Raw genomic sequence first — 57,671 nt, 5'->3', positions numbered from 1 at the left:
GTATTCAATTACATAGAAAAGAAAAAACACCCGATATCGAATTAGCTATTGAAATTATCGATTCTGCATTCGACCAATTTACAAAGAAACATTACGATAAGCTTATTCAGAAATTTGATATTTCGGAAATTCAATTAAAAGATGCCATTCGCGAAATTGAGCATTTAAACCCAAAACCCGGTGGCTCGTATGCTGGTAACAATAAAATTGTAGAACATGTAGTGCCGGATTTTGCCATTAGAATAGTTGATGGTGAACTGGAATTAACACTTAATGGCAGAAATGCGCCAGAGCTTCACGTATCCAGAGAGTATAATAACATGCTTAAAGGCTATAAAGAGTCTAGCGACAAATCGAAGTCGCAAAAAGATGCCGTTTTATTCATTAAACAAAAATTAGATGCCGCCAAATGGTTTATTGAAGCGATTAAGCAACGCCAACAAACCTTATTCGTTACCATGAGTGCCATTATGCACTACCAAGAAGAATATTTTTTAACAGGTGATGAACGCAACCTAAAACCCATGATTTTAAAAGATATTGCCGATGAAATATCAATGGATGTTTCAACGGTATCAAGGGTTGCAAATAGTAAATATGTTGATACGCCTTACGGGACTAAATTAATAAAAGAATTCTTTTCAGAATCGATGACAAACGACCAGGGAGAAGAAGTTTCTACCAGAGAAATTAAGAAAATTTTAGAAACAGTTATAGAGGAAGAAGATAAAAGAAAACCATTAACCGATGAAACTTTAGCTTCAATTTTAAAGGAAAAAGGCTATCCAATTGCAAGACGTACTGTTGCGAAATATAGAGAACAATTAGACATTCCAGTAGCTCGATTACGAAAAAAAATATAATGGATCGTATTTTAAAAAGTATCTCGTTTATTTTTCATCCATTATTTATGCCTTTAGCTGGTGTAGGGTTTTACTTTTATATTTCGCCACGTTTTACCCCCGGTGAAATTATATATGCCAAACTTATATCATTAGCTATACTAACCATCATATTACCTGTTTTAATATACTTTTTATTAAAAACATTGGGTAAAATACAAACTGTTTATTTAAGAACAACCAACGAGCGTATTTTGCCTTTGGCTTTAAATTGTGTGATTATATTAATTGTGATGCTCCGCATTTTAGTGCAATCACAATTTGAAGAGCTTTATTTCTTTTTTGTTGGTATTTTAATTTCAACAATAACATGTCTAATATTAGCCATTTTCCAATTTAAAGCAAGTATTCACATGATTGCCATATCTGGGCTTTTTATGTTTTTTATTGCTTTAAGCATACACTTTAATATCAATATTAACGATATACTTGCATTAATGTGCATCATAAACGGCGCCATTGCCACTTCTAGGTTACATGTAAAAGCACATACCTATATAGAGCTTATTATGGGTTTTTTTGTTGGTGTACTGCCTCAATTAATCTTAGTGAATTATTGGCTTTAGATTGAATTATAAAATATAGAACATCAACCCAACTTTAAGGGTATTGGTTTTTATATCGTTTCCATTCATAATGGCATCTTTTGAAAAAATTGGATTTAAACCATAGTATAAATATAAATTCCATGTATTGTAACCTGCTGAAAGTGTTAAACCATACAGAAGCTTGTTGAAACCATCCATGTTGCGGTGTTTAAAGGCTCCTAAGTCTCCATTATACTTTGTTGTACTAGTTACCAAGTAACTCAATTTAAAACCGGTATAGATGCGCCAAAACTTAAACTCTGTGGGCGTTGATGTACGCCATCTAAACTCTACAGGAAGTTCTATTAATTGGTTTGTGTATTTGTTTTTAGAATAAGTAGCAGCATCATCTAAAATAGTATAAGTTAGGTTGCCATTGCCATCTTTGTTAATAAGTAAATTGTGATTGAATGAGTTTAATGAATATCCCAAACCAATACCAATAGCTACATTTCTTGTCTCATTTAGCGGCATATCTTTTATCATACCAAAATGAATACCGCTTGAAAACCCACTTTGCTTTAACCCATTTGGTCTTTTTCCTAATAAATTATAAGTGGTGCCTATGTAAAATTGATCTTCTTTATAAAAATTATCAACACTAGGAATACTATCTTCTTGCGAAAAGCATATATGAACACTAAGTAAAGTGAGTAGGGTAATAAAGAAAGATTTCATTTTCAGTATTTATAATATATTATACAAACATACCATATTTATTAAAACGGGAGTTATTAAAAATAAAAGGCGTTTTGAAATTTCAAAACGCCTTTTATATAAAATTAAGAATATAGAAATTAGTTGTTATCCATTACAGAACCTTTCTTAGTAGTGTAATTTATTTTAAGCGCATTTACTTTACGTAACTCTTGCTTAATATCGCCAATTAATCCCATATTAGCATCTTTATCTACCTTTAAAGCAGTAGTTAAAAACGGAATTAATTCTTCTCTTTTTGAAGCACGTTCTGCAGCAATAAAAGCAGCTATGTCATTAACATCAGCAAAATCATCATTAAGTTGAATTCTGGTTTCTGTACCATAATTTCTGTAATTAGCACTTGGTTTACCTGCATAGATATACATAACCAAATCCTTCTTATCTAATTTTTCAACCTGATCTGCAAATGGTAAATTATTCTCAATCTTTAAGGTGTTCTGTCTCATAACAGTTGCAACCATAAAAAAGAATAATAACATAAATACAATATCTGGTAATGATGCTGTTGATATTGCAGGCATTTCGCCTCCTTGTTTCTTTTTAAATTTAGCCATAATAATGTTTAAATTTTAATTTTGTACTTCTGAAAGCTTTTGAGGATACTCGATTTTTATTTTTTCGAGGTCTGCTTTTAGCTTTGTTTTATCTCCTGGCCAATTAACATCATTAAGGTTCGCTTCCATTTCAACAAAAGATTTACCATATAAACCTTGTGCTCTAATATTTCTTAAATCGTTATACGCTGCTACTAATTCGTTTTGAACCGCTATATACGCTTTATAAGATGTTTCCCGCTCATTCTTTAATGATATGACTGCCTTATCTGGGTTATCAGAAGATTCAGGATCTTTCTTGCCATTACAATAACCACAAGTACCATCGCCACCATTATCTAAAAATTCCGTAGCTGCCTGTCTTAAATCTTTAAGCTCCATAATCTCATCTTCAACGAGCAATTGATCTTTACCATTTAAAAGTACAGTAAAAATATTTTTCTGCTTAATGATAGGCGGCTCAACGTTATCTTCAATAGGAGGTAACTTTCTGTTTAATCCAGAATCCGTTTCAATAGTAGTTGTTACTAAGAAAAATATTAATAGCAAGAACGCAATGTCGGCCATGGAGCCTGCATTTACTTCTGGTGCTGCTCTTTTTGCCATAATTTATTTATTTAATAGTTTTTTTGCACTTGAAAGGAAAGTTGCAACTATTGCAACTATTGCAAGAATATAAAAAGCATATAAGCCTGCTCCTACGTTCTTAGAGATACTTTCTGTAATGCCCAAACCTTTGTCGTTAAATTGCTTTAAATCTAAATCTTTACCAGACGATATCATATAAGAAATTAAAATAACTACCAAAAACAAACCAACAGTCGTTAACGTCTTTTTAATATTTCCTGCAAATATGCCTTTAAGCACATATATAAGTATTAAAGCTATTACAATAAATAGTACGATATAAGTAACTACTAATATATTGTCTATCATGCTATCTGAATCTGTCGTCATTAGCAATAGTGCAAAAACAGCTCCAATAATACCAAGAGCAAAAGCTAGATACTTGAGTATTTTATATAAATTCATGATTTTTTGTTTTTAATTATTACCTTTTATTTCTAATTAATAAGTCCATTAATGTGATAGAAGCATCTTCCATATCATTAACGATACTATCAATTTTAGCAATAATGTAATTATAAAAAACTTGAAGAATCATTGCAACAACAAGACCAAATACTGTTGTTAAAAGTGCTACTTTAATACCACCAGCAACAAGTGATGGTTGCATATCTCCAGCAGCCTCAATTTTATCGAATGCTTGAATCATACCAATTACCGTTCCCATGAACCCTAACATTGGTGCCAAAGCGATAAATAATGAAATCCAAGATACATTTTTCTCTAATTGACCCATTTGAACACCTCCGTAAGCTACAACCGCTTTCTCAACAGCATCTAAACCTTCATCGGTTCTATCCAATCCTTGGTAATAAATAGAAGCAACAGGGCCTTTTGTGTTTCTGCAAACTTCTTTTGCAGCTTCAACACCTCCAGAAGCTAAAGCGTCTTCAACCTCTTGAGTTAATTTTTTTGTGTTTGTAGTTGAAAGGTTTAAAAAGATAATTCTTTCTATAGCAATTGCTAGACCAAGAATTAAACATAATAATACGATCCCCATAAATCCAGGACCTCCTTCAATAAATCTCTTTTTTAATTCTTGATGAAACCCAAGTTCTTCAGCCGGTGCTGCAGTGTCATCTTCTTGAGTCATACTTGCTACAGTTGTTGCAACTGTACTTGTGTTTGCATTTGTAGTTGCATTAACAGTTCCAAAAGCCATCATTCCTGTAATGGCAAGGATAGAAAATAATCTTTTCATGTTCTAAATCTTAATTTTATTAGTTAATTAATGTGTTAAAGATATAAAAAAAATACAATAAAAAAATAAAAATAACAGCAGAGAGGAAGGGATTCGAACCCTCGATACCCTTTTGAGGTATACACACTTTCCAGGCGTGCGCCTTCGACCACTCGGCCACCTCTCTATATTTTAATGTACTTTTTTATGGATGGGCAAATAACAAAAAAAACTTTGAACGTTAAAATTTTATAAGTTAATTTTAAAACAATTCCCCTCTTAAGGACTTTTCAAAGGTTTTTTTAAATGTTTTTTTAGGGATGTTTTCCCCTAGCATATACATTAATTTGCTAATGGCTGCTTCGGTGGTCATGTCTTTTCCAGAAATAACCTCTATGGTTTTCAATTGATTACTGGTTTCATAGTGTCCCATCATTACACTTCCTCCCACACATTGTGTTACATTTATAATAGGTACACCGCGATTAATAGTTTCTTGCAAAAGATTAATAAACCATGCTTCTGTAGTACAATTTCCGGAGCCGTAGGTCTCTAAAATAACCGCTTTTAAGCCTGGAGTTGTTAAAACTGCCTTTAAAAAAGACGAAGTTATGCCCGGAAACAGTTTAATCAATGCAATATTGGTGTCTAAATTTTTATGGACAATTAGTGGTTTTTTTAAATCTGGTTTTAATAAATAATCGTGATTGACTTTTAAATGTACTCCAGATTCTGCTAATTCTGGATAATTTAATGATGCAAACGCTTTAAAATTTTCTGCATTTAATTTGGTTGTTCGGTTAGCTCGGTACAATTTATATTCAAAATACAAACAAACTTCTTTTACTAATGGCTTTCCGTTTTCTTGTAACGATGCCATTTGAATGGAAGTAATTAAATTTTCTTTTGCGTCGGTTCTTAAATCGCCTATAGGTAATTGTGAACCTGTAAACACCACGGGTTTTGCTAAATTTTCCAACATAAAACTTAATGCTGAAGCGGTATAACTCATGGTATCACTTCCATGAAGTACTACAAACCCATCAAATTGTGTGTAGTTTGATTCAATTATTTCGGCAATTTGAACCCAATACACAGGATTCATATTACTGGAATCAATAGGTTTTTCAAAAGAAACGGTTTCAATAGCACAATCCAAAAGCTGTAATTCGGGTATTTTGTCTAAAAGGTTTTTAAAATCGAAGGCTTTTAATATGCCTGTTTTAAAATCTTTTATCATGCCTATGGTACCACCTGTGTAAATAAGTAATATGTTTGGTTTTGCCATTTGATTTACGATTTTGATTTACGAATTACAATTTTTGATTTATATTCCAAACACATCTTTAGAATTTTGAGTAGTTACACGAGCTACTTCCTCTAAAGATACATTATATATATATGATAGTTTTTCCAATACCTTTATTAGATATACACTTTCATTACGTTTACCTCGGTAGGGTACTGGAGCTAAATATGGTGAATCGGTTTCTAAAACAATATGCTTCAAATCGATTTTATTTAGAAACTGATCAATTTTTCCGTTTTTGAACGTTGCAACGCCACCAATACCTAACTTCATATTATAGGACATGGCTTGATGCGCCTGTTCTAAAGTACCTGTGAAGCAATGAAAAATCCCAAATAAATCATTGTCTTTTTCGGTTTCTAAAACTTCAAATATCTCATCAAAAGCTTCTCGGCAATGTATAACGATGGGCAACTTGTGTGTTTTAGCTAATTGAATTTGGTATTTAAAAGCTTCTTGTTGAATGCCCAAAGTGGTCTTGTCCCAATATAAATCAATACCAATTTCACCTACAGCATAAAACTTTCGCTTTGCGAGCATCTCTTCAACATGGTTTAACTCCTCTTTATAATTATTTTTAACATGAGTAGGGTGCAGGCCCATCATTAAAAAAACATTTTTGGGATAGTTTTTTTCCAATTGGAACATGGATTCTGTATAGGTTGAATCGATGGCGGGAATAAAAAAACGCGAAACTCCTTCATTTAATGCCCGAGTAATCATGGCATCTCTATCTTCATCAAAAGCTTCACTATATAAATGGGTGTGGGTATCTGTAATTATCATGTGGTAAAAATAATGAAGTATTTAAAGTTTGACACGAATTTTACAAACTTTCATAAATGCAAAAAGACCTCACAGGTTTTAAAACTGTAAGGTCTGATATAATCATTGGAATTTTTGTAGGCCTCGACTCTGCTCGACCAGATAGCATTTAATCTAACTTTTTAATAAGTTTTTGTGCTGCTTTATAATCTTCGGCATCTTCTGGAATGGTTTTTAATATTTCCAAGCAATCATCATACTCCTCTTGTTTTAGTTTGCTTAATGCCAAATACCACGTCGCCTTGTTTTTATATACCGATTGCCCTTTGCTTAAACCTATTAATAAGCCTTCGGCTGTATCAAATTTGTTTAATTCTAAACTGGCTATGGCTCTATAAAATTTCAATTCGGTATTATCTTTATCCATAAGCATTAAACTTTTAAAAGCTTCATCCGCCTTAGCAAAATCTTTTGAATTAAAAGCATTCTCAGCTGTTTTTAATAAAGCATCTTGGTCGCCTCTTACGGTTAAATTAATGCTATCATAATTTGCGAAATCTTCATAAACCGGACTTGAAAAGTTGTTAAATATGGTGAATCCAATTAATAACAAAATACTTGCTGCCATGGCAAATTGCCAAGGTTTAAAACTTATTACTTTTTTAGGGGCTTTTTGTTTTTCAAAATAGGAGTTTGAAATATTTTTTAAATTATTGTGAAATGCTGCTGAAGTGGCTTCATTTTCAAATTTATGTTCTAAAAACGATGACAATTCTTTATAGGTATTAAAACTTTCGTTGAATTTTGAATCTGTTTTCAATCGCGTTTCAAAAGCATCTTTTTCAGTTTCAGAAAGTGCTTCTAAAATGTAATTTTCAAATAATATATAATCTTGCTCGTCCATAGTGGTTAATTATTAAGTAGGTTAAACTTAGGTGATGATTGAACCAGCTCCGTTAATTTACCAATACATAAAGATTTCTTTTTTCTAGCATAAGCATAGGTTACACCTAAACTTTCAGCAACTTCTTCCATCGATTTTATTTTGAAGGTTGCCGTTAACAAATCTTTACAAGCGGTTCCTAGTTTATTGAACATTTCTGTAAATAAGGCTTGTTTTTCGCCAAACAGATCAGTTTCAAAAGCTAGTTCTTGAGCGTCGTCACCTTTATATAAGATCTCCTCTTTAATTGTTACCTCTTTATTTGAAGATTTTTTTAATTCATTTAACCATTTGCGCTTACATAGTAAAAAGAAATAAGCATCAAACGGACAGGTTAATTCCAGTTTTTTTTCATTTGCTTGATTATATATAGTAATTAATGAGTCCTGTATAATGTCTTGGGCTTGGTCACTATCGCCACTATTCTGTTTAATGTAATTAATAACCTTGGGCGCAAACTTATCATAAATGGCTTGTATAATAAAGGAGTTGTTTTTCAACAATCCATCTATATACTTTTGGTCTTCATGTATTTTTTTTTCGCTCATTAACCCTTGTATTTACTGCTAATTTAAAAAAACTTTAAAATAAAAGGGTAACAATTATTAAATGGTTTTGATATAAGGGTGTAACAGAAAAGATTACGAAACAAAAATTTTAATAATCCATAAAAATTTAGAAATCATGAAAAAATCAATTTTAATTATCGCAACAGTAGCTTTTTCAATATTAAATATAAACGCTACTAATGAAAACAAGACCCTTAACACTTCAACTGAAGTTGTAACATTTACAAAAGAAAACATTGCTCAAGTATTTGACTGGAAAGTAGAAACAGACAAAGGTATTTATTCAGGAACATCCCTTTCACTTGATAGCGCCAAAGAAATGATTGCTTTATCTAGCTCAGGAGAAATTGTTTTAGGAACCGAAATCCAAAGCTATTTGGTTTTAAAATCTGAAACAAGCAACAGAAACTATTTCTGGGAAGTTGAAACCGAAACAGGCTCTGCAAAAGGTTATGCCTCTTCTGAAGATTATGCTAATAAAATGATTGCTTTAGTTGCTTCAGGTGATGCGATTGTATCAAAAATAATCATCAGTCAACCTCAACAATAAAAAAAATCACCAAAACAGGGTAACAAAATAGTTGCCCTGTTTATATAATGGTATAACCCCTAAATTAAAAATCATGAAAACTTTTAAATCACTTTTATTTTCATTTTTTGTAGTGCTGATTAGTAGTTGCGACAACGACAACGATCCCGCAAATAATGTTTGCGATACTGCTTATGTGTCTTCTGCCATTACAACTGCTTACTCTACTGCTAATGGCTGCGACGATATAGAAACTATGGATTTAGAAACCCATGAATATTCAATTAAAATTAATGCTGCGGGAGAAATTTGTAGCATAGGTTATCAAAACCCTAGCACCTACACTGGCGGCTATACCATGGAAGTAACCAATACAACTACAGGCACATCATACAGTGGTGTACATACTTTTTCTCAAGCTGGTTTAGATTACCAAACTATAGGAACACCTGTTCAAGTTAATTCTGGCGATATCATTACGGTAAAAAGAACCATTTTACCTGGATATACCATGTTAAACCAAACCATTGGTAGGGTTTTAAGAAAATCTAACTACACAGATGTCCCTTATCCAATAACCCAAGGAAACGTAGAATTTTTAAGTTCTAATTTTTATGGCACAGGCGGGCCAGTTCCAAATTTCGCACAACCATACATTGCTTTAGGCTTTCAAGTTTATTAAAAAAATAAAAAATAATTACCCAAACAGGGTAACAAAATAGTTGCCCCGTTTATATAACAATGAATAACAATTAAACCCAAATTATCATGAAAAATTTAAAACACATTTTAGGAACACTTTTAGTAACTGCTTTAGTATTTACAAGCTGTACAAAAAACGACAACGACGATTTAGTAATTCCTGCAACCGCAGAGGAATTCAACGCCATTAAAGATCAGGCTTTAGAAAACATTACACAAAATTTTCAGTTTAATGCTGAAGATGGCTCTACAACATTCACATCAGAAAACGGTGTAGAAATAACCATCAATGGTTCTTGTTTAACCAAAAACGGAAATGCTGTAACTGGCGTTGTAGATATTGAATTTGTTGAAATATTTAACAAAGGCACTATGCTTACCACCAATAAACCTACTATGGGAATTTTACCAAATGGCGACAAGGCTCTATTAATTTCTGGTGGCGAATTTTTTGTAGAAGCTACACAAAATGGCGTTACTTTAGATACTAGTTGTGACTTTCAATTAATTATCCCTGCGGCCTTAACTGGCGGTCCAGATAACGATATGATTTTATGGGATGGTATTATTGATGAAGATGGAAACCTTGCTTGGGCCGAAAACAAACGTGATGGCGCAAACGGTCAAGGCGGTGTTTTTGCAGAAGGCAACAATTACTACGCATTTATTGGCGGTTTTGGATGGTCTAACGTAGATAGATTCTATAATGACCCAAGACCAAAAACAACCATTCTAGTTGATGTTCCAGAAGGTTACAACAACACAAACTCTTCAGTGTTTTTATCTTATGATGGCGAAGATACAGGTCTTGCCAATCTAGATACTTACGATCCTGTTACAGGTTTATTTAGCGAACATTACGGACAAATTCCTATCGGATTAGAATGTCATGTTATTTTCATCTCAGAAGATGGTGGCGATTGGAAATACGCTATAAAAGCAGCAACTATTGTAGAAAACGGCATCATCACAATAAACGAAAACGAAACCTCAGTAGTAACCGAAGCACAACTTACAACCATAATCAATGGTTTACCATAAACATCTGTCCATGTTTACAACCTACTTAAAAATCATGGTTTGCCACAATTCTTGACCTACTTTTTTTATCCCAGAGACTTTAGTTTCTGGGATTTTATTTAGACCTCACAGGTTTTCAAAAATCTGTGAGGTCTTCTAAAATTTAGTAAAAGGGTAACAAAACACCTGCTTTGTTGATATAATAGTATAAAAGGATACATCATGAAAAAGTTTGTTATCATATTCATTATAGTCTGCATAATATTATCAATTATATGTGCAAATGTTTCTGTAATCTTATCTAACTTACTGTAATTATAAAAATAGATACACATTAAAACAATTTGATAAATATCTCTTTTCGTATATTTAAAATCTATTTAAACTTTATAAGCATGAACAAACGGTTTTCTTTTCTATGTTTATTTTTAATTACTGTTTACAGTTATGCCCAAAAACTAATTGTAAACGATACACTAACGCGCGTTGCTACCATTAAAAACACAACCAATGGCAACGAGGTCATTTTCACCCCCGAAACACCTGCTTTAAACCAAATTGCGGGTGCACCAAAAGCCTTTTACACCCATTATTGGGAATTTGGCGATGGCCATTATAGCACCCAAGAAAACCCAAAACACACTTATAAAAAACCTGGTGAGTACGAAGTAAAATTATGGGCAACCAATAATTACGATACCGGAAAACCTCCAACCACCCGACCTAAAAAAATTGCCATAAGCAACATAACTACCGAGTATAATGATGTGGCTACTATGGATGAAGATTTCATACTAAAACGCAACCGCGAACCCGTTCCAGATGAAGAAATGGTAGTTATATTAAGCTATAAAAACCCAAAAGATTATACTACAAACGGAAAATTATATCTGTTTTACAATGAACACCAATATAAAGCCAATAATTTCGAGTTAACCGAAACCAGAACCTATAACAATGAAAAAAATATTGATGCCGAAGGCTTCGCTTTTACCCGAAATATTGATGACGATGGCACCTATTTGGCAAGTTCAAATAACGATTTCATAAACGCTCGAACTTTTGCGCAAGATTCTACCGAAAAAACCAATTTGCCATTAACCATTGCAGACTCTAAAGCCTTTTATAAAAACTGGAGCCTTTTAGAGTTTAATGACATGAAACCAAAAGAAGAACGCAACATCTTTTTTAGTTTAAAAACAACGCCAGAAATGCTTAAAGATACCAGTGCCATTATTTCGGTGCGTGGTATTTATGTGCCCGATGCCAATTACGATAATCATAAAGTAAAGGATATGGAAATGGAAATCGTAACCTCGCACGATCCTAATAAAATGTCATCAAACGGTACGTTTATGAATTACCGCTTGGTACGTTTTAAAACCTTGAAATACAAAATCAAGTTTCAAAATAATGGCGAAGGTCCTGCACGTACCATTCGGTTAGAAACAGATATTCCTGATATGTTGGATAAATCGACCCTAAAGGTTTTGGACATGTACCCCAAGTGCGATATTTGCCCAAAAAAAGAAGTGTTGTACAGTTGTTTAGACACCACGTTTACCGATACCCAGGCTATTTTCACTTTTAAAAATATTTATCTTCCCGGAAGCGAACAAAAAAACGTAAAGGAATATGATTCTACCAAAGGGTTTGTAAAATACAGCATCAAATTTGCCAAAGATTTTCACAAACAAAAAACTAAAAGTAAAACTGCCATCATTTTTGATAAAAACGACCCGATTATTACCAATTATTCCACGACACGTTTTCTACCGGGGATTTCAATTGGTGCAAAAGTTGGGGTGAATTCCTTTTCAGATTTAAACAATTCTGAAAGTTACTTTTTTGGAGCTACTTTGTCTCCATATAAATCATATCGTTGGTATTGGCAGTTGGAATTGATGAATAATTTTCATAACTATGATTCCGAAACCAATGTAACAACAGAATTTATACAAGATGCGCAAGGCACCAGGACCTTACAACGCACCACAACAAGTAATTCATTTGAAAATATTGATTGGGATGTACCCGTTTTGTTACGCTATAATGTGAATAATTATATAGGACTTGGAGCTGGTTTACAAAACACCATTTCATTAAGCGAAAAACAAGAGCAATCGGTTTTAGTTGAACAATTTGAAGGCGACACCACAGATGGCCCTGTAATTAGCACTAAAGAAGACACCAATAATGTATCCAATTCATTTACCAATTTAAGAACAGGTTTGTTGTTTGAGGCTACAGCAGGTTTTGCTAGAATTGGCCCCAGTTTAGGCGCGCGCTATATCATGAATTTTGAAAAAGATTTTAACTACTGGCAATTCTACGCCATTTGGAAATTCTGAGAACCTAAGGTTCTTTTGGCAACACAACCTGCTAGGTTTTAGAAACCTTGTAGGTTTAACAAAACACACCAAGATTATTAAAACCTTGCAGAATTACTAAATTATGATAAGAACCATTTTTATTCTATTCTTTTTTATCTGCGGAATTTCTTTTTCCCAAAATTTGGAAGAAGCTATTTACACCGCTACCGAAACATTTATTAGCAATAAAAATGACGCTTCGTTAAAACTGTTAACCCAGCAGGAAGTAACTTTTAAAAACCATGTAAAATCTAAAGATGAGCAATTGGCACTCGTTTTTTTACAATGCCATAAGGGATATTATTTAGATGAACATTCAAGATTAAAAGAAGCCATTTCCACTTATGAAGATGCTTTAAAACGTTTCAACAACAACGAGCTTTCCAAACTTTCCGATTTTGATATTATTGAAAGTTGCCTAAAACCTTTGGGCAATTTGTATACCAAAACGGGCGATTACACCAATGCCGTTAGCACCATAAACCAATACATTTTTTTAGCTGAAAAAAGCAAGAACACCAAGCACAAAATAAGTGGTGCCATTAATCTGGCAAAGCTGTACCAAACTATTGGCAAACATGAAACGGTTTTAAAAATTGTTGACGATGCTCTTAAAGTTTCAAACAATAACACCAATCAAAAAACATTATTACAAAGTATCAAAGCTTCTAGCTTAATCGCTTTAAATAATTTTGAGGCAGCTTCTATTTTAAATAATACAGCTTCAAAATTCGAAAATTTCAAAACCAATTATATCATAGAATTTCAAAAAGGTGATTATCAAAAAGCTTTAATTTCATTTGAAAAAGCAAAAGGTCATATTCAAAATGCTAATTTAAGCACTAGGGACTTAGCAAAGTTTTATGTTGAAGAAGCACAACTTCAATTTCTTCTTCAAAACAAAAACGAAGCTTTAAAAAGTTTGCAAAAAGCAATCAAATTATTAGTGCCAAATCTTGAAGGTAACAGTTTGCCAAACAAAACCGATTTATATGCTGAAAACACCTTTATTGATATTTTCGATTTGCAGGCAACTATGGAAACCAATTCAAAAAAAGCGTTGGATTGTTATAATTTAAGTTTTTATGTTTCCGGATTACTACAAGAAAACTGGACTTCACAAGAAAACAAAACCAGAAACCAATCGGATAATAGAATAAGAAGTGAAAAGTGTATTGATATTCTTTTTTACAACTATCAAAAAACCAAGAACAAAGCGTTGTTGTTTGAAGCATTTCAATATTCTGAAAACAATAAAGCCTCTGTTTTAAAATCCATAAATCAGAAAAAAAAGCGTTTACAACAATATCCAAATGACAGTTTGTTGGTTAAAGAATTTAGCTTAATAAAAGCCCAAGAACGTTATACCAACTTACTTATAAAAGAACAACTTGGTAACAATCAGGCATACAAAGTGAATGTTTTGAGCGAAAAATTAATTTCAATTAGCCTTCAGTTAAAAGCTTTAAAACCAAACATTGAAAAGAAATATCCTGAAAATAAAAACGTATATACTTTAGAAGCTATTCAGAAAAAATTAAGCAAAGACAAAGCGGTTTTAGTGGAGTATTTCTATGGAAAAAATAACGTTTATCAATTTGTTATTTCTGAAAAAGTCATGCATGTTGAAAGCTTCGAATTAACCGATGAGACCAAGCAAAACATCATCAGTTTTATTCATTTATTTGATGATGCGTCTATTATTAATAATGATATTGGTAACTATACAAATAGAGCGTTTAATATTTTCAACGTATTGAAACTAAACACGACTTTAGCCTATCAAAATGTGATAATTATTCCAGATGGCCTGTTGAATTTCATACCTTTTGAAGCGCTTTTATCATCTAAAACCAGCAACACATCGTTCGAAAAAATGCCTTTTTTAATTAAAAGCCAAACCATTGCTTACAATTCTAGTGCCCAGTTTTATCTATCAGAAAGTGTTAACAATAAAAATAATGGTTTACTCGGTTTTTTTCCAGTGTTTGAAAATAGCAACCAAAAGCTTACGTATTCTATAAATGAAGCCCATGCTGTTGAAGAAGAAATGCCTTCTAAGATTTTTATGAGTACCGAAGCTTCAAAAGAAAGCTTTATAAAAAATGCTGCAAAGTATGCTATTTTGCATTTGTCAACCCATGCCAGTGGTGGCGATTTTATAACACCTGCAAACCTATCGTTTTACAACGAGACCATGTATTTAAATGAATTGTATAGTTTAGATATAAACCCCAATTTAGTTGTTTTAAGTGCTTGTGAAACAGGTGTTGGTAAACTTTATAAAGGTGAAGGCGCTATGAGTATTGCACGAGGGTTTCAATACGCTGGTGCCGAAAATTTACTTTTCACTTTGTGGCAAATAAACGATTTATCTACTTCACAGATTATGCAATCGTTTTATAAGAACTATAGTGATACAGAATCGGCATTTTTTGCAAATCATCAATCAAAAATGAATTATTTAGAAAATGAAACCATTAGCAATGCAAAAAAATCACCTTATTATTGGAGCTCCTTTGTATATTATGGCAAACTTGAACCCGTAAAACCAAATTTCACTTTATTTTATGTATTTTTTGGCATAGCAATAGCTTTGATTGTGTTATTTTTAGTTCTGAAATATAGAAAGCATGACAGAAACACTTCAAGAATTTCTTCTTAATAAAGGCTACATTCGTGTAAAATTAAGATGGACCAAAACCAATCATTTCGAAATAAAAGCCACTTTAAATGGTGTAAAGGGCCGTTTTATTTTAGATACTGGTGCATCAAACTCCTGTGTGGGTTTTGAAGCTGTAGATAATTTTAATCTAAAGGTAAAAGATTCTAACATTATGGCTGCTGGTGCTGGTGCTATTAATATGGAAACGAAAATGTCCAACAAGAACAAGTTTAAAATTGGCAAATGGGAAACTAATAAAGTTGTTTTGGTACTTTTTAATCTTACGCATGTGAATACAGCTTTAATAAATCATAAATCTAAACCCGTTGATGGTATTATTGGTGCCGATATTTTAAAAAAATCGAACGCTGTTATAGATTATGAGACGAAATACTTATACTTAAAACTTTAATATTTCTTATATTTATCCTTTAAATTAATAGCATTTAACTCCCTAAAGTTAATGAGTACTTCTATCGTCATTGCCGATGACCATCCGCTGATGTTGCGTGGTCTCACCGATTTTTTAACTTCCAAAGGTTTTAACATTGTTGGAAGTGCCGCAGATGGCAATACCGCTTACAACCTTATTGTAAAATTAAAACCAGAAATTGCTATTCTTGATATAAGAATGCCTCATAAAACAGGTTTAGAAATTGCTGAAGCTTGCAAAAAAAACGACTTACCAACTAAAGTTATCCTTATAACTTTTGATAAAGAGGAAGACGTTTATGATCAAGCTATAGATTTTGGTGTGTATGGATATATTTTAAAAGAGTTTGCTATTGAAGAAATTGAGATTTGCATCAGCCATGTTATAAAAAATGAACGCTATTTTAGCGAAGAAATAGCCTCCTATTTGAATCATAACACACACAGCAAGCCTAATGAATTAGAGAAACTTACTAAATCTGAGTTAAAAATAGTAAAACTTATTTCTGAAAATAAAACCAGTTCAGGAATTGCTGAAGAACTTTCCATTTCGGTTCGAACGGTAGATAAACATCGAAGTAATATTGTAAATAAGTTAGGTTTAGATAACAAACCAACATCACTTTCTATCTGGGCTAACCTAAATAAACAACATTTTTAAAAAATACGTATAAGTGCGTATTTTTTTTATGGTTAATATCGCTTATCTTTACAGTGCTATTAATTAGTTCTTAGGGAGAATTATAGGAAGGCTTCAGATGTAATGTTTGAAGCCTTCTGAATTTTATAACCATAGCTAAACTAAATATACGTATAAGTGCGTATTTTTTTTAATTTCCTTATAACTTATCTTTACCATGCTATTAATCAATAATTGAAGGTTATATATAATACAGAGCATCTGCAATTTATAGTGCAGATGCTCTATTAAATGTGTTGAGAATCCAAAAAAAAAAAAATAAACTATGGAAAAAGATAATAGTTATCTGGATAAATATTTTATGATTGGATTAATTACATTAGTTATAATTGTAATTGGAATAAACATCATCTATTGCTTAACCTAACTTTTTAAATGGAAAAAGGGCTAACATACAAACTATGTTAGCCCTTTTTTTATAGATAAACTTCTTGCTATTAAAGCTCTAAAGCTTTTCTAACATCGTTATTCATTAATAACTCGGTAGGGTTTTCTAAAGCTTCTTTTACAGCTACTAAAAACCCAACACTTTCTTTACCATCAATAATTCTGTGATCATATGAAAGTGCCACATACATTATAGGGCGAATTTCAACCTTGCCATTAATGGCTACTGGTCTTTCAACAATATTATGCATCCCTAAAATACCACTTTGAGGTGGGTTGATAATTGGGGTAGATAACATACTGCCAAATACACCTCCATTGGTAATGGTGAATGTACCTCCTGTCATTTCATCAACCGTAATTTGACCATCTCTTGCACGAAGCGCTAAACGTTTTACTTCAGATTCAACACCTCTAAAGCTAAGGTTTTCAGCATTTCTAATTACAGGAACCATTAAACCCTTTGGTCCTGAAACAGCAATACTTATATCGCAGAAATCATATGAAATCATTTCTCTACCATCCATCATGGAATTTACGGCAGGATACATTTTTAATGCTCTAACAACTGCAAGTGTAAAGAAACTCATGAAGCCTAAACCTACATTATGTTTCGATTTAAAAGACTCTTTATGTTCATCGCGCAAAGCGAAAATTGGCGACATATCTACTTCGTTAAAAGTAGTTAACATAGCTGTTGTGTTTTTAACTTCCACCAAACGCTCTGCCACTTTACGACGTAGCATAGACAATTTAGTAGTTGAGCTACCACGATTTCCACCAGTTGGGGTTCCCATAGAAGGCACCGCACTTACAGCATCTTCTTTAGTTACACGTCCATCTTTTCCTGTTCCAGAAATTGACGAAGCCTCCATACCTTTTTCAGCCAAAATCTTTTTAGCAGCAGGACTTGCTGTTCCTGTAGCATAGGTTTTAGTTTCTGCTACAGCTGGTTTTGGTGCTTCAGCTTTTGGTGCTTCTTCTTTCTTTTCTGCTTTTGGTGCTTCAGCTGCTCCTTCAGGTTTTGCTGCACTGGTGTCAATTAAACATACCACTGCGCCTACTGCTACCGCATCACCTTCTTCAGCTTTAAGCGTGATAATTCCACTTGCTTCCGCTGGAAGTTCTAAGGTTGCTTTATCACTATCAACTTCTGCAATAGCTTGATCTTTTTCAACATAATCGCCATCTTGAACTAACCAAGTTGCTATTTCAACCTCTTTTATAGACTCGCCTGGTGAAGGCACTTTCATTTCTAAAATCATTGTTTTGTTTTTATGTTTTTACGAGTTTTTCAACTCAACTTATATGTTATACGATATCAAATACTTGGTCAATAACTCTTTGTTGTCTTTTCTTGTCCCTGGTGCTAGAACCTGGTGCTGGTACGGAACTGTATGGTCTTGAATTCACTTCTAATTTAACAAAATCCAATCGTTGTACTACATGGCTCCAAGCCCCCATGTTTTTAGGTTCTTCTTGAGCCCAAACATAATTTTTCACATTTGGGTACTTAGCTATTATTTGCTTAATTTTTTCTTCATGAAGTGGGAACAATTGCTCAATTCTAACCAGAGCAACACTGCTATTTTCTAATTTTTCGCGTTGCGCCAATAAATCATAATAGAATTTACCTGTACAGAACACTAATTTAGTTACTTTTTCCGGATTTAAAGTATCGTCAATTACTTCTTGGAATTCGCCTGTTGCTAATTCGTTTAAAGAGGATACTGCTTTTGGATGACGTAATAAACTTTTTGGAGTGAAAACAATTAAAGGTTTTCTAAAATCGCGTTTCATTTGGCGACGTAATAAGTGGAAAAAGTTTGCAGGCGTGGTACAATCGGCAACAATCATATTATCATCTGAGCATAATTGTAAATAACGTTCCATTCTTGCAGATGAATGCTCTGAACCTTGTCCTTCATACCCATGAGGCAACAATACCACGATACCATTTTGAGCTTTCCATTTATCTTCAGCAGCCGATAAATACTGGTCAAAAATAATTTGTGCCCCATTACTAAAATCACCAAACTGTGCTTCCCAAATGGTTAATGTATTTGGGTTTGCCATAGCATAACCATAATCAAAACCAAGTACCCCATATTCAGATAAAAAGGAGTTGAAAATATCCATTTTGCCCTTATTATTTGGGTTTATGTTTAATAAATTAATACGATCTTCTGAAATTTCATCGCGTAAAATAGCATGACGGTGGCTAAAGGTACCACGTTCTACATCTTGCCCAGATATACGAATGTTGAAACCTTCTTCTAGTAAACTTCCGTAAGCTAAAGTTTCTGCCATACCCCAATCTAAAGTATCGGTTTCAAAAACCATGGAAGCTCTGCCTTCCAAAATTCTTTCTGCTTTACGCACAAATTTAACACCTTCTGGAACTGTAGAAACCACTTTGGCAATACCTTCTAAATTACTTTTTGGGTACTTCGTGTTTTCACTTTGAAGCATATCTTCAAGTCCTTTACGACTGAAACCGTTCCAACGCTCTATCATAAATTCTCTAACTTTAGAGGATTTTTCGTCTTTGGATTTTTCGTATGCTGTTTCTAAAACATTTTTAAATTCCTCGGTAATACCGTCGGCGTAAGCTTGATCTATTGTTTTTTCAGCAATTAATTTGTCTGAATATATTTTATAAGGATTATCGTGCTTCGCTATTTGTTTGTATAGCTTTGGTTGGGTAAAACGAGGTTCATCACCTTCATTATGCCCGTATTTTCTATAACCTAATAAATCGATATAAACATCTTTTTTATAACGCATTCTATAGGCTAAAGCCAATTCAACAGCATGAACAACTGCCTCGGCATCATCAGCGTTTACGTGCAATACTGGAGACAATGTTACTTTAGCAACATCGGTACAATAAGTACTGGAACGAGCATCTAAATAGTTGGTTGTAAACCCTATTTGGTTATTAACCACAATATGAAGCGTACCTCCGGTTTTGTAACCGTTAAGTTGGCTCATTTGTGCTACCTCATACACAATACCTTGACCTGCAATAGCAGCATCTCCATGTATGATGATTGGTAAAATTTTAGAGTCATCGCCATTATAGTCGGTATCAATTTTAGCACGTGTAATACCTTCTGCAACAGAAGCAACCGTTTCTAAATGTGAAGGGTTTGGCACTAAGTTCATCTTGATGGTTTTCCCGTTTTGGTAGGTTTTATCTAAAGTTAAACCTAAGTGGTATTTCACATCACCATCAAAATCCAATTCTTCAAAATCTTTACCATCAAATTCACTAAAAAGTTCGTGAACTGGTTTTCTAAATATATTAACCAAAGTGCTTAAACGACCACGGTGAGCCATTCCTAATACACACTCTTTTACACCATATTTTTCACTAGAAATGTATAAGGTATTGCTAAGCGCTGGGATAAGTGATTCGCCTCCTTCTAATGAAAATCGTTTTTGTCCAACATATTTGGTTTGTAAAAAATTCTCAAAAGTAACGGCTTGATTTAATTTAGAAAGGATATATTTTTTGGTTTCCTTATCAAAATTAGGCTGGTTATCATTAACGTTTAATTGACTTTGCCACCAACCAATAACTTCTGGGTTGCGCAAATACATATATTCAACCCCAATAGAGCTGCAATAAATTTTATTTAAGTGAACTAAAATTTCTCGCAGCGTTTGAGGTCCAATGCCTAAAACTTCGCCTGCATTAAAAACAGTATCTAAATCGTTTGAGCTAAGTCCGAAATTTTCAATAGCCAAAGTTGGCTCATAGGTTCTGCGTTCTCGAACAGGATTTGTTTTTGTAAACAAATGCCCACGCATTCTATAGCCATCAATAAGTTTCACTACTTGAAACTCTTTTTGTAATGATTCTGGCATTTGTGTTGATGCAACTTCAATAACGTCAGGTTGTAATCCGCTTTCTTCGCTACCAAAATCGTAGCCTTGAAAAAAAGCTCTCCAACTTGGTTCTACAGAATCTGGACTATGTAAATACTGGTCATATAAATCGGCAAAATACGAAGTATGTGCTGCGTTTAAAAAGGAAAATTTATCCATTATATTTTGTAATACACTTATTTAAATCAAATTTCCAGCAAAAATACAACTTTTACTAAAATTAGATGTTTCTTTTGTTATATTTATAATTCAATAACGAACGTAATATTAATAAATTAAATTTTTGTGTTAATTTTTTAAAGATTTCCAATTATATGAATAGATTTTATTTAATCATTAAAATTTATGCACTGTTTTTTTTCATAATTCTTAGTTCTGTAGGTACTTTGAACGCGCAAGAAAGCAACAATAATTTCTGGAATTCAGTACGTTTTGGCGGTGGCATTGGTTTAAGTTTTGGCGATGGGTTTTTTAGCGGCACCTTAGCACCAAGCGCCATATACGAATTTAACAACCAAGTGGCTTTGGGCTTTGGTTTAAATGGTACTTACAACAAACAAAAAGACTTTTACAAATCGACAATTTTAGGAGGTAGTCTTATTGGATTATTCAGCCCTATTAATGAAATACAACTTTCAGCCGAATTTGAAGAACTTCATGTTAATAGAAAATATGACAGTTATCTAAATTTAGAAAACGACACTTATTGGTCGCCCGCCTTATTTATAGGTGCCGGTTATAGGAACGGTAATGTTACTATTGGCATAAGGTACGACCTTTTGTATGATAAAAACAAAAGCATTTATGCCGATGCTTGGGCACCTTTTGTGAGGTTTTATTTTTAAATCTGCTGATTTTTTTATTCATTTTAAGTCTGTAAACAACAGAGATTCTTTTCATTTCATGACTTTTGTCATATTTCACACATTTCTTATTTGTTAATTTTGATTCCATAAAGAAGATAGTTTTATCTTTTTTAAAAAACTAACTATAAGATTTTTAGAAATGAAACATTCCCATTTATTATTTGTATTTTCAATAGCTAGTATGCTATTCTTAACATCATGTTTCGATAATAAAGAAACTGTTTACGATAACGCAGCCGATATTCCCGTAAACAGGGAAATGATCGCAGAATTGACATCGCCACCTCATGTGCCAACACCTGTAGGAAAACGAAAAGCCAAAAAATTGATTGTGAAAATGGAAATTCTTGAAAAAGAAGGCGAAATGACCGATGGTGTTAAATACGTATACTGGACTTTTGGAGGCACAGTACCCGGTAGTTTTATAAGAACGCGAGTGGGTGATGAGGTTGAATTTCATTTACAAAACCATCCAAACAACAAACTTCCGCATAACATTGATTTGCATGCTGTAACAGGCCCTGGTGGTGGAGCCGAATCATCTTTTGTAGCACCCGGACACGAAAAAACATTTTCGTTTAAAACTTTAAACCCTGGTTTGTACGTGTACCATTGTGCCACAGCTCCCGTAGGAATGCACATTGCCAATGGAATGTACGGACTCATTTTAGTGGAGCCTGAAGGTGGGTTGCCTATAGTTGATAAAGAATATTACATCATGCAAGGCGACTTTTATACAAAAGGCGCTAATGGAGAACGTGGTTTACAACCTTTTGATATGCAAAAAGCAGTGGATGAAAAGGCTGATTATGTAGTGTTTAACGGAAAAGTAGGGTCGTTAACAGGCGATAATGCCATAACTGCTAAAGTTGGAGAAACCGTAAGATTGTTTGTTGGTAATGGTGGCCCAGGATTGGTATCGTCTTTCCATGTAATTGGTGAGATTTTTGATAAAGTTCATATAGAAGGTGGCGATTTAATCAATAAAAACGTGCAAACCACTCTGATTCCTGCTGGTGGTGCTGCCATGATAGAATTTAAAGTAGATGTACCCGGAACATTTATTTTAGTAGACCACTCTATTTTTAGAGCTTTCAATAAAGGCGCTTTAGGGATGCTAAAAGTAGAAGGTCAAAAAGACAAAAAAATATATTCAGGAGAACTACGTGATGATATTTATTTACCTGAAGGCCCGGGTATCCAATCGATGCCAACAACGGGTGAAATTGTAGCTTCAGAAGTTCCTGCAAAATCGTTTGAAGAACAAATCGAATTTGGTAAACAAGCCTACATGCAAACCTGTTTTGCTTGTCACCAAGCCGAAGGACAGGGCGTGCCTAATGCATTTCCACCTCTAGCAAAATCAGATTATTTAAATGCCGATGTGGATAGAGCTATTGGTGTTGTTCTACATGGTTTAACAGGGGAAATTACTGTGAATGGTCAAAAATACAATAGTGTCATGACACGTCAAATGCTGTCTCCAGATGAAATTGCAAATGTATTGACTTACGTGTACAACAGTTGGGGTAACTCTAAAAAAGTGGTTACCAAAGCTATGGTTGAGAAAGTGAAAAACAGAAAATAATTAAGAGTAAAAATGAAAACCAAAGCCTTCAGACTATTCATCACCTTGTTAGTGTTTCAGACATTCCTTTTTGCCCAGTCTGCAGGTATGGTTTTCATAAAAGGGAGTCGTTATATACCACTTTATGGGCGCGATTCAACCGTGGTTGAAGTAAAAGATTTTGAAATAGATATATATCCTATAACAAATGCTGAGTATGAAAATTTTGTAAAAAAACATCCAAAATGGCAAAAATCAAAAGTCATAAAATTATTTGCAGATACCAGTTATTTATCTAATTGGAAAAATGATTTAGAACTTAAAGCTTCTGAAAAACCAAACAGTCCTGTTACCTATATTTCTTGGTTTGCCGCTAAAGATTATTGCGAATGCCAAGGCAAACGTTTACCAACGGTTGATGAGTGGGAATATGTTGCAATGGCAGATGAAACCACGAAAGATGCACGTAAAAAATCATCATATAACAAACAAATTTTGGCTTGGTATGAGGCTCCTAGATCTAATGAAAATACTATTGGAGAACATCCAAAAAATGCTTGGGGCGTTCACGATTTGCACGGCTTGGTTTGGGAATGGACTTTAGATTTTAATTCTGTTTTAATTACTGGCGAATCTAGAAAAGATGTAGACAAAGACAGTAATTTATTCTGTGGAAGTGCCGCCGTAAATGCTACCGATTTAATGAATTATGCCGCTTTTATGCGATACGCCATTCGAGGTAGCCTTAAAGCAAAATACTCAATGAAAAACTTAGGGTTTCGCTGTGCCAAAGACATTAATTTAAAATAAAACCATGCAACATTTGAAATATATTGTATTCGCATTCATAACCGTTTTAGCATTTCAAAGTTGTAAAACTGATAAAAAATCAAACGATGGAACTGTTGAAGTTTATCAGTGTCCTATGGAATGTGAAGGTAACAAAACTTATAACGAGGCAGGGAGTTGTCCTATTTGCCATATGGATTTAAAAGCTGTTGAAACAAGCTCTAAATTGGTTAATGACGATGCTATTTCAGAAGAATCCGTCTTCAATTTAACATCTCATTGGAATATGGAAGAAGGCAAAACCATTCAGCTTAAAGAGTTAAAAGGAAAAACTTTGGTCATGGTCATGATTTACACATCATGCAAAGCAGCATGCCCGCGTTTAGTGGCCGATATGCGAAATATTGAAGCTCAAATTCCTGCTGAAAAAGTAAAAAACATTCAATTTGTTATGGTTAGCATCGACCCAGAAACCGATACACCAGAGAAACTAAAAGCTTTCGCTAAAGAAAATGCTATGGATGGTGACCAATGGACCTTTTTACAAGGTTCGGTAAGCGGTGTTCGTGAATTTGCGAATGTGTTATCAGTAAAATACAAAGAAATTTCACCTATTGATTTTTCCCATTCCAACATCATTTCAGTATTTAATGCACAAGGCGAATTAGTTCATCAACAAGAAGGTTTGGGCGTTGATAATAAAGAAACTATTGAAAGCATTATAAAAGTAACCCCTTAAAGAAGAGTGACTATTTCCCGAATTCATCATCAAGCTTATCTATAAAATTAGCTTCTTGGTGAATTTTTTCTATTAATTCCAGTTGAGGTTCGGTCGCTATTTTTTGAATTTCCGGAAACAGAACACGTTCTTCATACCGAATGTGTTGTTCTAAAACTTCTTCAATTTTACTTAAAGCATTTTTTATATCTTCATCTAAAAACAATTTTTTTAAACGTTTGTGATCTGATAAAGCACTTTTAACCAAGTCATTATCTGCTTTCAAAATAGAAAAAACGTATTGTTCTTCCAATTCAAAATGAGGTATTAAATGGGTTTTGAAAAACCAATCGGCATATACTTTCATGCGTTCAGGCTCTACATTTTTGCTAAAGCCAGCTCTAATTTTCCAAGACAATAATAATCCGTGGTGATGTTCTCTACTTAAAGGTTGTAAAGCTTTGTGGCGCTTCAATGGTTTTTGCGACATGATTTTTAGTTTTTAAAATAATTAAAATGAAGCATCCTATGCCAAGTGGTAATAGGATACTGCTTAGGAATAGGATGAGATAATAATTGGGCATCAACCCTTGTCCGAAATAAAATAAAACACCTTGAATAGCCAGAATTACCTCGGTTAATATAAATCCCAAAACAAAAGAAGTCATTCCAAAAGTGAGTAATTTGGTTTGCTTTATTAAATCGGTTTGCAATAAGAATGCAAATAAAAATCCAGAGATAACACCCAACATGGTTAAATGAATGAAGCCTATTATAAAATTTCTGTTTTGAAAAACCATAGTTGAAACCTCTGGAAATAATGAGGCAGATTGTAAAACAATTTTTAAAACAAAACACAGTAAGGCAAAACCATACATAAGTTTTACAATACTTGATTGGTTTTTTATCAATACACCAAATGCAGGTTTAACAAGTTTATAAAAGTAAAATAGAGCCCCAACTTGCAGTAAAACACCAAAACCATTAATCCATAACAAAGAATTATGAGGTGCAAACCAATGGACAGGCCATGCAAAAGTGAATACCGTTGAAACAATTAAGAGCTTATAGAATGGTTGAAATTGTTCTGAATCCTTAAGTTTTAATTTATGAAATAAAACAGCTACAACGGCTATTAAAAACCAACCATTAAACTGAAAATGTAAAAAGAATTGAATGGCTATTTGGTAAAATGCTGAAGATTGCCCAACAGTTGCAACGGCAGGACCCAAACACCAAACACCTACTGTAGAAAGCAACATAAACACCAACGATGCTTTTAGCAAATAACTAGTTACAACCGATTCGGTTTTATGATATTTAAAAATTAAATATGCAAAATAATAACTGCAAAAAATATGCAAGGTTGAAAACGTAATAGAAACCACCGCATACCCTTGAAACGGAAAGCTAAATAGCATACCAAAAACCGCAAACTGTGTAACCCAAAATAGTTTATTATAGACAGGTTTTTTCTCTGGAACAAAATAATGAACCATAAGTGTAAATAGCATTAAATATACCCAACCCAACATAGCAACATGCGAATGGGCATGGGTTAAAAACCTAAAATCCAAACCCATAGGTTGCACAAAAAAATAACGCAATGCCAAGCCTAAAACTGCCGCTATAAAAAAGTTAAATAAGCATATTAAAACATGTTTTTTAGACATTGGTAAATTGGTTTTTATTAAAATACCCTTAAAAATATAAATTCCAGAAAATGCAAAAGCAATCTTCCAGAATTTATTCACGAACTATTAGGGGTTTAAAATTTGCTATTAATTAAATTGTTGTTCTAATTTTATTGCTTCAAGGAATAAAATATTGTTTTCCAAATGAATGTGTAAATGCAAATCTTTTTCAAACTCATCCAACATAGCGAAGGTTACTTTATAAGTATTGCAGGCATCGGCAGGAGGATTGTAATCATTTGTTAACTCAGCTATTTGTCTAAAGCGTTCACCTTCTGTATCATGTTCATGCATCATCATGGCAATAGGGTTTTCAACCGTTCCAAATTGTGGCGATTGGATGCCACCTGCTTCCAATTTTGCTTTCACCATTCTTTTTACAAAAGGGAAAAGAATCAATTCTTCTTTTTTCATATGGCTTGCCAATTCTCCGGCCGATGCACTAAAAAGTTCATTGATTTTAAATAATTCGGGATGGCGCTCTCCATGAACTTTGCATAATTTATCTAAAAACTGGCGTAAAACAGGAATTTTTTCTTCTACATAACGGTGGTGTTTTTTCTCAATATATTCAGCCAATAAATCTAATGGCCAGGATTTATAATCTATAGATTGATCTGTTTTAGAGTTTAAAACTGCCTCCAGTTCTTCTAACACGGTGTTACTGTCAATGCCTTTTTTTTCACAAGCTTCTTCAATAGATCTGTTTCCGTTGCAACAGAAATCTATTTTATATTTTGCGAATACTGCCGCAGTTCTAAAATCGTCTGCAACATACTGTCCAATTTGTTTTTGTTGTACTTTTTGAATTGTTTCCATAATGATTTTTTATTTCGGATAATTTTATCCTATTTATATTCAAATTTTTTTAAGCCTTTAAAAATGAAGCTCCAGATTTTATATTAAGTGCTAATTCTTCTAAGCTTGTGTTTTCTAACATGTATTTTAATTCGTCCCTAACCCCTTTAAACTTATCGTGTACAGGGCATGGGTGGTTTTCATCACATTTTTCCAAACCTAAACCACAACCGTTGTATATGCTATCGCCATCAATAGCCTTTACAATTTGTGCGAGTTTAATATGTTTAATTTCGTTTTTACTTACCTCAAAACCACCATAAGCGCCTTTAACGGATTCTATAATGTTATGTCTTACTAAAGCTTGTAGAATTTTGGCAGTAAAGGCTTGTGGTGAATTAATTTCCTCAGCTATTTCTTTAGGGCTCACACGCTTTCCTTCATACGAATTTATTGCTATGAAAATGCACGCTTTAATACCATACTCACAAGCTTTTGAAAACATATTAATTCTAAATTTTATACAAATGTATGGAAAATAATTTAATTAGGACAAAAATATCTTAATTAAATTATTTGTACTTATTTCTAAACCACACCTTTTGCCATTCGCGTTTTAAAATTAAAAACGAAACATCTTCAGAGAGTTTAAGCAAATCTTCACCATTTAAAGCTTTAACCTCTTTTTCTGAAACATCTACAATATAAAGTAGGTTTAAATAATCGGTAAATTTTTCTTGAATAAGCTTATAAACCGTTTCGTGAAGCATCAGTTTAAGGCTTGATGGCAATACATCTTCATGAAAATCCAAATTGATATTTGCCAACAAAAAATCTTTATTAAGCTGAAGTACTAATTTTTGGTACAAACTTAATTGATTGGCATTTTCAATTAAATCTTCAAAAGTTTTGGGTAATTGCATTATACATTTCTATTCATAAGGTTAATACCAAAGGCTTTTAAAACAGCTTTTTTGTCCTCAGAAATTGACATGGTTTCTAAAACACTAAAAGCTTTGTTTGTAAAATATTCAATAGCCTTTTTTGTAGCTTCAGCTGAACCACTCTCAATAAAAATAGCTTTTACATTTTCAATTTTTTTTTCGTTTTCTTCAATCGTTTCACTAAACAAATCTAAAAGTTTCAGCTTGTTTTTTTCTTCTGAAAACTCTAATGCTTTAATATATAAATAGGTTTTTTTGTTTTCAATAATATCGCCACCTACTTGTTTACCAAAGGTTTTTGGGTCGCCAAAGGCATCTAAATAATCGTCTTGTAATTGAAACGCAATACCTAAATTTTTACCAAATTCATATATATTATCCTGATCTTGTGCTGAAGAGTTCGCAACAATAGCCCCCATTTTCATAGCGGCACCAACCAGAACAGCTGTTTTATATTCAATCATTTTTAAATATTCTGAAACTGAAACGTCATTTCGTGTTTCAAAATCAACATCGTATTGTTGCCCTTCGCAAACCTCTAAGGCTGTTTTGCTAAATAATTTAGCCAGCGCTTGAAAGGTGTTTGGTTCATAATTTTCAAACAATTGATACGCCATAATTAACATGGCATCGCCCGAAAGAATCCCCGTATTGATGTTCCACTTTTCATGTACCGTTTGGTGTCCGCGACGCAAAGGTGCATCATCCATAATATCATCATGTACCAACGAGAAATTATGAAATACTTCAATACTTAAAGCAGCATCCAGCGCTTTTGTGTACTCCACATTAAAAATTTCAGCAGTCATTAAAGTCAACACAGGTCTTAAGCGTTTACCACCTAATTGTAAAATATAATTTATGGGATTATAAAGTGAAACTGGTTCTCGTTGTGTTGTGAACCCATTTAAAAATGAGGTGAATTCGTCTTGATAAAATTGTACATGTTGCATGAAACAAAAATAATGTAAATGCGTCTACTAATGCAACTACTTTATTTCACAATATTAATAAATCGTTAAAACTATGGAAACTTTTTTTGTTTTTAAAGTTTCCTGTTGTACATTTGCCCCGAATTATGAAACATCCATAACTAAAAATGAGATACTTAAATGAATGGTTGTATGGATGCAACATGTGACAGAGGAAAAAATGGATAGGACCCCATGAAAGAAGATATTTTAAAAACAGCAGCCGATTTATTCTTAACCTACGGGTTTAAGAGTGTGACGATGGACGATATTGCCAATGCACTTGGCATGTCAAAAAAAACGATTTATCAATATTTTGAGAACAAAAACGTACTGGTAAAAGGGACTACCTTATACATGTTTGATTTAATTTCAAAAGGTATTGAAGAAATTATTGAACAAGAAAACAATCCTATTGAGGAAGTTTATGAAATAAAACGTTTTTTGATGATACATCTGAAAGATGAAAAATCGTCACCACAATACCAGCTTCAAAAATATTACCCAAAAATATTTGAATCGTTAAAGTCGAAACAGTCATGTGTTATGGAAGAATGCGTTACTAGTAATTTAGGCCGTGGTATAAAACTAGGATTATACAGAGACACTATAAGTGTTGAATTTATTTCTAAAATATATTTCAATTGTATGATGGCTTTAAAGGACAAAGAACTTTTTCCATTAAACAATTTTTCTATGAACGATTTAATGAACCATTATTTAGAATATCACATAAGAGGCATTTGCACCCCTAATGGCCTTGAACATTTAACCCAATATTTAAACAACAATCAATCATAAAATATGAAACAAAAACTAATACTTTTACTTAGTTTATTACTTTCAATAAGTATGTTTTCTCAAGAAAACACACAAAGTTTTTCGTTACAGGAAGCCATAAACTACGCACTTCAAAACAATAGAACTGCAAAAAATGCGACACGAGATATTGAAGCGGCAAAGCATCAAAAATGGGAAACCACATCAACGGGTTTGCCCCAAATTTCTGCTGAAGTTGGCTATCAAAACTGGTTAAAACAACAAGTCTCTTTAATTCCTGCCGAATTTTTTGGTGGTAACCCTGGTGAATTTGCCGAAGTTACCTTTGGTACAAAACAAAGTGCCACCGCAACAGCAACCTTAACTCAAAAACTATTTGATGGCTCTTATCTAGTAGGTTTACAATCGGCTAAAGTGTTTTTAGAAATATCAAAAAATGCTAAAGTTAAAACCGATTTAGAGGTAAGAAAAGCTGTGATTAACGCCTACGGAAACGTGCTGTTGGCAGAAGAAAGTTTTGCTATTATTGAAAAAAACAAAGCAATTCTTGAAAAAAATCTAAACGATTTGTCAAAAATGTTTGAAAATGGTTTGGAAGAAGAAGAAAGCGTGGAGCAACTTCAAATAACATTGTCAGGTGTAAACAGTTCATTAAATAATACCACCCGATTAAAAACGTTGGCGTACCAAATGCTAAACATCACTTTAGGTTTGCATGTTTATAATAAAACGGTATTAACTGATAGTCTTGAAAGTTTAACGGTTCAAAATATATCTTTAGATCTGGTTGATTCCGATTTAAATTTAGATAACTCCATCGATTTTCAAATTGCCGAAAACGACAAACGAGCTAAAGAGCTACTTCTTAAACTTGAAAAAAGTAAAGCTTTACCAACCTTAAATGCTTTTATAAATGGAGGTTACAGCGCCTATGGCGATAATTTCGAGTTTACTAATAAAGACCAAAAATGGTTTGGTTCATCACTATTTGGAGTAAACTTGAACATCCCAATTTTTAGCTCTTTAGGGAGAAGTGCTGCTACACAGCGTGCCCAAATAAATTTAGAAAAGGCAAAAGATGATTTAATTGAAACCGAACAAAAACTTCAACTTCAAACCGCAGCAGCAAAAAGCGATTATCAATTTGCCATTGAAGATTACGATAACAAAAAGCAAAACTTAAATCTTGCAGAACGCATCGAACAAAAAAACCAAACCAAGTTTTTTGAAGGTATTGCTTCTAGTTTCGATTTAAGACAAGCACAAACCCAATTATACACGGCTCAACAAGAGTTTTTACAAGCCATGCTGGATGTGATAAACAAAAAAGCAGAATTGGAAACGATACTGAATTCAATCAATAACTAATCAACATAAAAAACACTAAAAAATGAAACATATATATTCTTTATTAATCGTAACTGTCCTTTTAGTCTCTTGTGGTGGCGAAAAGAAAAAAAACTCAGTTGAAAAGGTTTTAGAAAGCAACAACTTAGAAACCATTCGTGCCAAACGTGCCGAATTAGTTAATGAGCAAGAAGCTATTCATGCTAAAATAAAACAACTGGATGAAGCAATTACAAAAATTGACACTGTAAAACACATACCTTTAATTACCACTTTTACTGCAAAACAAGAAGTTTTTAATCACGTATTGGAAATTCAAGGAAATGTAACTACTAAAAACTTATTAGTGATTACGCCAGAATTCAATGGTATTTTAACCAATGTTTATGTGAAAGAAGGACAAAAAGTAAGCAAAGGGCAATTGCTTGCAAAAATTGATGATGGTGGATTAAGCCAACAATTAGCGCAATTAGAAATTCAAACTGAATTAGCAAAAACGACTTTTGAACGTCAAAAACGTCTTTGGGATCAACGTATTGGAAGTGAAATTCAATTTTTACAGGCAAAATCAACTTATGAAGCCCAAAGCAGATCTGTAAAACAATTACAACAACAAATAGCCAAAACCAATGTAAGAGCACCATTTTCTGGAACTATTGATGATGTTATTACGGAACAAGGTAGTGTGGTAGCCGCTGGTCAATCGCCATTAATGCGTATTGTAAACCTTGACGATATGTATATAGAAACCGATGTGCCCGAAAGTTATATTGCAGATGTAACAAAAGGAAAAAATGTAACAGTAGAATTTCCTGTATTGGGAAAATCAATCGATACTAAAGTGCGTCAAGCGGGCGATGTTATAAACCCAGACAACAGAACCTTTAAAGTAGAAGTAGCTGTGCCAAATAAAGAAAGAGCTATAAAGCCAAACTTAACTGCAAAACTTAAAATTAACGATTATACCAATGAAAAAGCTTTATTGGTTCCTCAAAGTATCATCTCAGAAAATGCCAATGGTGAACAATATATTTATGTTGTAAAAAACAAAAATGAAAATAATGAAGGTGTTGCCAATAGAATTATAATAAAAACAGGCAAAACCCAAGGAGATGTTATTGAAGTTTTAGAAGGCATAGAAAACAATGCCGAAATTGTTCATGAGGGTGCACGGAGTGTTAAAGATGGTCAAACCGTTAAAGTAATTAAATACTAAACCAAATACTAATGACTAAAGAAAAAAAGAAAAAACAGGTCGATAAAGAATTTGGTTTATCATCGTGGGCAATCGACAATAAAACCACCATGTATGTACTTATTGCGGTTATTTTTTATTTAGGTGCTTCTGCTTTTTTCAGCATGCCTAGAGAAAATTTTCCCGAAGTAAACGAAACCAAAATTTATGTAAGTTCTGTATTTCCTGGTAATACAGCAGAAGATATAGAAAAACTTATTGTAGATCCGCTTGAGGACAAGTTAAAAACGGTGAGTAATGTTGTTGAAATCACCTCAACATCGCAAGAAGATTATGGTATGTTGGTTGTTGAATTTGACGAAAACATAACCGTAGAACAAGCCAAACAAAAGGTGAAAGATGAAATAGACACTGAAACTTCTGGTGAAGATTGGCCAACCTTTAATGGTGCCAAAGTTGAGCCAGATGTGTTCGAGCTTAGTCTTTCAGAAGAAATGCCTATCCTAAATATTAATATTTCAGGCGATTATCCTATCGAAAAATTAAAGGAATTTGGCGAATATCTTCAAGATGAAATTGAAGATTTACAGGAAATTAAAAAAGTTGACATTCGTGGCGCCCAAGAAAAAGAGGTTGAGGTAGCGGTAGATATTTACAAAATGATGGCTGCCAAAGTTACTTTTAGTGATGTTATTAACGCCATAAACGGTGGTAACGTTACCATGTCTGCCGGAAATTTAATAGCTAGTGGGCAACGTCGTACCATTCGTATTTTAGGTGAAATAGATAGTCCTTCAGAATTGGAAAACTTTGTTGTGAAATCTGAACACGGACATGCCATTTACCTTAAAGATGTTGCAGTTGTTTCATTTAAGGAAGAAGACAAAACAACGTATGCTAGAGAATTTGGAGAACCTGTTGTAATGCTCGACGTTAAAAAACGTGCTGGAAAAAACATGGTTGCTGCCGCAGAGCAAATTCAGGTTATTGTTAAAGATGCTATTGAAAACGTGTTTCCTCAAGATTTAAAAGTTACTATTTCCAACGATCAATCGTCTGTAACCATTGGTCAGGTAGATGATTTAGTAAACAATATCATATTCGGGGTTATTCTGGTAGTTACCGTTTTAATGTTCTTCTTAGGATTTAAAAATGCCATTTTCGTGGGGTTTGCAATACCAATGTCCATGTTCATGTCTCTTATGATTTTAGAGATGCTGGGGCAAAGCTTAAATACCATGGTGCTTTTTGGGTTAATTATGGGGCTTGGTATGTTGGTAGATAATGGTATTGTGGTGGTTGAAAATGTGTATCGCCTTATGGATGAAGAAGGTATGAGCCGTATGGAAGCTGCAAAAATGGGTATTAGTGAAATTGCATTTCCTATTATTATTTCAACAGCAACAACGGTAGCAGCATTTATCCCATTAGGTTTATGGCCAGGTATTATGGGGGAATTTATGATGATTTTACCCATCACACTATCTGTAGTTTTAGGCTCTTCGTTATTTGTTGCTATTTTCTTTAACTCAGTATTAGTGTCCCAATTCATGAATACTGAAGACAAAGACATGCCGTTAAATAAAATTATAAGAAACACCAGTATCATGGCCGTTATAGGTATTTTGGTGTTCATTTTTGGTGGCGAGTATAGAGCCTTAGGTACCATTATGGTATTCACTGCTATTATGCTTTGGGTTTACCGATTGTTTTTACGTAAATGGGCTAATAATTTCCAAGAAAACACCTTGGTGAAATTAGAAAATTGGTACGAACGCCAATTACGTCGTGCCCTTTCTGGCAGAAAACCATATATATTAAGTATTGGAACTTTTATTTTATTAATACTTTCTTTTATAGCCTTTGGAGCTTCTTTAGCAACACAACGTACCAAAGTAGAATTCTTCCCAGACAATAAACCGAATCAAATTATTGTATATATAGAATATCCACAAGGAACAGCCATTGAAAAAACCAATGCCATTACCAAAGAAATTGAAAAACGTGTTTATAAGGTAATCAACAATAGTCAATATATGGATGGAGGAACCAACTTTATGGTTGAAAGTGCTGTATCGCAAGTTGGCGAAGGCGCTGGAAATCCACAAACTGATGGTGGTTCTTCAGCAGAAATGCCTCATAAAGCTAAAATTACAGCTTCGATGCGCGAGTATAAATACCGTCGTGGAGAAGACAGTGAGGTGTTGCGCCAAAAAGTGCAAGAAGATTTAGTAGGTATTTATCCTGGGGTTTTAATTTCGGTTGAAAAAGATGCTGCTGGTCCACCTGCGGGTTCACCTATTAATATAGAAATAGAAGGTGATGATTACAATGAATTAATCGCAACTGCCGAAAGCATGCGCGAATTTATCAATGGTAAAAACATTCCCGGAATTGATGAGCTTAAAATTGATGTAAATAAAGACAAACCCTCCATGCAGGTAGTAGTTGATAGAGAAAAAGCAGGTGAATTAGGTATTAGTGCATCACAAGTTGGGCAGCAATTGCGAAATTCTATCTTTGGTTCAAAAGCTGGGATTTATAAAGAAGATGGCGAGGATTATGATATTTATGTCCGCTTCAATGAAGAAAACCGCTATAATACCAGTGCAATATTCAACCAGAATATAACTTTTAGAAACAATGAAGGGCAACTTAAGGAAATTCCAATTTCCGCGGTTGCTAAACACGAAAATAACTCGGGCTTTAGTGCTATTAAACATAAAGACACAAAACGTGTAGTTACTGTATATTCGGCGTTATCCCCTGGGTTTATTGATGCTGGGGCAATCATTGCCCAAATTCAAAATGAAATGAAAAGCTTTGAAGGATTGCCAAACAACATTAAAGTAGATTACACAGGCCAAATCGAAGAACAAACAAAACAACAAAACTTTTTAAATGGTGCATTTTTAACCGGTCTTGGATTGATTTTCTTCATTTTAATATTCCAATTCAATTCCATTTCAAAACCGGCAATTATCATGTTAGCAATTTTCTTGAGTTTTATTGGTGTTTTTGGTGGTATTGTAATTACTGGAAGTTCTTTTGTTATCATGATGACCATGGTGGGTATTATTTCACTCGCAGGAATTGTGGTAAATAATGGCGTGGTACTACTCGATTATGCCCAACTTTTAATTGATAGAAAGAAAAATAATTTAGATTTGGATGAAAGCGAATTTCTAGAAAAAGAAGATTTATTTGAAAGTATTGTGAAAGCTGGAAAAGCACGTTTACGGCCTGTATTATTAACCGCTATTACAACCATACTTGGTTTAGTGCCATTAGCTATTGGTTTGAACATTAATTTTTTCACCTTGTTTAAAGATTTTGATGCTAATATTTATATGGGAGGAGACAATGTGGTTTTCTGGGGTCCATTAGCTTGGACCGTTATTTACGGATTGCTAATAGCCACTTTCTTAACCTTAATCGTGGTTCCCATATTATTTTACCTAACCATGCAATTAAAAATGTGGATACGCAGCAAAACAACATCTGAAACCACTGGCCCAGAGCTAGAAATTATAGAGTAGTAAATAATCGTTTAAAACAAATAAAGCCTTAACATGAGTTAAGGCTTTTATATTTAACAAGAAATAATTACCTTGATTAAAAGTTATGAGCATAAACCTAATATATATTTTTAAAACCATAGTACTATTACTAGTATTAAATTCTTGCAAAGAGTCTAAAATTCCTTTGGTAAAAAACCAACATGGCTCCAGAGGTTTAATTACAGAAAAGGCTATGGTGGTATCTGCACGGATTGAAGCTTCTAATATAGGTGCTGAAATACTTAAAAATGGGGGTAATGCATTTGATGCCATGGTTGCTACCGAGTTGGCTTTGGCTGTTGTTTATCCATATGCAGGCAATTTAGGCGGAGGTGGTTTTATGGTTTACAGAATGGAAAATGGAGATGTTGGCAGTTTAGATTATAGAGAAAAAGCCCCAATAGCCGCAACCAAAAACATGTATCTTGATAAAGATGGCCATATCATTCCCGGTAAAAGTACACTTGGTGGCTTATCTATAGGCGTACCAGGAACCATTGCTGGAATGTTTGAAGTTTATGAAAAATTTGGACTACTACCCATAGAGGATTTGTTAAACCCTGTTATCGAATTAGCTACTAAAGGTTATGTGGTTACAGAAAAACAAGAAGAAAGAATAGCGGGATACCAAACCTTTTTTAGGCAGGTAAATAAAGATTCTATTTTATATGAAAAAAACTGGAAAAAGAGAGACACCATTAAAAACCTTCAGCTAGCAAACACCTTAAAACGTATTTTATTAAATGGAAAAGATGAGTTTTACAAAGGTGAAACAGCTAATGTTTTAGTAAAATTTCTACAAGACAATGGAAGTATAATAACAAAAGAAGACCTTATTAAGTACAAACCAATTTGGAGAACTCCCATTACCTTTAATTATAAAGACTTAAAAATTATTTCAATGCCACCTCCATCAAGCGGAGGTATTAGCTTAGCGCAGATTTTAAAAATGATTGAACCCTATAATTTAAATAATTTTGAGCACAATTCTGTAAAAATGATTCAAGTTGTAACAGAAGCCGAAAGACGTGCGTATGCAGATAGAAATTATTTTTTAGGCGACCCAGATTTTATAGAAATTCCTATTAAAACTTTAATAAGTAGTGCTTATTTAAAGAACCGAATGAAAGATTTTTCGTTTTATAAAGCAACGCCTTCAAGCACTGTAAGCCACGGCAATATTGAAATTGTTGAAAGTGATGAAACCACACACTATTCCATAATAGATTCTTATGGAAATGCCATTTCAGCTACAACAACCTTAAATGGCGCATATGGATCAAAACTATATTGTTCTGAACTCGGTTTTTTCTTAAATAATGAAATGGACGATTTTAGCAGTAAAGTGGGAGCGCCAAATATGTTTGGGTTAATAGGCTCGGAAGCAAATAGCATTGCTCCAGAAAAACGTATGTTAAGTTCTATGACCCCTACCATTATTGAAAAAGACGGAAAACTATTTATGTCAGTAGGTACACCTGGCGGTTCTACTATCATAACGTCTGTTTTACAAACAATATTAAACGTTTATGAGTTTAACATGACCATGCAAGAAGCTGTAAACGCTCCCAGGTTTCATCACCAGTGGTTACCTGATGAAATTAGAATGGAGCCCAAGTCATTTGATGAAGACACCATAAAAAAACTTAAAGCATTGGGGTATTTTATAAATGAAAAAGATGCTCCGGTTATTGGTAAAGTAGATGGTATTCTTATTTTAGATAATGGCCATCTAGAAGGCGGTGCAGATTATAGAGGCGATGATTCGGCTGTTGGATTTTAATTCTAAAAATAAAAAAACGAGGCTGCCTGAAAAGTGTTTTGTGTCTACATTGTCAGGTTGAGCTTGTCGAAACCGATATTGATTAACAGTAATTAAAATATTTCGACAGGCTCAATATGACATTGAGTTACACTTTTCAGACAGCCTCGTTTTTTCTATATAAAATATATTATTTCAAATTAAAACTTATTCTACCAAAAACATAACGTCCATTATTTCCAAATTGTGATACACGTCTTGAATATACAAATTGGTTACTTGATGTTAAATAATCTGGCAATGTATCTGGATAAATGTCAAATAAATTGTTGGCACCCACTGTTAATCTTAAAGAATCATTAAAATTATATCCTACGGTTAAGTCTGTTACCACTACCGATCCAATTTCAGGATGGCCACCACCTGTTAAATTTCCAGTATCTTCAACACTTCCAAAAAAAGCATTTCTTAAAAAGAAGTTCCAATTCCCCATATCTAAGTTATTTGCTAAGTTCGCTTTTACTCTTGGAATAGCCATTTCTAAATAAATTCTGGAAGATTCATCAAAATAAGTATTTAATAATCCGGCATCGGTTAAAATATCACTCCCTTTTGTAGCACCAACCTTTGTAGTTTTAGAAAATGTTGCAGCCAAGTTATTTGTTAATTTCCCTTTGCCAACATTCGTTTTGTGAGACACAACTACGTCCAAACCTTTTGTTTCTGTATCTATAGCGTTTGCAAAAAATGCTGCTTGACTAATGTCTAGATTAACAAAAACATCAACTAATGGGCTGCCATTGTTAGGATTTGCGAAATTTCCAGTATAAGTAATTCTATCTTTTATGGCAATAAAGAAACCATCAACGGTAACCGTTAAATTGGCGTCAGGAATCTTAGAAGTAAATCCTAAACTGGCATTAAATGATGTTTCTTCTTTCAGTTTAGGGATACCAAACAATTTAGCAGCTTGAGAGTTATTGGTAAATGTACCAACTTCTTGAGCGATGCCTTGATCGTTAAATAAAGTGTTCGATTTACTATAAAACTGTTGGTGTAATGAGGGCGCTCTAAACCCGGTACTTAATGCACCTCTTATATTTGTGTTTTCTCCCACTTTATAGCGCATGGCTAATTTTCCATTTAAGGTACTACCGAAATCGCTAAAATCCTCAAAACGTACAGCGGCACTCATCAAAAAATCTTTAGTTAAGTCAGCCTCAACATCTGCATACAAAGCCATACTATTTCTTTTGGCATCTACGGCGTTTTCTGGTGTGAACCCTTTAAAAACCTGAGCGCCTTCAGCCGCTTGACCTCCATAAAAATTTGTCACCTTCAATGAAGGGTCGTTACTAATGGCTACTCCATTTGCGATATCGCCATTAATATCATAGCGTTCATAAGATGATTCTTCACCTGCTTCAATAAAGAAATTTTCAACACGATATTCTGCTCCAAATGCAATATTTAAACCAGACATGATGTCTTCATAGTATTTAGACATGTCAAAATTAACTGTGTTTTGTTGAAATCCATTAAGTCCTGCGTTGAACTCGGTAGGTGAAGCAGCTTGTAAATAAAAATTTGTTGTATTGGTAATATTATATGCAAAGGTATTTAAACCCCAGGTATGTGATAAATCAATATTCCAATCATTAATTTTACCGGTTATACCAAACCCTAAAGATTTATCAATAATATCAGATTCTATATTTGGTAAAAAACCATTTATATAAGCCAATGTATTCCCTCTACCATCACCATTTCCTGGTGTTCTGTAAAACCCGGAAGCATCACCGTGTCTATAAGATAACCCTCCAAACGCATACAGTTTCGTTTCATTTTCTTTATCTCCAAAAGGAATTTCAAGATTTCCCATAAATTGTCCTTGATCCAATCCAGATTGACCAACGCTCATATTATAATCATTTCTGGTTTGACCTCTAACTAAAAGTTCTTGTTCGGTAAAATCGGCCAATCCTTTTAAAATCCCTGGACCCGCTACGCCTGTGCTTATATTGTAGCCTGATAATTCTTCAATAGAACTGGCGCCAGCAATTTGTGCTTGTAAAGCATTATCAAAATAAGGGACCAGTTGCGCATAAGTCTGAATGGCTCCTAAATTGGTTCTTAATTCGGATAAATTAAATCCAGCATTATATGCTTGCCATTCTATTGCGTTATAAGCACTGAAAATGCTTCCACTAAAAGGTTTCGCTCTTGAAGTACGCTCTCTTGATGTTAATGATCCTGTTAAATTAATAAAACCCCCATTATCACCTAATGGTATTCCATAGTTCAAATCGATTTGAGTTTTTTCTCCATCTACACCGCCATCGTGGTCGTTAGCGTTTTTTGAGATGTTAGCGCCTGTTGTTACTGTGGCTGTTAACTCGTTAACATTATTTTTTAATACTATGTTAATAACGCCCGCAATGGCATCCGATCCGTATTGTGCCGCAGCACCATCCCGCAATACTTCTATTCTTTTTATTGATGCCGCAGGAATTGCATTTAAATCGGTGCCTACAGAACCACGGCCTGGAGTACCATTAACGTTTACCAAAGAAGATGTATGTCTTCTTTTGCCATTTACCAATACCAATACTTGGTCGGGTCCTAAACCTCTCAATTGAGCAGGGTCAATATGATCCGTTCCGTCGGATACTGTTTGGGTATTAGACGAAAACGAAGGCGCTACATAATTTAAAATTTGTGTTACAGACACTTGAGGTCCAGCTGTAGTTAATTCAGTCATATCTATAACATCTACGGGAACAGCAGTGTCAACCGATGTTCTACTTGGGTTTCTTGATCCTATTAACATAACTTCGTCTAAAGAAACCCCTTCTTGAAGCGAAACTTTAATGTTTTGAGCTGAAGTTACTACAATTTCTTTTGTATTAAAACCAACGGATGATACTACAACCGTTACTGGAAATTTGGCAACATTGATGCTGAATTTACCGTCAAAGTCTGAAATGGCACCATTGGTAGTGCCCTTAATAATAACGTTAGCTCCGGGTAAAGGTGTATTAGATCCTACATCCGTTACAGTACCTGTAATTGTTCCTTGAGCAGCCATTGCCATTGGAAAAAACAAACCTACTATCAAGCAGATTTTAATGAGTAAAAAATTTTTCATGTTAGTTATTTTTAGTGTTTTAGTACCTACAAGTTACGTATAAAAATGTTTTATTAAAAAAAAAAGAAATAACCACTATATATTCTTGGTGTGGTTTTGGCAAAAAAACAACTATAAAACTGTGTTATTCTTAAAAAAACAAGCTAAAAGTTAGTATTTATTAGGTTGTTTGTTGTCATTTAAAAATAAGCAAATTAAAGTCTTCAATACATTTAATTAAATTGATATAGCTTTAAAAAATAATACCAAAACATGTCTACTCCGTGGTATTTCATTAAATTTGCACTTCAATTTTCAACTATGTATAGAAGTCATAATTGTGGTGAGTTAAATGCATCACACATTAATAAAGAAGTTACACTTGCAGGCTGGGTTCAAAAATCTAGAGATAAAGGTTTTATTGTTTGGGTAGATTTACGCGACCGTTACGGTATTACCCAACTTGTTTTTGATGCAGAACGTACTTCAAAAGCCATGTTAGAACAGGCTCAAAACCTAGGGCGCGAATTCGTTATCCAAGTAAAAGGAATGGTTATAGAACGTGCTTCCAAAAACCCGAACATGCCAACTGGTGATATAGAAATTTTAGTTTCAGAATTAAACATTTTAAACGAAGCCTTGTTGCCACCGTTCACTATTGAAGATAAAACAGATGGTGGCGAAGAATTACGCATGAAGTATCGCTATTTAGATATTCGTCGTAACCCCGTTAAAAACAGCTTGATTTTTAGGCATAAAGTAACCCAAGAAGTCAGGAATTACCTTTCAAAAGAAGGTTTTATTGAAGTTGAAACGCCATATTTAATAAAATCGACTCCCGAAGGTGCACGCGATTTCGTAGTGCCTTCACGCATGAATGCTGGTCAGTTTTATGCGCTTCCGCAATCGCCTCAAACTTTCAAACAATTATTGATGGTTGGCGGCATGGATAAATATTTCCAAATTGTGAAGTGTTTTAGAGATGAAGATTTACGTGCTGATAGACAGCCAGAATTCACACAAATAGATTGTGAAATGGCGTTTATTGAGCAAGAAGATATTTTAAATGCTTTTGAAGGTTTAACACGCCACTTATTAAAAGAAGTGAACGGTGTTGAAGTTGAAAAATTTCCAAGAATGCTATACGACGATGCAATGCGTTTGTATGGAAACGACAAACCAGACATTCGTTTTGGCATGCAATTTGGCGAACTTAACGCTGTAGCACAACACAAAGATTTTGGTGTTTTCAATAGTGCTGAGTTGGTAGTGGGTATTGCTGTTCCAGGTGGAAACGCTTATACCAGAAAAGAAATAGACCAATTGATAGATTGGGTAAAACGTCCACAAATTGGTGCCTTAGGCATGGTGTATGTACGTTGTAATGACGATGGTACCTACAAATCATCTGTAGATAAATTTTATGATGAAGTCGATTTAGCTAAATGGGCAGAAGTAACTGGTGCTAAAGCAGGCGATTTAATTTGTGTGCTTTCTGGCGATAAACATAAAGTGCGTACCCAATTAAGCGCCTTACGTATGGAATTGGCAGAACGTTTAGGACTTAGAAACCCTAAAGAATTTGCACCGCTTTGGGTGATGGATTTCCCACTTTTAGAATGGGATGAAGAAACCGAGCGTTACCATGCCATGCATCATCCGTTTACCTCGCCAAAACCAGGTCAAATTGAACTTCTTAAAACAAACCCGGGCGAGGTTAAAGCCAATGCTTACGATTTGGTGTTGAACGGAAACGAAATTGGTGGCGGTTCTATAAGAATCCACGATAAAGAAACCCAATCCCTAATGTTCGATTATTTAGGTTTTACACCTGAAGAAGCTAAAGCACAATTCGGCTTTTTAATGGACGCTTTTCAATATGGCGCACCGCCACACGGTGGGTTGGCTTTTGGATTGGATAGATTGGTAGCCATTTTGGGTGGACAGGAAACCATTCGTGACTTTATCGCATTTCCAAAAAACAACGCAGGTCGTGATGTGATGATTGATGCCCCAGCACCAATTGACGATGCACAATTAACCGAGTTAAGCCTAAAACTCAATTTAAAACAATAAAAAAAAGAATCCTGCAAAATGCAGGATTTTTTAGTAGATTTAAACATGCCGAAACAAACCATTTTAAAACAAGTACTCATCTGGAGAGCCAAACATATTTCTCACAGACAATTTGTATACTTTTTAAGTATTGTTATTGGTTTCACATCGGGTGTTGCTGCGGTTATCCTAAAAAACTTAACCCACTTTTTTCAACACTTGCTAGAGGGGAATTTAATTAAATACTACCATCACGCCTTCTACTTTTTGTTTCCAATTATCGGTTTAACCATTGTGTATTTCATCATAAAATACGTTATTAGAAACAAGGTAAGCCATGGTATTCCTTCTACACTTTTTGCTATTTCCAAACGAAAAGGGGTTATGAAACAATACCAAATGTTTGGTTCTATTTTAACGGCACCTTTAACGGTTGGTTTTGGTGGTTCGGTAGGGTTGGAAGGTCCCACTGTAGCTACAGGAGCAGCCATTGGTTCAAACATTTCCCGAATGTTCCACATGAACCAAACCACTCGAAATTTACTCATTGGTTGTGCCGCTGCTGGTGCCATGAGTTCTATTTTTAAAGCACCTATTGCCGCTATTGTTTTTGCTATTGAAGTGTTTAGTTTAGACTTAACCATTGCCTCTATGTTGCCACTTTTATTGGCTTCACTTTCAGCGATTCTAACCTCTTATTTTTTCTTTGGAGACGACATTTTATTGCCATTTAAAATAGAAGATAAGTTTGTGCTTGCCGATGCCCCGTTTTATATGATTTTGGGTGTTTTTGCGGCAATAACCTCTATTTACTTCGCCCAAGTTTATGATAAGTTTCATAATTTTTTTGATAAAATAAATTCTCCTATTAAACGCTTACTTATTGGAGGTCTTCTATTGGGCGCTTTAGTTTATTTTATTCCACCACTTTACGGTGAAGGTTTTGATGTTATTAATAATCTAATTGCTGGAAACCCTGAAAAAGCTTTGGAGAACAATATTTTTCAAATGGATTTAACCAATATTTGGATCATTATTTTGCTTCTGGCTGGCTTGGTGTTTTTTAAAATTATAGCCAGTGCACTTACTTTTGGTGCCGGTGGTGTGGGCGGTATTTTTGCACCTACGCTTTTTATGGGCAGCATCATGGGTAATTGCATCGCCAAGGTAATTAATAACTGTGGGTTGTTCAATACCCCCGTTTCCGAAAGCAATTTCACACTCGTTGGAATGGCAGGCTTGCTCGCTGGGGTTTTGCATGCGCCCCTAACTGCTATTTTCTTAATTGCCGAACTTACAAGTGGTTACGAACTTTTCATTCCTTTAATGCTTACCGCAACCATTTCATTTGGTATTACCAAATACTTTAGTTCGCATTCGGTTTATAACATGGAATTGGGTAGAAAAGGCGAACTCATCACCCACGATAAAGACCATGCGGTGCTAACCCTCATGGAAATAGATAAAGTAATTGAAGACAACTTTATAGCCATAACCCCAAAAATGACTTTAGGTGATATGGTACATCAAGCGGTTGTAAAATCGAACCGAAATATTTTTCCTGTGGTCAATGAAAAGAATAATGCACTGCTAGGCATCATTTTATTGGATGATTTACGCCCCGTTATGTTCGATCAAACCTTATATAATGATGTGGTTGCGACCGACATTATGCAGCCTGCACCCGAAATCATAGACCTTGAAAAAGATAAAATGACCGATATTATGCGAAAGTTTCAAGACAGTAGCGCTTGGAATTTACCCGTTGTAAAAAATGGGGAATATGTTGGCTTTATTTCGAAGTCAAAATTATTAACCGCTTATAGAAGACAATTGATTAATTTTACTAAGTAAAAATTCAACATTCCACTTAAGTCGTACATAGTCATGAAATACCTGATTTTTTTTCTCTTCATAGCGGCATTTGCAAGCATCCTAACAGGCTATTTTTTAGAATCTGATTATTCACAAAAACTGATTGGTTTTGGGGTAAGTGGTCTTTTTTTAATTGTTTTCCCTTTATTTTCTTATTACCGCTGGAAAGATAAAAACGTTAAAGATTACATGCTTACCAAAGAAAATTTGGAAAAAATGCGTGAACGTGAAGGCGACAAACGTTAGTGGTTTAATGTTTAGGTAACATCCATAAACTTAAGATGTCATTAATTTAAAATTACATGCTAATACTTTACACCAATATAATTTTAGCGTAATATCAAAAAGGGGAGTAATCACTTTATTTATTGGATTAATTAATCCTATCAAATAAAATGAAAAAAATTACTTTCCTTGCTAGTTTACTAGCTTTGTCATTCACGACAGTTAATAGTCAAAATGCGCTTCAGCATTTGGCTAGTTATAAAACAGGTGTTGAAGCTTCCGCTGAAACAGTTGCTTATGATGTAACTAACAAACAAGCTTTTTTTACTAATTCAGCAAGCAATAGTTTCACTATTGTTGATATTAGTAATCCGTCAATACCTTCATTAGTTAAAACCGTAGATTTATCTTCTTATGGAGGCGGACCAAACTCAATTGCTATTCATCAAAATATAGTAGCTATTGCCGTAGAAGCTAGCCCAAAACAAAACGCTGGAAAAGTTGTGTTTTTTGATTTGAATGGCGACTACGTTCATCAAGTAACTGTTGGAGCATTACCGGATATGTTAACCTTTACACCAGACTTCACCAAAATTTTGGTAGCCAATGAAGGTGAACCGTCTGATGATTATACGAACGACCCAGAAGGAACTATTTCGGTAATAGATTTAAATTCGGGCGTTTTGTCTGCTACTGTTACTTCTATTAATTTTAATAGTTATGATAACAAAAAAGCATCCCTTCAAAATAAAGGCATCCGTATTTTTGGAAACAATGGTTTAGCTACGGTTTCACAAGATATGGAGCCAGAATATATCACGGTTTTAGCAGATGGTACTAAAGCGTATGTAGGTTGTCAAGAAAACAATGCGTTTGCTGTTGTCGATTTAACAACCAATACTATTATTGATATTTTACCTTTAGGCTATAAAAATCATATATTAGGTACGCCTACTGTTACAAGCTATGTTGTAAATGAACTAGCTGCAAGTTGGCCAACTTTAGGAACGCCAGTTTACGATGGCGGACAAGCACCCGTGGCTTTGGGTGGCTTTTCAGGATTGTTTTATGACGCTGCAAGCTCAACAACAACTAATTACGTTTTTTATGCAGTTCCAGATAGAGGTCCTAATGCCGATGCGGTTTCAGGTGTTACACCAGCTTCATCAAAACCTTTAAGACCTTTTAAATTACCAGATTACCAAGGTAGAATTGCCAAGTTCACATTAAATAAAACGACAGGAGCTATCACTTTAGATGCTCAAATTTTGCTAACCAGACAAGATGGTACTACACCCATTACTGGAAAAGGAAATATTTCAGGTTTTGATGAGGTGCCTGTAACTTATACCGATGCCTCTACAGCTTATGCTAATACAGATTATGTAGATGGTGCTTCGGAAGCATACCACGCACTTCCATATGATGAATTCGGTGGCGATTTTGAAGGTATTCTAATTGATAAAGATGGAAATTTTTGGATGTGTGATGAGTACAGACCTGCCATGTACAAGTTTGATGCAACAGGAAAACTAATTGACCGATTTGTGCCATCTGGAACTTCATTATTAGGAACAACTCCACAAGCAGTTGGTACATATGGAAATGAAACATTGCCTGCGGTATATTCAAAAAGATGGGACAATAGAGGTTTTGAAGCCATTGCTTATGATGAAACAAAGCATGTAGTTTATGCATTTATACAATCGCCTTTAGATAACCCGTCAAGCGCAGCTGTAAGAAATAAATCGGATGTTGTTAGAATATTAGGTATTGACGCCAATACAGGTACACCAGTTGAAGAATATGTGTATTTATTAGAAAGAAATAAAGATGCAGGTTACGCGTCTTCAAGAGTTGATAAAATAGGTGATGCCGTGTACACAGGCAATGGTAAATTTTTGGTTATTGAACGCGATTCTGAAGGGCCAGCAGCTACTTATGGTAAAAAATATATTTTTGAAATCGATATCAATTTTGCCACTAACATTTTAGGTAATGGTTTGTACGCTGGAAAAGAACTAGAAGAGTTATCAGCAGATGATATGGTTGCAGAAAATATCCGTGTGGCCCACAAAACAAAAGTGGTAAACTTACCAAGTATTGGTTACCAATCTTCTGATAAAGCAGAAGGTATTGCCTTATTGCCAAATAATGAAATTGCAGTTATAAACGATAACGATTTTGGTTTAGCAGGTGCAGGAATAACGGATGCAAGTGTGTTAGGAATTATATCATTTGCAAACGATTATGGTTTTGATGCTTCCGATAGGGATAATGCAGTAAACATTACCGAGCACCCAACATTAGGGATGTTTATGCCTGATGCGATTACTTCTTATAATGTGAATGGATTAAATTACATAGTTACAGCAAACGAAGGCGATTCTAGAGATTACGGTGGATTTTCTGAAGAAGTACGTGTTAAAGATTTAACATTAAACACAACCTATTATCCAAATGCCGTGGCGCTTCAAACCGATGCAAATTTAGGTAGATTAAAAACAACCATTGCAGATGGAGATTATAACAATGATGGTACTTTTGAGCAGATATATTCCTACGGAGGAAGATCGTTTTCAATTTTTGATGAATACGGAAATTTAATATTTGATAGCGCTAACCAATTTTCATTAAAAATAAATTCTGAAGAATCTGCGTTGTTTAATGAAGATGAAGGAACTAAAGATGGGAGGTCAGATGATAAAGGTGGCGAACCAGAAGCAGTTGCTATTGGAACAATTGATGGTAAAACCTATGCTTTTATAGGATTGGAAAGACAAAGTTCTATCTTAATGTACGATATTACTAATCCAAATGATGTAGAGTTTATCACATATTATTCAGGGAATAGAACTTCTGGTGATACGGCTCCTGAAATTATAAAGTTCATACCAGCTGCCGATAGCCCAAACTCAAAAAACATGCTTTTAGTGGGTTACGAAGTAAGTGGTTCTTTAGGAATTATTCAAATTGAAGATATGGTTTTAAGTATTAGTGAAGAAGTTGCTAAAAACAACTTTAAATTGTACCCAAATCCAGTAAGCAACAATATATTAAAGTTCAATAAAACAATATCAGGAAGTATTTATAATGTAAATGGACAAGAAATAAAAACATTTAATAATGAAAACACGTTGGATGTTTCTCAATTAACGTCTGGAGTGTATATTATAAAAACAATGAACTACGGTGTTAAACGCTTTGTGAAATTGTAATTATTAAAAAAGTACTTAAAAAAATCCCAGTCGAAAGATTGGGATTTTTTTTTGTGATTTTTTTAAAACTTTGCTTCTCTGTTCCTTTACAACTTTTTTAAATTTTAAAAGTAATAACAGGCCTTTTGGCGTGGTTTACTAAATCTTCACTTATACTGCCATTAAAGAAATGGGAGATACCTTGCCTGCCATGGGTGCTCATGCCAATGATATCGGCTTCAATAGATTGTGAAAAATTCATAATGCCAGTTTCAATAGTCACATCGTTGTAAATATTAATAGTATAATTTGGCATTTTTATATCTTTAATAAAATTTTGTATTCTAGTTTGGGCGTCGCTAGATGTAATAAAATGATTGGGCGTATTCACCATAAGTAAATGCATTTTAGAATCAAACAGATTAGCAAATGCAATGGCTTTTTTAAACGGTTCAATGCTTTCTTCGTTAAAATCGGATGCAAATACAAAATGTTTGGTTTTAAACGTTTTGTGTTCATTTTTAATAACTAACACAGGAGTTTCAGATGTACGCACCACTTTTTCGGTATTGCTTCCAATAAGCATTTCTTTTAAACCGCTGGCACCATTAGAACCCATAATAACCAAATCGATGTGGTGTTTTTTGCAAACGTGAAAAACCCCTTTAAATATCTCATGAAATTCTACTTGTTCGTGTATCACAAGGTCTTTTAAATAGTCTTGTGCTTTCAATTCTTCAAATTGCTTGTGCGCCAGTTTCATAAAAAACATGGCTTCCGGCAAATCGTTATAAGTGCTTAAAGCATCTATGGTGTGCATGGGCACCTCAAGAATATGTAGCAAATAAATTTCACATTCATGCTTTCTTGCTAATTGAGCGGCTACCTTTAAAGCGTTTTCGGCTTGAGTGGAAAAGTCGGTAGGGACAAGTATTTTTTTCATATGGCTGTATTTATTATTTTATAATGAACACCTATTATTTACTGTTAATTATTCCCTTTTGTGATAAAATTTTTAACATACTCGTTTCATAATTTCACAAGTAAGTTATACCTAAATTTATGAAATATTACTTTAAAAATCAATAAAATATTATATATTTGCACCGTTGAAAGGCTAAAACTAAATAAGAGGGGACGGAAAGTCCCCTCTTTTTATAATAAAAATGTTTAAAAATATTGTAAAAGATTTACTGGAAACGGCGTTAGTAGAACGTCCAGATTTGTTTTTAATTGATTTTTCAATTAGCACAGATAATCATGTCAATATTGTTATTGATGGTGATAATGGCGTTTTAGTTGAAGATTGCATGTTTGTAAGTAGGGCCATTGAGCATAACATTGATAGAGAAGAACATGATTTTTCTTTGGAAGTTATGTCGGCAGGAGCCACTTCGCCGTTAGTGAATAGAAGACAGTATAGTAAAAATTTGAAACGCGAGTTATTGGTAAGAACGGCTTCAGAAAAATTTGAAGGCACACTTACTAAAGCAACCGACACAAATATTACATTGGAATGGAAAGTTAGAGAACCAAAACCGGTAGGTAAAGGGAAAGTAACTGTTAAAAAGCAAGCGGAAATCGCTTACGAAGATATTGTAGAAGCAAAAGTTATGATTAAATTTTAATTCAATAAGAGTTATGGAGAATATCGCGTTAATTGAATCTTTTTCAGAATTCAAAGACGATAAGCTAATTGACAGAGTAACGTTAATGGCGATTTTAGAGGATGTGTTTAGAAGCGCCTTAAAAAAGAAATATGGTGACGATGATAATTTCGACATTATTGTAAATCCTGATAAAGGTGATTTAGAAATTTGGAGAAATAGAGTGGTGGTTGCCGATGGTGAGGTTGAAGAACCAAACCAAGAAATTTCATTATCAGAAGCTCGAAAAATCGAGCCAGATTTTGAAGTTGGCGAAGAAGTATCTGAAGAAGTTAAGCTTATCCATTTAGGAAGACGTGCTATTTTGGCATTGCGTCAAAACCTAATTTCTAAAATTCATGAACACGATAACACTATTGTTTTTAAACAATTTAAAGATTTAATCGGTGAAATTTATACGGCAGAAGTGCACCACATTCGTCACAGAGCTGTTATTTTACTGGATGATGAAGGAAACGAAATTGTGCTTCCAAAGGAAAAACAAATTCCTTCAGATTTCTTTAGAAAAGGTGATAATGTAAGAGGTGTTGTAGATAGTGTGGAGTTAAAAGGTGCAAAACCAACCATCATTATGTCTAGAACATCGCCTGCTTTTTTAGAAAAGCTTTTTGAACAAGAAATACCAGAAGTTTTCGATGGTTTAATTACCATTAAAAACGTTGTTAGAATACCAGGAGAAAAAGCAAAAGTAGCGGTAGATTCTTATGATGATAGAATTGACCCTGTTGGTGCTTGTGTTGGTATGAAAGGATCAAGAATTCATGGTATTGTTCGCGAATTAGGTAATGAAAATATTGATGTAATTAATTACACAAACAATTTACAATTATACATAACAAGAGCATTAAGTCCTGCAAGAGTAACTTCAGTAAAAATTAATGAAGAAACCAAACGTGCAGAAGTTATATTAAAGCCAGAAGAAGTAAGTAAAGCCATTGGTAGAGGTGGTCATAACATTCGTTTGGCGGGCCAATTAACTGGTTATGAAATAGATGTATTTAGGGAAGGTGCCGAGGAAGATGTTGAGTTAAGAGAATTCTCTGATGAAATAGAAGGATGGGTTATTGAAGAGTTTAGTAAAGCTGGATTGGATACTGCAAAAAGTATTTTAGAGCAAGATGTAGACGATTTAGTAAAAAGAACCGATTTAGAAGAAGAAACAATTAAAGACGTTATTAGAATTCTTAGAGAAGAATTTGAAGAATAACATATATTTGAGTATTTTAAAGGCAATTTATGGCTGACACAATTAGATTAAATAAAGTATTACGTGAACTCAATATTTCTATTGACCGTGCTGTTGATTTTCTGGAATCAAAAGGGGTTGATATTGAGAAAAGTCCGAATACTAAAATTTCAGAAGAAGTACATGTAATTCTTTCAAACGAATTTCAAACGGATGCTAACAAAAAAGTAGCATCAAAAGAAGTTGGTGAAGCAAAACAGAAAGAAAAAGAAGTGTTGCGTGAGCAACGCGAGCGTGAGCTTGAAGAAAAACAAAAAGAGGCAGCCAGAAAAGAGGAAATAATTAAAGCCTCTAAAACTCTTTCGGGTCCTAAACAGGTTGGAAAAATCGATTTAGAACCAAAAAAACCTGCAGAAGTACCTGTAGAACCAAAGCAAGAAGAAAAAGCGGTAGAGGTTCCTAAAGAAGAAACTGTAGAAAAACCTGTTCAACCAGCAGTTGCTAAACAGGAAGAAGTAAAAGCGCCTGTTATTGATGAGGTAAAGAAAGAAGTTAAGCCAGAAGTTTCTAAACCTAAATCTGAAACTACTCAAGAACCTAAAAAAGAAGTTGAGCCTAAAAAACTGAGAACAAATTCGGATGGTGAATTAGTGCCAGATGAAAAAGTTAAAACCAAATATCAGGTACTTACAGGTCCAAAAATAGCTGGAGATAAAATTGATTTATCACAGTTCAATAAGCCAAAGAAAAAGAAAGAAGATAAAAAACCAGACGCAAAATCTGGAGATGCTGGCGCTAACAAGAAAAAACGCAGACGTATCAGTAAAGTTGGTGGTCCGCAACAAGGAGCCGACACTAGAGGTCCAGGCGCACCAATTAGAGCTGGCAACGACCGTTTTAAAGGGAAACCTGGTCAATCACGACGCCCCATTGTTAAAGAAGATCCTAGTGATGAGGATGTTAAAAAGCAAGTACGTGAAACTTTAGAAAAACTTCAAGGAAAATCATCTAAAGGTAAAGGCGCAAAATATAGAAGAGATAAAAGAGATCAACATAGAGATCAAACGGAAAGAAATTTAGAGCAAGAAGCAGCAGAAAGTAAAATTCTAAAGGTAACCGAATTTGTTACGGCAAGTGAAGTTGCAACTATGATGGATGTTTCTGTGACTCAAATCATTTCTGCATGTATGTCGCTTGGAATGATGGTGACCATGAACCAGCGTTTAGATGCTGAAACACTCTCTATTGTTGCTGAAGAGTTTGGTTACGAAGTAGAATTTGTTACTGCCGATATTGAAGAATCTATCGATATTTATGAAGATAAAGAAGAAGATTTAAAACCAAGAGCACCGATTGTAACCGTAATGGGTCACGTAGATCATGGTAAAACATCGCTTCTGGATTATATCCGTAAAGAAAATGTAATTGCCGGAGAATCTGGTGGTATTACACAACATATTGGAGCCTATGGTGTAGAATTGGATAACGGACAAAAAATTGCGTTCTTAGATACACCGGGTCACGAAGCGTTTACCGCAATGCGTGCTCGTGGAGCTCAAGTAACCGATATCGCTATTATTGTGGCTGCTGCCGATGATGATATCATGCCACAAACCAAAGAGGCTATTGCCCATGCACAAGCAGCAGGGGTGCCTATTGTATTTGCTATTAATAAAATAGATAAACCAGCTGCAAACCCTGAAAAAATTAAGGAAGGATTAGCACAAATGAATTTATTGGTAGAAGATTGGGGCGGTAAAATCCAATCACACGATATTTCAGCAAAAGTAGGTACGGGCGTAAAAGAATTATTAGAAAAAGTATTGCTTGAAGCTGAATTGTTAGAGCTGAAAGCAAACCCAAATAAACCAGCATTAGGTACCGTAGTAGAAGCCTTTTTAGATAAAGGACGTGGTTACGTAGCAACTATTTTAGTACAGGCAGGAACACTTCGAGTTGGAGATTATGTATTGGCTGGAAAAAATAGTGGTAAGGTAAAAGCCATGCACGACGAACGTGGAAACAATGTTGAAGCAGCTGGTCCATCAACACCTGTATCTATTTTAGGTCTAGATGGTGCGCCACAAGCGGGTGATAAATTCAATGTATTTGAAGATGAACGCGAAGCGAAGCAAATTGCATCAAAACGTGCCCAATTACAACGTGAGCAATCTGTTAGAACACAACGTCATATTACTTTAGATGAAATTGGTCGTCGTATTGCTTTAGGTGATTTCCAAGAGTTGAATATCATCCTTAAAGGTGATGTGGATGGTTCTGTGGAAGCGTTAACCGATTCATTCCAAAAATTATCAACAGAGGAAATTCAAGTGAATATCTTGCATAAAGGTGTTGGAGCCATTACGGAAAGTGATGTGTTATTAGCATCTGCTTCAGATGCTATTATTATCGGATTTAATGTGCGTCCGGTAGGAAATGCTCGTTCTATTGCTGATAAGGAAGAAATTGATATCAGAACATACTCTATTATCTACGACGCCATCAACGATCTTAAAGATGCGATGGAGGGAATGTTATCTCCAGAGTTCAAAGAAGAAATTTTAGGTACCGCAGAAATAAGAGAAATATTTAAAGTAACCAAAATTGGTAGCATTGCCGGTTGTATGGTTACTAGTGGAAAAATTCTTAGAAGTTCTAGTGTACGCTTAATTAGAGATGGTGTGGTTGTGTATACTGGTGAATTAGCTTCATTGAAACGATTTAAAGATGATGCTAAAGAAGTAACAAAAGGTTTCGACTGTGGTATGCAAATTAAAAACTATAATGATATTCAAGAAGGAGATATTATAGAAGCATTCCACCAAGTGGAAGTTAAAAAGAAACTTAAATAATCATCATTTAAGAAATAAAAAAAGCGACCACTGGTCGCTTTTTTTATGCTTCTAACATTCTAACGCTCTAAGAATCTTTATTTTTTAGGTCTAAAAATAAATGCAGCAGGGAATTTGCTTTTTATTTTTTTCAAAGCGCGGTCTGCTTCTAATCTTGTTCTGAAATCACCTACCCAAACTTTGAAGTTTGGTGGCTCATAAATATCGGTAGATTTCCAATCGCTAAAAGATGCGCTAAATTCTTTCATAGCAGTATATGCACCCGATCTGTCATTTCCATTATAAATTTGTATTTTATATCTTTCAGAATCAGGTTCATTTTTGTTCATTTCTTTTTTGACCTCAAGCAAAGTGGCTATTTTTTTGTCCTGATTTACAACAACAGTTCCTTGTTGAGCAAAACAATAGTTGGAAACAGATATAAATGCTAAAATGCCTAAAGCGCTAATTTTTAAATTCAATGATTTCATTTTCAAATATATTTATACAAATGTATACGTTAAAAACTTAATTTGAGCTGTTTTTATTATTTAGAATCTCTCTAAATTACCAATTAACAGTTCTCTAACATTTCCCAAATCGACTTTTAATATTACTTTTGCGAGAGATTTTTTTAACTGTATTTTTTTCATTTAATAAATGACAAAAGTCATACCATAGTTTAGAAGTTAATATAACCAACAATATGAGAAAGGTGATTCACCGTAAATTAAGTAAAAGCATTCTTAGTTTAGGCTTAATTATTTTATTAGCGTTTACAACCGCTCTTTCCGCTCAAGGAGATCCAGCAAAAGGGAAATCATTATTTAATGCCAATTGTGCAGCATGTCATCAATTAGATAAGAAAATGACAGGGCCTGCTCTACGAAATGTGGAAGCGCGTTTAGCTGATGAGCAAGGTTTGGATAAAGATTGGATTTACAATTGGGTTCATAATAGTGCTGGAGTTGTTAAGTCTGGCGACGCTTACGGAAACAAAGTGTATAACGAGTATGGTGGTGCGGCTATGACTGCTTTCCCACAATTGTCAAATGAAGATATTGATAACATCTTAGCTTATACTGCAGAGGTAAAAGCAGAAGCGCCTGCAGCAGCTGCTGGTGGAGCTGCGGTTGCAACGGATAATACAGCCTCAACTGGAGGTGTTTCAAACGAAATTATCTTAGGGGCTTTAGCAATCCTATTTATATTACTAGCAGCAGGTTTATATTTAGTAAACAAAACATTACGCCGCTTTGCTTCAGCTCAAAATATAGAATTACCAGAAGAAACAAAAAGAACACCACTTTGGAAAGCTTTTGTTCAGAACCAATTTTTAATGTTGGTTGTTGCAATATTCTTTTTATTGTCAAGCGCCTATTTTGTTTATGGATATCTAATGCAAGTTGGTGTAGATCAAGGTTACCAACCAGTGCAACCAATTCACTTTTCACATAAAATTCATGCTGGTGATAACGGTATCGATTGTAAATACTGTCACTCTTCTGCAAGAACAAGTAAAACTTCAGGAATTCCATCTTTAAATGTTTGTATGAACTGTCATAAATCAATTTATGAATACAATGGAGAAACAACTCCAGAACATTCTAAAGAATTCTATGATGGTGAAATTAAAAAACTATACAAAGCAGCTGGTTGGGATGATGCTGAACAAAAATACACCGGGAATTCACAACCTGTAAAATGGGTTCGTATTCACAACTTGCCAGATTTCGTTTACTTTAACCACTCACAACACGTAACTGTTGCTGGTGTTGAATGTCAAACATGTCACGGCCCGATTGAAGAAATGGAAGTGGTTTCTCAACATGCACCTTTAACTATGGGTTGGTGTATTGAGTGTCATAGAACTACCGATGTTAACGTAAAAGATAATGCTTACTATACTAAAATTCATGAAGAATTATCTAAAAAGTATGGTGTAGACAAGTTGACTGCTGCTCAAATGGGTGGTTTAGAATGTGGTAAATGCCACTATTAATAAATTTAATAAGAAGTAATTCAATTATATAATATGTCATCAAACAAGAAATACTGGAAAAGTGTTGAAGAGCTAAACGAGAATAGTTCTATTGTTGAGACGCTAAAACAAAACGAGTTTGTAGAGCAAATTCCTGCTGATGAATTTTTAGGTGATAAAGATGCATTGGAAGCAAGTTCTACTACACGTCGCGATTTCTTAAAATATGTAGGGTTTAGTACAGCTGCAGCATCTTTAGCTGCTTGTGAAGGACCTGTTGTTAAATCTATTCCTTATGTAGTACAACCTCAAGAAATTATTCCTGGAGTTGCTAACTACTATGCAACAACTATTGCAGACGGATTTGATTTTGCTAGTGTTTTAGTTAAAACGCGTGAAGGTCGTCCCATTAAAATTGAAAATAACACTTTAGCAGCTGTTAATGGAACAGCTAATGCTAGAGTTAATGCTTCGGTTTTAGGATTGTACGATAGTTTAAGAGTTCAAGGGCCTAAAAAAGGAGGCACTTCTATTTCTTGGAGTACATTTGATAAAGAAACCAATCAAAAATTAACCGATTTAAAAGTAGCTGGAAAAGAAATTGTGTTACTTACGCAAACATTCGCAAGTCCTTCTACAAGTAAGTTGATTTCTGAGTTTAAAGAAAAATATGGTAATGTTCGCCACGTTGTATATGATGCTGTTTCAGAATCGGCCGCGTTGGATGCCTACCAAGCAAAATATGGAGAGCGTGGTTTAGCTAATTACGATTTCTCTAATGCCATGACCATCGTTTCTGTTGGTGCCGATTTCTTAGGCGATTGGCAAGGTGGTGGTTTTGATTCTGGTTACTCAAAAAACAAAATCCCACAAAACGGTGAAATGTCGCGTCACATTCAGTTTGAGTCTAATATGTCTTTAACTGGTGCGAATGCTGATAAGCGTGTGCCATTAACACCAAGTGAACAAAAAATAGCTTTAGCTAAATTATATAGTTATGTGGTTGGTGGTTCTGTTTCAGGAAGTTTACCATCACATATTGAAGAAGCCGTTAAAAAAGCAGCAGCTCAATTAAAGAAAGCAGGAAGCGAAGGAGTTGTAGTTACTGGAATTCAAGATGTAAATGCACAAACTGTTGTTTTTGAAATTAATGAATTTTTAGGCAGTAAAGCTTTCGATCCAAAAACACCTATTAAAACAAGACAAGGTAATGATAAAGCGGTTTTAAATTTAGTTGCTGATATGAAGGCAGGTAAAATTGGAGCCATTATTATGAGTGGCGTAAATCCAGTTTACACGTTGCCTAATGCTTCAGATTTTGTAGCAGGATTAAAGAAAACAGAATTATCTATTGCGTTCTCAATGAAAGTTGATGAAACCGCATCAGAAACCCAATACGTTGCAGCAGCACCTCATTATCTAGAATCTTGGGGCGATGTTGAATTGAAAAAGGGACATTATGCTTTAACACAGCCAACTATTCGTCCGTTATTCAAAACCAGACAATTTCAAGAGGCTTTATTAAAATGGAACGGAAGCGATGTTTCTTACCACGATTATATTAAAGAAACCTGGGGAACCAGTATTTTAGGTGGTAGTTCATTCAATCAAGCACTACATGATGGTGTTTATGTTGGAGCCATTGCTACTGAAACTGAAAATACATCGGATGCTGAAAC

Annotated in this window: 47 protein-coding genes and 1 tRNA gene (2 of these 48 cut by a window edge); 27 read left to right on the top strand and 21 right to left on the bottom strand. The window is 34.2% G+C overall.

Annotation, left to right across the window (positions count from 1 at the left end; translation table 11 throughout):
* Together rpoN and J8H85_RS12770 are read left to right on the top strand one after the other, a co-directional pair.
* Nucleotides 1-863: the 3' portion of an RNA polymerase factor sigma-54 gene (gene rpoN / locus J8H85_RS12775; protein ID WP_209655594.1), read on the top strand. The gene continues 598 nt to the left of window position 1, outside the view; the window shows 863 of its 1,461 coding nt (coding positions 599-1,461); its start codon lies off the left edge, out of view; it ends in the stop codon at nt 861-863.
* The gene (locus J8H85_RS12770; RefSeq protein WP_209655593.1) at nt 863-1,468 is read left to right on the top strand and encodes a hypothetical protein; all 606 of its coding nucleotides are present in this window, start codon (nt 863-865) and stop codon (nt 1,466-1,468) included. Before rpoN ends, J8H85_RS12770 begins: the two co-directional genes overlap by 1 nt.
* Before the next feature lie 6 nt (nt 1,469-1,474).
* Here J8H85_RS12770 and J8H85_RS12765 read toward each other — a convergent pair whose 3' ends face one another.
* The 10 genes from J8H85_RS12765 to J8H85_RS12720 form a co-directional block, all read right to left on the bottom strand.
* Complete coding sequence (locus J8H85_RS12765) at nt 1,475-2,167, bottom strand: porin family protein (RefSeq protein ID WP_209655592.1); 693 nt, start codon at nt 2,165-2,167, stop codon at nt 1,475-1,477.
* A 119-nt stretch (nt 2,168-2,286) separates the two neighbouring features.
* Complete coding sequence (locus J8H85_RS12760; protein WP_209655591.1) at nt 2,287-2,763, bottom strand: ExbD/TolR family protein; 477 nt, start codon at nt 2,761-2,763, stop codon at nt 2,287-2,289.
* 15 nt (nt 2,764-2,778) lie between these two features.
* The gene (locus J8H85_RS12755; RefSeq protein ID WP_209655590.1) at nt 2,779-3,369 is read right to left on the bottom strand and encodes an ExbD/TolR family protein; all 591 of its coding nucleotides are present in this window, start codon (nt 3,367-3,369) and stop codon (nt 2,779-2,781) included.
* Between the two features lie 3 nt (nt 3,370-3,372).
* Nucleotides 3,373-3,795, bottom strand: coding sequence for a hypothetical protein (locus J8H85_RS12750; RefSeq protein ID WP_209655589.1), 423 nt, complete (start codon nt 3,793-3,795; stop codon nt 3,373-3,375).
* Between the two features lie 19 nt (nt 3,796-3,814).
* Nucleotides 3,815-4,591: a MotA/TolQ/ExbB proton channel family protein gene (locus J8H85_RS12745; RefSeq protein WP_209655588.1), complete on the bottom strand. Its 777-nt coding sequence runs from the start codon at nt 4,589-4,591 to the stop codon at nt 3,815-3,817.
* Between the two features lie 78 nt (nt 4,592-4,669).
* Nucleotides 4,670-4,757 (bottom strand) — tRNA-Ser (locus J8H85_RS12740).
* 75 nt (nt 4,758-4,832) lie between these two features.
* Nucleotides 4,833-5,858 (bottom strand): asparaginase, encoded by a 1,026-nt coding sequence (locus J8H85_RS12735; protein ID WP_209655587.1) that lies wholly within the window; start codon nt 5,856-5,858, stop codon nt 4,833-4,835.
* A gap of 39 nt (nt 5,859-5,897) precedes the next feature.
* Nucleotides 5,898-6,665: a TatD family hydrolase gene (locus J8H85_RS12730; RefSeq protein WP_209655586.1), complete on the bottom strand. Its 768-nt coding sequence runs from the start codon at nt 6,663-6,665 to the stop codon at nt 5,898-5,900.
* Nucleotides 6,666-6,813: 148 nt separating this feature from the next.
* A complete protein-coding gene (locus tag J8H85_RS12725; RefSeq protein ID WP_209655585.1) occupies nt 6,814-7,548 on the bottom strand; it encodes a tetratricopeptide repeat protein in 735 nt (244 codons plus the stop codon).
* A 5-nt stretch (nt 7,549-7,553) separates the two neighbouring features.
* Nucleotides 7,554-8,135 carry an RNA polymerase sigma factor gene (locus J8H85_RS12720; protein WP_209655584.1) on the bottom strand — a complete coding sequence of 194 codons (582 nt, stop codon included), beginning with the start codon at nt 8,133-8,135 and terminating at the stop codon, nt 7,554-7,556.
* A 136-nt stretch (nt 8,136-8,271) separates the two neighbouring features.
* On the opposite strand from J8H85_RS12720, the gene J8H85_RS12715 reads away from it, so the two are divergent.
* The 7 genes from J8H85_RS12715 to J8H85_RS12685 all read left to right on the top strand — a co-directional run bounded on the left by J8H85_RS12715 (nt 8,272) and on the right by J8H85_RS12685 (nt 16,537).
* Nucleotides 8,272-8,706 carry a hypothetical protein gene (locus tag J8H85_RS12715; protein ID WP_209655583.1) on the top strand — a complete coding sequence of 145 codons (435 nt, stop codon included), beginning with the start codon at nt 8,272-8,274 and terminating at the stop codon, nt 8,704-8,706.
* A gap of 73 nt (nt 8,707-8,779) precedes the next feature.
* Complete coding sequence (locus tag J8H85_RS12710; RefSeq protein WP_209655582.1) at nt 8,780-9,367, top strand: hypothetical protein; 588 nt, start codon at nt 8,780-8,782, stop codon at nt 9,365-9,367.
* 86 nt (nt 9,368-9,453) lie between these two features.
* Nucleotides 9,454-10,428: a hypothetical protein gene (locus J8H85_RS12705; protein WP_209655581.1), complete on the top strand. Its 975-nt coding sequence runs from the start codon at nt 9,454-9,456 to the stop codon at nt 10,426-10,428.
* 374 nt (nt 10,429-10,802) lie between these two features.
* Nucleotides 10,803-12,758 (top strand): PKD domain-containing protein, encoded by a 1,956-nt coding sequence (locus tag J8H85_RS12700; RefSeq protein WP_209655580.1) that lies wholly within the window; start codon nt 10,803-10,805, stop codon nt 12,756-12,758.
* Between the two features lie 103 nt (nt 12,759-12,861).
* Nucleotides 12,862-15,444 carry a CHAT domain-containing protein gene (locus tag J8H85_RS12695; protein ID WP_209655579.1) on the top strand — a complete coding sequence of 861 codons (2,583 nt, stop codon included), beginning with the start codon at nt 12,862-12,864 and terminating at the stop codon, nt 15,442-15,444.
* Nucleotides 15,413-15,856, top strand: coding sequence for a retropepsin-like aspartic protease family protein (locus J8H85_RS12690; RefSeq protein WP_209655578.1), 444 nt, complete (start codon nt 15,413-15,415; stop codon nt 15,854-15,856). The genes J8H85_RS12695 and J8H85_RS12690 overlap by 32 nt, the downstream gene beginning before the upstream one ends.
* A gap of 51 nt (nt 15,857-15,907) precedes the next feature.
* Nucleotides 15,908-16,537 carry a response regulator gene (locus tag J8H85_RS12685; RefSeq protein WP_209655577.1) on the top strand — a complete coding sequence of 210 codons (630 nt, stop codon included), beginning with the start codon at nt 15,908-15,910 and terminating at the stop codon, nt 16,535-16,537.
* A gap of 476 nt (nt 16,538-17,013) precedes the next feature.
* Here the strand turns inward: J8H85_RS12685 and odhB are convergent, their stop codons facing one another.
* Together odhB and J8H85_RS12675 are read right to left on the bottom strand one after the other, a co-directional pair.
* On the bottom strand, nt 17,014-18,228 hold the full coding sequence (odhB, locus tag J8H85_RS12680; RefSeq protein ID WP_209655576.1) for a 2-oxoglutarate dehydrogenase complex dihydrolipoyllysine-residue succinyltransferase: 1,215 nt from the start codon (nt 18,226-18,228) through the stop codon (nt 17,014-17,016).
* Nucleotides 18,229-18,274: 46 nt separating this feature from the next.
* Complete coding sequence (locus J8H85_RS12675; RefSeq protein WP_209655575.1) at nt 18,275-21,016, bottom strand: 2-oxoglutarate dehydrogenase E1 component; 2,742 nt, start codon at nt 21,014-21,016, stop codon at nt 18,275-18,277.
* Nucleotides 21,017-21,171: 155 nt separating this feature from the next.
* On the opposite strand from J8H85_RS12675, the gene J8H85_RS12670 reads away from it, so the two are divergent.
* From J8H85_RS12670 to J8H85_RS12655, 4 genes are all read left to right on the top strand, one after another.
* Nucleotides 21,172-21,702: an alpha-ketoglutarate decarboxylase gene (locus tag J8H85_RS12670; RefSeq protein ID WP_209655574.1), complete on the top strand. Its 531-nt coding sequence runs from the start codon at nt 21,172-21,174 to the stop codon at nt 21,700-21,702.
* A gap of 160 nt (nt 21,703-21,862) precedes the next feature.
* Nucleotides 21,863-23,311 carry a copper-containing nitrite reductase gene (gene nirK / locus J8H85_RS12665; RefSeq protein WP_209655573.1) on the top strand — a complete coding sequence of 483 codons (1,449 nt, stop codon included), beginning with the start codon at nt 21,863-21,865 and terminating at the stop codon, nt 23,309-23,311.
* A gap of 12 nt (nt 23,312-23,323) precedes the next feature.
* Entirely contained in the window at nt 23,324-24,100 is a 777-nt protein-coding gene (locus J8H85_RS12660) for a formylglycine-generating enzyme family protein (protein ID WP_209655572.1), read from the top strand.
* A 4-nt stretch (nt 24,101-24,104) separates the two neighbouring features.
* The gene (locus tag J8H85_RS12655; protein WP_209655571.1) at nt 24,105-24,818 is read left to right on the top strand and encodes an SCO family protein; all 714 of its coding nucleotides are present in this window, start codon (nt 24,105-24,107) and stop codon (nt 24,816-24,818) included.
* Nucleotides 24,819-24,828: 10 nt separating this feature from the next.
* Here J8H85_RS12655 and J8H85_RS12650 read toward each other — a convergent pair whose 3' ends face one another.
* The 6 genes from J8H85_RS12650 to J8H85_RS12625 all read right to left on the bottom strand — a co-directional run bounded on the left by J8H85_RS12650 (nt 24,829) and on the right by J8H85_RS12625 (nt 29,186).
* Nucleotides 24,829-25,287: a hemerythrin domain-containing protein gene (locus J8H85_RS12650; RefSeq protein WP_209655570.1), complete on the bottom strand. Its 459-nt coding sequence runs from the start codon at nt 25,285-25,287 to the stop codon at nt 24,829-24,831.
* The gene (locus tag J8H85_RS12645) at nt 25,238-26,551 is read right to left on the bottom strand and encodes a hypothetical protein (protein ID WP_317195004.1); all 1,314 of its coding nucleotides are present in this window, start codon (nt 26,549-26,551) and stop codon (nt 25,238-25,240) included. Before J8H85_RS12645 ends, J8H85_RS12650 begins: the two co-directional genes overlap by 50 nt.
* Nucleotides 26,552-26,578: 27 nt before the next feature.
* Nucleotides 26,579-27,310, bottom strand: coding sequence for an iron-sulfur cluster repair di-iron protein (gene ric, locus J8H85_RS12640; RefSeq protein ID WP_209655569.1), 732 nt, complete (start codon nt 27,308-27,310; stop codon nt 26,579-26,581).
* A gap of 49 nt (nt 27,311-27,359) precedes the next feature.
* Complete coding sequence (locus J8H85_RS12635) at nt 27,360-27,794, bottom strand: RrF2 family transcriptional regulator (RefSeq protein ID WP_209655568.1); 435 nt, start codon at nt 27,792-27,794, stop codon at nt 27,360-27,362.
* 67 nt (nt 27,795-27,861) lie between these two features.
* On the bottom strand, nt 27,862-28,212 hold the full coding sequence (locus tag J8H85_RS12630) for a hypothetical protein (protein WP_209655567.1): 351 nt from the start codon (nt 28,210-28,212) through the stop codon (nt 27,862-27,864).
* Nucleotides 28,212-29,186 carry a polyprenyl synthetase family protein gene (locus J8H85_RS12625; protein ID WP_209655566.1) on the bottom strand — a complete coding sequence of 325 codons (975 nt, stop codon included), beginning with the start codon at nt 29,184-29,186 and terminating at the stop codon, nt 28,212-28,214. Before J8H85_RS12625 ends, J8H85_RS12630 begins: the two co-directional genes overlap by 1 nt.
* 213 nt (nt 29,187-29,399) lie before the next feature.
* On the opposite strand from J8H85_RS12625, the gene J8H85_RS12620 reads away from it, so the two are divergent.
* The 5 genes from J8H85_RS12620 to ggt all read left to right on the top strand — a co-directional run bounded on the left by J8H85_RS12620 (nt 29,400) and on the right by ggt (nt 37,869).
* Complete coding sequence (locus tag J8H85_RS12620) at nt 29,400-30,005, top strand: TetR/AcrR family transcriptional regulator (RefSeq protein WP_209655565.1); 606 nt, start codon at nt 29,400-29,402, stop codon at nt 30,003-30,005.
* A gap of 3 nt (nt 30,006-30,008) precedes the next feature.
* Complete coding sequence (locus tag J8H85_RS12615) at nt 30,009-31,352, top strand: TolC family protein (protein WP_209655564.1); 1,344 nt, start codon at nt 30,009-30,011, stop codon at nt 31,350-31,352.
* Between the two features lie 22 nt (nt 31,353-31,374).
* Entirely contained in the window at nt 31,375-32,547 is a 1,173-nt protein-coding gene (locus tag J8H85_RS12610) for an efflux RND transporter periplasmic adaptor subunit (protein WP_209655563.1), read from the top strand.
* Nucleotides 32,548-32,558: 11 nt separating this feature from the next.
* Nucleotides 32,559-36,065, top strand: a complete 3,507-nt coding sequence (locus J8H85_RS12605) for an efflux RND transporter permease subunit (protein WP_209655562.1) — start codon at nt 32,559-32,561, stop codon at nt 36,063-36,065.
* Between the two features lie 85 nt (nt 36,066-36,150).
* Nucleotides 36,151-37,869, top strand: coding sequence for a gamma-glutamyltransferase (gene ggt / locus J8H85_RS12600; RefSeq protein ID WP_209655561.1), 1,719 nt, complete (start codon nt 36,151-36,153; stop codon nt 37,867-37,869).
* 169 nt (nt 37,870-38,038) lie between these two features.
* On the opposite strand, the gene J8H85_RS12595 is transcribed toward ggt, so the two are convergent.
* On the bottom strand, nt 38,039-40,996 hold the full coding sequence (locus J8H85_RS12595) for a TonB-dependent receptor (RefSeq protein ID WP_209655560.1): 2,958 nt from the start codon (nt 40,994-40,996) through the stop codon (nt 38,039-38,041).
* A gap of 300 nt (nt 40,997-41,296) precedes the next feature.
* On the opposite strand from J8H85_RS12595, the gene aspS reads away from it, so the two are divergent.
* From aspS to J8H85_RS12575, 4 genes are all read left to right on the top strand, one after another.
* The gene (gene aspS / locus J8H85_RS12590; protein ID WP_209655608.1) at nt 41,297-43,051 is read left to right on the top strand and encodes an aspartate--tRNA ligase; all 1,755 of its coding nucleotides are present in this window, start codon (nt 41,297-41,299) and stop codon (nt 43,049-43,051) included.
* An 18-nt stretch (nt 43,052-43,069) separates the two neighbouring features.
* On the top strand, nt 43,070-44,884 hold the full coding sequence (locus J8H85_RS12585; RefSeq protein ID WP_379937211.1) for a chloride channel protein: 1,815 nt from the start codon (nt 43,070-43,072) through the stop codon (nt 44,882-44,884).
* A gap of 33 nt (nt 44,885-44,917) precedes the next feature.
* A complete protein-coding gene (locus tag J8H85_RS12580) occupies nt 44,918-45,151 on the top strand; it encodes a hypothetical protein (RefSeq protein WP_209655559.1) in 234 nt (77 codons plus the stop codon).
* A 149-nt stretch (nt 45,152-45,300) separates the two neighbouring features.
* Nucleotides 45,301-48,348 (top strand): choice-of-anchor I domain-containing protein, encoded by a 3,048-nt coding sequence (locus J8H85_RS12575; protein ID WP_209655558.1) that lies wholly within the window; start codon nt 45,301-45,303, stop codon nt 48,346-48,348.
* 97 nt (nt 48,349-48,445) lie between these two features.
* Here the strand turns inward: J8H85_RS12575 and J8H85_RS12570 are convergent, their stop codons facing one another.
* A complete protein-coding gene (locus J8H85_RS12570) occupies nt 48,446-49,270 on the bottom strand; it encodes a universal stress protein (protein ID WP_209655557.1) in 825 nt (274 codons plus the stop codon).
* 223 nt (nt 49,271-49,493) lie between these two features.
* On the opposite strand from J8H85_RS12570, the gene rimP reads away from it, so the two are divergent.
* From rimP to infB, 3 genes are read left to right on the top strand one after another with little or no spacing between them, the layout of a single operon-like run.
* Complete coding sequence (gene rimP / locus J8H85_RS12565; protein WP_209655556.1) at nt 49,494-49,955, top strand: ribosome assembly cofactor RimP; 462 nt, start codon at nt 49,494-49,496, stop codon at nt 49,953-49,955.
* Between the two features lie 13 nt (nt 49,956-49,968).
* The gene (gene nusA / locus J8H85_RS12560) at nt 49,969-51,201 is read left to right on the top strand and encodes a transcription termination factor NusA (protein ID WP_209655555.1); all 1,233 of its coding nucleotides are present in this window, start codon (nt 49,969-49,971) and stop codon (nt 51,199-51,201) included.
* A 29-nt stretch (nt 51,202-51,230) separates the two neighbouring features.
* A complete protein-coding gene (infB, locus tag J8H85_RS12555) occupies nt 51,231-54,032 on the top strand; it encodes a translation initiation factor IF-2 (RefSeq protein WP_209655554.1) in 2,802 nt (933 codons plus the stop codon).
* Nucleotides 54,033-54,109: 77 nt separating this feature from the next.
* Here infB and J8H85_RS12550 read toward each other — a convergent pair whose 3' ends face one another.
* The gene (locus J8H85_RS12550) at nt 54,110-54,502 is read right to left on the bottom strand and encodes an SPOR domain-containing protein (RefSeq protein ID WP_209655553.1); all 393 of its coding nucleotides are present in this window, start codon (nt 54,500-54,502) and stop codon (nt 54,110-54,112) included.
* Nucleotides 54,503-54,717: 215 nt separating this feature from the next.
* Here J8H85_RS12550 and J8H85_RS12545 point away from each other — a divergent pair, with 215 nt between their 5' ends.
* Together J8H85_RS12545 and J8H85_RS12540 are read left to right on the top strand one after the other, a co-directional pair.
* A complete protein-coding gene (locus tag J8H85_RS12545) occupies nt 54,718-56,013 on the top strand; it encodes a cytochrome c3 family protein (RefSeq protein WP_209655552.1) in 1,296 nt (431 codons plus the stop codon).
* Between the two features lie 33 nt (nt 56,014-56,046).
* Nucleotides 56,047-57,671, top strand: partial view of a TAT-variant-translocated molybdopterin oxidoreductase gene (locus J8H85_RS12540; protein ID WP_209655551.1) — the 5' portion only. Its footprint extends 1,468 nt past the window's final position; 1,625 of the gene's 3,093 nt are visible here — the first part of the coding sequence; its start codon is at nt 56,047-56,049; its stop codon lies off the right edge, out of view.

Origin of the sequence: Mariniflexile gromovii (assembly GCF_017814435.1) — a bacterium.
GTDB lineage: Bacteria > Bacteroidota > Bacteroidia > Flavobacteriales > Flavobacteriaceae > Mariniflexile > Mariniflexile gromovii.
The sequence above is the reverse complement of the archived record's forward strand: the minus strand, read 5'-3'. Positions and strand labels throughout refer to the sequence as shown.

Bases quoted from the DNA above. Each gene is read 5' to 3' on its own strand.
- J8H85_RS12630 (WP_209655567.1), bottom strand. From the start codon at position 28,212: ATGCAATTACCCAAAACTTTTGAAGATTTAATTGAAAATGCCAATCAA.
- J8H85_RS12660 (WP_209655572.1), top strand. From the start codon at position 23,324: ATGAAAACCAAAGCCTTCAGACTATTCATCACCTTGTTAGTGTTTCAG.
- J8H85_RS12730 (WP_209655586.1), bottom strand. From the start codon at position 6,665: ATGATAATTACAGATACCCACACCCATTTATATAGTGAAGCTTTTGAT.
- J8H85_RS12575 (WP_209655558.1), top strand. From the start codon at position 45,301: ATGAAAAAAATTACTTTCCTTGCTAGTTTACTAGCTTTGTCATTCACG.
- J8H85_RS12655 (WP_209655571.1), top strand. From the start codon at position 24,105: ATGCAACATTTGAAATATATTGTATTCGCATTCATAACCGTTTTAGCA.
- J8H85_RS12755 (WP_209655590.1), bottom strand. From the start codon at position 3,369: ATGGCAAAAAGAGCAGCACCAGAAGTAAATGCAGGCTCCATGGCCGAC.
- J8H85_RS12685 (WP_209655577.1), top strand. From the start codon at position 15,908: ATGAGTACTTCTATCGTCATTGCCGATGACCATCCGCTGATGTTGCGT.
- J8H85_RS12610 (WP_209655563.1), top strand. From the start codon at position 31,375: ATGAAACATATATATTCTTTATTAATCGTAACTGTCCTTTTAGTCTCT.
- J8H85_RS12550 (WP_209655553.1), bottom strand. From the start codon at position 54,502: ATGAAATCATTGAATTTAAAAATTAGCGCTTTAGGCATTTTAGCATTT.
- J8H85_RS12700 (WP_209655580.1), top strand. From the start codon at position 10,803: ATGAACAAACGGTTTTCTTTTCTATGTTTATTTTTAATTACTGTTTAC.
- infB (WP_209655554.1), top strand. From the start codon at position 51,231: ATGGCTGACACAATTAGATTAAATAAAGTATTACGTGAACTCAATATT.
- J8H85_RS12670 (WP_209655574.1), top strand. From the start codon at position 21,172: ATGAATAGATTTTATTTAATCATTAAAATTTATGCACTGTTTTTTTTC.
- J8H85_RS12595 (WP_209655560.1), bottom strand. From the start codon at position 40,996: ATGAAAAATTTTTTACTCATTAAAATCTGCTTGATAGTAGGTTTGTTT.
- J8H85_RS12770 (WP_209655593.1), top strand. From the start codon at position 863: ATGGATCGTATTTTAAAAAGTATCTCGTTTATTTTTCATCCATTATTT.
- J8H85_RS12750 (WP_209655589.1), bottom strand. From the start codon at position 3,795: ATGAATTTATATAAAATACTCAAGTATCTAGCTTTTGCTCTTGGTATT.
- J8H85_RS12675 (WP_209655575.1), bottom strand. From the start codon at position 21,016: ATGGATAAATTTTCCTTTTTAAACGCAGCACATACTTCGTATTTTGCC.
- J8H85_RS12710 (WP_209655582.1), top strand. From the start codon at position 8,780: ATGAAAACTTTTAAATCACTTTTATTTTCATTTTTTGTAGTGCTGATT.
- J8H85_RS12760 (WP_209655591.1), bottom strand. From the start codon at position 2,763: ATGGCTAAATTTAAAAAGAAACAAGGAGGCGAAATGCCTGCAATATCA.
- rimP (WP_209655556.1), top strand. From the start codon at position 49,494: ATGTTTAAAAATATTGTAAAAGATTTACTGGAAACGGCGTTAGTAGAA.
- J8H85_RS12635 (WP_209655568.1), bottom strand. From the start codon at position 27,794: ATGTTTTCAAAAGCTTGTGAGTATGGTATTAAAGCGTGCATTTTCATA.
- ggt (WP_209655561.1), top strand. From the start codon at position 36,151: ATGAGCATAAACCTAATATATATTTTTAAAACCATAGTACTATTACTA.
- J8H85_RS12690 (WP_209655578.1), top strand. From the start codon at position 15,413: ATGACAGAAACACTTCAAGAATTTCTTCTTAATAAAGGCTACATTCGT.
- J8H85_RS12545 (WP_209655552.1), top strand. From the start codon at position 54,718: ATGAGAAAGGTGATTCACCGTAAATTAAGTAAAAGCATTCTTAGTTTA.
- J8H85_RS12585 (WP_379937211.1), top strand. From the start codon at position 43,070: ATGCAGGATTTTTTAGTAGATTTAAACATGCCGAAACAAACCATTTTA.
- J8H85_RS12580 (WP_209655559.1), top strand. From the start codon at position 44,918: ATGAAATACCTGATTTTTTTTCTCTTCATAGCGGCATTTGCAAGCATC.
- J8H85_RS12765 (WP_209655592.1), bottom strand. From the start codon at position 2,167: ATGAAATCTTTCTTTATTACCCTACTCACTTTACTTAGTGTTCATATA.
- nirK (WP_209655573.1), top strand. From the start codon at position 21,863: ATGAAACATTCCCATTTATTATTTGTATTTTCAATAGCTAGTATGCTA.
- J8H85_RS12620 (WP_209655565.1), top strand. From the start codon at position 29,400: ATGAAAGAAGATATTTTAAAAACAGCAGCCGATTTATTCTTAACCTAC.
- J8H85_RS12720 (WP_209655584.1), bottom strand. From the start codon at position 8,135: ATGAGCGAAAAAAAAATACATGAAGACCAAAAGTATATAGATGGATTG.
- nusA (WP_209655555.1), top strand. From the start codon at position 49,969: ATGGAGAATATCGCGTTAATTGAATCTTTTTCAGAATTCAAAGACGAT.
- J8H85_RS12705 (WP_209655581.1), top strand. From the start codon at position 9,454: ATGAAAAATTTAAAACACATTTTAGGAACACTTTTAGTAACTGCTTTA.
- aspS (WP_209655608.1), top strand. From the start codon at position 41,297: ATGTATAGAAGTCATAATTGTGGTGAGTTAAATGCATCACACATTAAT.
- J8H85_RS12715 (WP_209655583.1), top strand. From the start codon at position 8,272: ATGAAAAAATCAATTTTAATTATCGCAACAGTAGCTTTTTCAATATTA.
- J8H85_RS12725 (WP_209655585.1), bottom strand. From the start codon at position 7,548: ATGGACGAGCAAGATTATATATTATTTGAAAATTACATTTTAGAAGCA.
- J8H85_RS12615 (WP_209655564.1), top strand. From the start codon at position 30,009: ATGAAACAAAAACTAATACTTTTACTTAGTTTATTACTTTCAATAAGT.
- J8H85_RS12695 (WP_209655579.1), top strand. From the start codon at position 12,862: ATGATAAGAACCATTTTTATTCTATTCTTTTTTATCTGCGGAATTTCT.
- J8H85_RS12745 (WP_209655588.1), bottom strand. From the start codon at position 4,591: ATGAAAAGATTATTTTCTATCCTTGCCATTACAGGAATGATGGCTTTT.
- odhB (WP_209655576.1), bottom strand. From the start codon at position 18,228: ATGATTTTAGAAATGAAAGTGCCTTCACCAGGCGAGTCTATAAAAGAG.
- J8H85_RS12735 (WP_209655587.1), bottom strand. From the start codon at position 5,858: ATGGCAAAACCAAACATATTACTTATTTACACAGGTGGTACCATAGGC.
- J8H85_RS12625 (WP_209655566.1), bottom strand. From the start codon at position 29,186: ATGCAACATGTACAATTTTATCAAGACGAATTCACCTCATTTTTAAAT.
- J8H85_RS12650 (WP_209655570.1), bottom strand. From the start codon at position 25,287: ATGTCGCAAAAACCATTGAAGCGCCACAAAGCTTTACAACCTTTAAGT.
- J8H85_RS12570 (WP_209655557.1), bottom strand. From the start codon at position 49,270: ATGAAAAAAATACTTGTCCCTACCGACTTTTCCACTCAAGCCGAAAAC.
- ric (WP_209655569.1), bottom strand. From the start codon at position 27,310: ATGGAAACAATTCAAAAAGTACAACAAAAACAAATTGGACAGTATGTT.
- J8H85_RS12605 (WP_209655562.1), top strand. From the start codon at position 32,559: ATGACTAAAGAAAAAAAGAAAAAACAGGTCGATAAAGAATTTGGTTTA.